This window comes from Candidatus Chromulinivoraceae bacterium (assembly GCA_035478595.1).
Taxonomy (GTDB): domain Bacteria; phylum Patescibacteriota; class Saccharimonadia; order Saccharimonadales; family Saccharimonadaceae; genus CAMLKC01.
In genome coordinates this window covers 1-57671 of the sequence record DATIJL010000001.1, presented here as the reverse complement: position 1 = coordinate 57671, position 57671 = coordinate 1, and the positions used below count along the sequence as shown (strand labels likewise).

The window sequence follows — 57671 nt, the reverse complement described above, 5'->3', positions numbered from 1 at the left end:
TGTGTTAAACCGTGACGACGAATGGTTTGATTTTTTTGACAAATACAAAGCATCGGCTCAGAAGATCACCTATGGCGAGAACCAAGAGGCGGAGGCGAGAATCGACCGCACAAAACTTTACAAAAAAGGTAGTGAGGCAACGATTGTTATCGATCATCAGACTAAAATTGAGCTGGCGACAGCACTTCCTGGTAAGTTCAATATCTACAACATGACAGCGGCGGCTTCTGCGGCCTACCTGCTCGGGGTGAGTGTTAATGACATTGTTGAAGGTATCGCCAATCTAGAGGGTGTGCCTGGACGTTTTGAGCGCGTCGTAGAGGGTAAAGGGTTCGATGTTATCGTTGATTACGCTCATACACCCGATGCGCTTGATAAGTTGCTTGAGTCGGCAAAAACCATTACCAAAAACCGTATTATATTGGTGTTCGGTGCAACAGGTGATCGGGATAAGGGAAAACGACCAATTATGGGTGGGATCGCAGCAAAGTATGCAGACAGGATCGTCCTGACGGACGATGAAAGTTATAGCGAAGATCCACAATCAATTCGCGATCAGGTTCGTGAGGGTGTAGAACAAGCTGGTGGATCGATTAAACTCACGGAGTTGGGTGACCGACGCGAGGCAATTGCCAAGGCGCTTTCGATCGCTATGAAGGGCGACACGGTGCTTATTACGGGTATGGGCCATGAACAATTCCGTATTGTGAATGGTGAACGTCTTCCATGGAATGACGGTGACGTGGTACGTGAAATCATGGCTAAAAAATAACTAGTAATAACTGTCGTGGTGAAGTGTGTAGTGAAGGCGAAGTGCAACTCGTTCGCCTAGCTTCTCCCAGAGTGAGTAGAGCGTTGGGTTAATAACTACATCGTAAGCGCCAATGTAATCAGTAACTTCTTTATTGAAACTTGTCTTAAATCGTCCTATGCCATAGTGCGGGTGATCGGAGTTATTGATTTGACTAGATGGTGGAGCGCCACAAAGATCGTGAATAATCGCTCCGCGCTCTTTTGCCCATGTAATAACTTCCCACTGCAAGAGGTGGCTCGCACCATAGGCGGTACGTTCTCGCACCGAGGCCCCATCTTTATAGGTGCTTTTTTTACCGAATATAAGAGCGAACGCGCCGGCAACCGGTTTATTCTCAAAATAAGCAAAAAATAATTGTCCAAGATTAGCTTCGGCATATCGCTTCCAAAAGCGAATATAATATTCCTTGTCACGTATGTTAAACGAATCAGCGGCCGTTTCGGCGAGCAAGTTATACATGATGTCGCAATTTTCATCAGTAGCCTCGACACGTTTTGTAATGACACCGTCGCGTTCAGCACGGTGAATGGCGTGGCGACCCTTTTGGTTGAGGTGAGCCATAACTGTGTCTAGATCTGGCGAAATATCAAGCGTAACAGTAGAGAAGTTTGGCTGGATTGGACGCACGCGCTTTAGACCTAGCTTCATAAGATCTGCGAGCGTCTCTTCTTTTTTCAGGAGCTCCGGCTCTATTTTGATGGCAAATACCCCATTTTTTTGCGCGAAGTTTCTAAGTGCAGGCAGAAGGTCGTCCAGCTGTCGGATGGTTGAAACGCCCGGGCCTTTAGGTAGATACCATAACTTCGAAAATCCAAACGGACGTTTCTCTAGTACGGTAATAGCAGTGTTACCAGCCATGATAAAACGGGGTGTCCATCTACCGAGTCTCTTTTGCTGTGCAAATTCATAACTCTGGAACACGTTGCCATGATCTGGGTTTGAGAGAATATGTGCATCCCAATCTTCAATTTGGTCTGGTGAGGCGAAATGTATGGTCATTACCTGTATTGTACAAGATGTATGAAAACAAGAAAACTAACCAGCATAAAGCTGCGCTAAATTGTAGAGTTGGGGTTGTTTTTCTATTTGAAATGCTACACACTAGATACAAATGAGTGAAGAACTGATAAGTGCATACGATATTCGCGGTACAGAAGAGACGGGCCTCACAGTTGAGTGCGCTTGGAATGTTGGTAAGGCACTTGCCGACTGGCTCCCAACTATCGGAAACGTCGTGGTTGTTTACCAGCCAAACCAAAAACATATTGCTGATGCTGTTGTTGAAGGTTTACGTCTTCAGGGTAGAAGCGTGGTGGATGGTGGTGCCGGCGACCGAGAAGCCGCTAAAACATACATTTCTACGGGCGGGCTTTCTGGAGCTGCAGTTGTGGGTTATGATGATCTTGAAAAAGTTAATACAATCGAACTCTACCGTGAAGATGCTAAACTGATTGACCTGGAAAACGGTCTTAAGCGAATTCGCGATGTTGTTTTGGCTGGTAACTTCGTTCCAGCTGCTACCAAAGGCGAACTGTTGAAGATTGCATAGAAGATAAAACAACAAAAAATTAGCACTCGCTGCTTGCAAGTGCTAATTTTTTTATTTACAATGAAGTTACGTAAGTAAAACGGAGGAAATTTCATGAGTACACCTATTAAACCTCTGGCGGATCGTGTCGTTTCGGTTCGAGAAGTTGCAAAGACGCAAACGGCAAGTGGTATTTATCTACCAGATAACGCAAAAGAGAAACCGGTCATGGCTGAAGTTAAAGCTGTCGGGCCGGATGTCAAAGGTATAAAAGTAGGCGATAAAATCATCTACAAAGAATATTCAACCACTGAGCTTAAAATTGATGGTACTGAATATCTGATTGTTAAAGAGGAAGACGTACTAGCTACTGTTTAACGAATATTAAGAGAATCGAACTAAATCTATATAGTGAGGTTTTTGTGAATAAAAGTAAGAGGAGTAGAAATGGCTAAAAAAGTTTTTTACGATGAAGATGCGCGCGCTCGCGTACTTGGCGGAGCGAAAGCGCTCTATGATGCAGTAAAAGTAACCTACGGGCCAAAGGGTCGCAATGTTGTTATCGCTAAAGGTTACGGTGGTCCAACAGTAACGCATGACGGCGTGACGGTCGCTGAAAGTGTTGATCTGCCAGAGAATGATGATGAAACGCTTGGCTACAAAGTAGGTGCAGAACTTATTAAGCAGGCTGCGAGCAAGCTTAATAAGGTGGCAGGTGACGGAACAACTACTGTGACCGTTCTTATCTATAACATCCTTAAAGAAGCAAACCGTCTGATTGCAGCTGGCCACAACCCGCAAGAGCTTCGTAAGGGTATTGAGGCTGCAGGCAGCGAGATTGTAAAACAGCTTGACGCATTGGCGGAGAGCATTGAAGGCAAAAAAGACCGCGTCGCTGAAGTTGCGACGATCAGTGCTGGCGATGCTAGTATCGGTAAGCTTATTGCCGACGTGATTGCTAAGATTGGTAAAGATGGCGTGGTAACGGTAGAGGCTGGCCAGGGTCTAGAGATGGAAGCTGAAGTCGTAGAAGGCTTCAGTCTTGATCGTGGATTTGTCAGTGCGCTTTTTGCGACCGACATGAACCGTCAAGAAGCTGTATATGAGAAACCAGCAGTTCTTATTACTGATAAAAAGATCTCAAGCGTACAAGAGTTCTTGCCGATGCTTGAAAAACTCGCGCAGGCAGGTAAGAAAGACCTTGTTCTTATTGCCGATGACATTGAAGGCGAGGCGCTAAGCGTGCTTGTACTCAACAAGCTGAAGGGTGTCTTTAATACTGTAGCCGTTAAGGCTCCAGCTTTTGGCGACCGCCGCAAAGAAATCCTCGAAGATATCGCGATTCTAACAGGTGCAACAGTTATTAGCGAGGATCGGGGTATTACATTTGAAAGTGCTGAACTCGATGTGCTTGGTAGTGCTCGCAAGGTGATCGTTGGTAAAGACGAAACGACCATTATTGAGGGTGCTGGCGACGCAAAAGAAGTAAAAGCACGTATCGCGCAAATTCACACCCAGGCTGAGAATGCCTCAAGTGAATACGACAAAGAACAGTACGAAAAGCGCGCAGCAGCGCTAAGCGGTAAGGTTGCTGTTATTAAAGTTGGTGGTGCCAGTGAAACTGAAATCGATGAAAAGAAGTTCCGTGTCGATGATGCTGTTGCTGCAACAAAAGCAGCACTTGCCGAAGGAATTGTAGCTGGTGGTGGTGTGACACTCGTTAACCTTTCTATGGGGATTGTTGCTGATGGTGCCGATAGTATCAGTGCTGGACGTCAAATCCTCAAGAATGCACTCAAGCAGCCATTCCTTCAGATCATGGCTAATGCAGGTCTTAATAGCGAGGCTCTACTTGCTCAGGTAGAGTCAGCTAAGCCAGGCTTTGGTGTTAACGTAAATGCTCCTGAAAAAGGTTTGATTGATGTAAAGAAAGAGGGGGTTATCGACCCCGCTCGCGTTACTAAGGAAGCTGTCCAAAATGCTGTTTCTATTGCCTCGACAGCAGCTACTATGGGTGCGCTAGTGGTGGATGTGCCAGAGTCTGAAGCTCCCGCTGCAATGGGCGGTGGTATGCCTGGCATGGGAATGATGTAGATCGTTGACGAATAAACAAAAAACAGATCCCAAACAGGGATCTGTTTTTAGATAAACTCGCTTGGTGTGAGATCGGCCGCGGGGAAGCCGGTATGGCAACCCCGCGGCCTCAGACCGACGTCAGTGCATCTGGTTCAGCGTGTGACCCATGTCAGTGACGATCCAGTGTGGCTCGGAAGCCAGGTGCGACGAACCGAGCCGCCACCACCTGCGTGCCTGCCGTAGCAGCGCTGATGAACTTCTTGTACTGATCGAGCTTACTCACGTCTGTCCAATCGGTCTCAGGCGCCTTGTTCCGGCGTTTTATTATAAAATAAATAATATGTTATGGCAATGATTTACGAAAGTATTACTTCGTGTCATAAGACTAGTCTTTGATTACGCGCCGTATAATAGAGGCGCGAATGCTGTTCGACAGCAGTGCTCCACATTCAGAGTATCTCTCTGATTTGAATCATGTCTGTTGCATTGGTCTAAGTCCGTGGCTATTATGGTAAATAGCTATTTTGCAAATCCATTTTTTACTCTAAGAGTCAGGAGAAAATAAATATGAATATAACGTCAGATGCCTTTATAGAGATAGATGCTCCAAGTAGCGAAGTATGGCAAGCGATCACCGATCCGATAATCGTAAAAAAATGGTTCTTCGGTACCAACGTGGAATCAGACTGGAAAGTCGGCAGCCCCATTATGTTTCGAGGCGAGTGGGAGGGCAAGGCTTACGAAGACAAAGGAATAATTCAGAAGATAGAAGTGAATAAGCTGCTTTCGTATACGCACTTTAGCTCACGAACAGGACAGGCGGATGTGCCTGAAAATTATGAACTTGTTCAGTTTATTTTGTCGGGAAGAGAGGGGGGAACAACGGTGGCCATCCATGAAGAAAACCTCCCTTCTGTAGAAGCACGAGATAAGTCTCTTGGTGTATGGAGCATGATTCTTACGAACCTGAAAAAGGTGGTAGAGGGTTAGTATTTAGGCTGAAAAAGCTTCGTCAAAGCGCCTGAGCCTATTATTATATAGTGCTGCATCGCTGTTATGATGGCAGGAATGCATGTAGGGGACGTAGGCTCGCAATTCCAATAGTGTTATGAATTCTCACTCAGCCCGAGCTTCTCGTGTAGGCTTTTAAGAAACTTTGGTGCCCACCAGTTGTATACACCAAGGATTCGCATGAGAGCTGGGACGAGAGCCATACGTACAAGAAACGCATCAATTAGTATGGCGATAGCAAGCCCTACCCCAATTTCCTGCAAAACAGCGATTCTCGATGTAGCAAAAGCGGCAACTACAACGAAAAGGAGAATAGCGGCGGAGGTAATAATCGAGCCAGTTTTTTGTAATCCAGCAAGTACTGCTTCCTCAGTGTCATGAAGTTTGTCATATTGCTCTTTAATACGACTATAGAGGAAGACTGAATAGTCCATAGACAGACCAAACGCAACAGCAAAGATAAGGACTGGCTGTGTCGCATCTATTGAGCCGACGGCTGTTAAGTGCAACGCATTTGCTAAGTGACCGTCTTGAAAAATCCAAACCAGTGCACCAAACGATGCTGTTAAAGATAAGAAGTTTTGGATAAGTGCCTTGATAGGGATGACGATACTTCCAAGCATAAGGAAGAGAAGTACGAAGAGTGTACCTGCTATAATCAATAATCCGTATGGCGCATATGTGCCAATAATCGAGAGTTGATCAGCTAGTGCGGCAGATTGGCCGCCCACTTGTATTACCGCGTCGCTAGGTTGTGAAACCTTACGAATTGTTGCAACCAAATCTCGCGCTTCTTGTGAGTCGGCGTCAAAACTTTGGTTAACGGCAATGAGCGCCGTGTCGCCATGGAGTTCAGAGGCGGTTCGACCTTGCATCTCACTATTACTTTCAAAATTCGAATACATAGCCTGGTATTGACCGAGATTAGTTACATGAGGAATGTTCATAACGCTATTTACGCTATTTACGCCGGCCAACCCTTGTAATTTCTGCACGTATCCGTATAAAGAGGCTATGTTGGCTTCACTCACAGGAGAACCGTTCGTCGTGTAGACGATCGTGATTGGTGATGAGCTAAAGCTAAAATCTTGATCTAAACGTTCGCTCACTTGGCGAACGGAGCTGTCAGTCGGCAGCACCTTATAGTCGGGTAGTGAGGGTTTGATATGAAGGAATGGAGCACCCGCAAATAGCAAAATAGCAATAGCGGCGACTGCAGTTACAATCGGCCTCCCCATAAAGAATTTACCCGTCTTATACCATATACTGACTTTATCCTCGATCCGCTCACCTCTACTAGCAGCTCGATCAACTCGACGTGCTGATCCAAATGAAAGCCAGTTAATACGTCGGCCAAGTAAACGTAAGAGAGCCGGCAGCACAACGAGTGCGGCGAGCATAGCAACAATAACAGTTGATGCGCTTGCAAGTCCCATACTTCGCAAAAAGTCGAGAGGGAAGACGAGTAGTCCAAGAAGACTCATGATAACTGTTAGTCCGCTAAAGAAAACGGTTCGTCCAGCAGTATGCATCGTGATAGCCAGAGCTTTTGACGTATCGTTCTTGTGTATATGCATCTCTTCACGAAAACGACTCACAATGAGGAGCGAATAATCAACAGCCAGTCCAAGACCTACTAACGTTACAATATTCAACGCATAAGTAACGATTGAGGTAAAATCAACGAGAATTCTTAAGGCAAGAAATGCACCAAGTATTGCAAATCCACCAAGGAGTAATGGAACGAGAGCTGCAATAACTCCACGAAAAACAATAACTAATAGTACAGCAAGTATCGTGAAAGAGACGACCTCAGATACCTTAAGGTCTTTATTGATCTGCTGTGTAATCGCATTATTGATGATAGCCTTACCACCGAACGAAATATCAAGTCTATCGCTCTTTATTTTGTCTTGCAAAATGGCAGCTTCACTTGCCTGGTGGTTATCATCTCCCTTTAATCCAACAAGTACGTAGGTACTCTGCTGATCTTTGGAAAGAAACGCTGGACTTCCTGTTGTGTAGTAACTTTCCATAGACGTAACGTTGCTGTCGGACTTAAGCGTGATGAGTGATTGCTCTACCTCTGCCTGGTAGGTACCGCTCGTCGTTGATCCAATATGACCACCGCTGAACAGAATGATCATGGACGATTGACTCTTACTAAATTGCTGGTTGATTGTCGCAAGAGCTTTTGTTGATTCTGAGGTGGAACTTTCGAAACCTCCGTTACTGAGCTTACTTGTTACGCTCAATCCATAGGTAAATGACACGACTATGAATATCATGGCAAGAATAAGAATAATGCCTGCATTACGTCTACGATGGAGGCCGAGGATTTTAAACAATTAGATATCTCCTTTATGTTACGTACAAAGTCTATTGTTGTCTTTGGAAACCATCGCTATTATAGGCTACTACGCGATAAGACGATAGACGAACAAAAAGAGCAACCGGCCAACTTGTAAAAACAAAAGGTGAGAGGTTGCTCTAGTATCCTAACCGTCGAATCTAGTGAGCTAAAGTTTAAGCAAGACTGTGGTTCTATGTAAGTCGAAAGTACGAGATGCTACGCGTTCTGAGGCGGGTTAGAGAGGTAATCAATCTCTTTAATGACGTCGAGAAGTGCCTGTGCACGACGAGCCTCATCAGCGATGTTGCGTGCAGCCTCGTGTGCTGGAGCGATAAGGGCTTGATCATCTGTAGAACGAAGTAAGAGCAAGTATGTATCGAACTTTTCTTCAGGTGAAACATTAAGCTTGTCGACAAGAGGACGAAGTTCGCTTAGGGCGTCTTGCTTGATTGTTTCAAGGTCACTAGGAATGGCTGGCACACTTGGCATGACAACTGGAGCGGGTGCTGACATTGGAACGGGCATCGTACTGGCAGGTTCCGGCTCCTCAATTGGCGCTGGTGGCACTGTCATGGGGTCGGGAAGAGGTGCAATAGGCTCTATTGGCGTGTCGCTAGCAACTGGCGCTGCAGCGGCTTCCTCGGCTTGTTGATTGACGCCAGCGAGCACTTTAGCTAGCTCTTGGTCGTCGCTAATTGGTTGCTGACTTGTTGGTTGAATATCCATGCCCACCTCTAATATTACTACTTATGCTTCTTTACTAAATACTGTATCATAATAGGAGCAGATGAGTAAAGAAAATGAATCCGTTAAGGGTTAAAAGTAGGGGGTGCATTCGGCATGTTGGATGATAATAATGTTTTAAAACAACGCGATCCTGAGGATGCGTTAGGGATCGCAGCCTCTCAATTTGAGCAGGCAAGGTTTGCAGTCGAGGTTTTGCATCCTGATCATGATGGCCGACAGATTGACCACGTTGTAGTCGTAGGTATGGGCGGCTCTGCTTTAGCGGCACTCTTGGCTAAATCGTGGCTTAAGAGTGAATTTACCATTCCATTTGAAGTAATTCGTACCTACGATATTCCAGAGTATGTAAATTACAATACGCTGGTAATTGCTAGTAGCTACTCGGGTAACACCGAGGAGACACTTGCCGGTCTTGAAGCCGCTCGAGCCAAATCTGCCCAAGTCGCTATCATCGCCTCTGGTGGTAAACTTCAAAAGATTGCGAGTGACAACTCGATTGCGAACGTGTCTTTACCGGCAAACTTTCAACCACGGATGGCTGTTATCTATAATCTCCGTGCCCTCATCGCAATATTGGCCCATTTTGGTGTTACAACCTTTGATCGTTTTGCCGAGATTGCGGATTGTGCTGACTGGCTTGGCGAAGAGACCTTGAACTGGGTCAGTGGCGCTACGACTGATAAAAACTATGCCAAGCAGCTTGCTCTTATGAGTGTCGGTAAAACCCCAGTATTTTATGCCGGTAGTCTTATGTCGCCCGTTGCCTACAAGTGGAAGATTAGTTGGAACGAAAATGCTAAAAATGTTTCATTTTGGAACGAGTATCCCGAATTTAATCACAACGAGTTTATTGGATGGACTTCGCACCCTGTAGAAAAGCCGTTCGCCATATTTGATCTTGTAAGTGAATTTGAACACCCACGCATCTTAAAGCGTATTGAAATCAGTGATCGCTTATTAAGTGGTCAACGCCCTAAGGCTATGGAAATCAAAATGAAAGGCAAAAGTGTTATTGCTCAAATGCTATGGGGCAGTATTTTGGCTGATTTTGTAAGTATTTACGTAGCGGTACTAAATGGCGTCGACCCAACGCCTGTACAGCTTATTGAAAAACTCAAAAAACAACTGGACGACTAAAAGCTAATGATAGTGTCGCAAAGACTCGATGGGGTCTTTGCGCGCTGCGCGAAGAGCAGGGTAAAGTCCAAAGATAACCCCAACTACGATGGATGTGCTGAGAGCTGCCACGGCGATTTGCCAGGTGAGGGCTGGGTTAAACGTGAGAAATGTACTGATAATAAATGCAATCAAATAGCCGCCAATATAACCTAAAATGCCACCAAGGATACTGATAATAAGTGACTCTACTAGAAACTGCATAACGATATTACCATTGCTAGCACCTACAGCCTTGCGAAGACCAATTTCGCGAGTACGCTCGGCAACGCCAACGAGCATAATGTTCATGATGCCTATGCCGCCTACAAGCAAGGAGATACTAGCAATAATGGTCATAACCACGGTGAGTGCGATAAAAAACCTATTTGTAGGCTGAGAGACTTGTTGACCAGAAAGCACGCTGAAATCCTGCTCACCAAGATGATTTCCCGTCATTTTACTGGTAATGTCGTTAATGATACGAGGTAGGTCATCTTTGTTTTTTGCACTAACATCAATTTGTTGAATTTGGGCCGTACCTTGGTGGAAGGTTTTTCCACTCTCAAGGCTTAGTATGAGTGTATGGTCGAAATCTATATTATTGTAGTTGATAGGGTTGTTCATCGGCTTTAAGATGCCAATGATAGTAAACTGCTGCCCGTTGGTGGTGAAGCTTTGTCCAATAGGTTGATCAGTTCCAAAGAGATCTACTGCGAGCTTGCTGCCAATAACGGCAGTATTTTTATTGGTTACGCTATCGATAAACTGACCATCGGCAATAGGCAGCTGTGCGATATCAGCAAGCTCTGGTGTCGTGGCGACTATCGTACTTTGCTTTACGGTGTTCGATTTAGATTTTAGTGTGCCGTTTATAACCATTAATGGTGCTGCTTTATCAACACCATTAATCTGATTAATATCAGACAGGTCTTGTTCGGTAATAGTACTAGTTGTGTAATTTTGTTCGATTGTAGGGTTTGCAAAACCCGCAAGGTCATTATGTTGTACGCCAGGACGGACAACGGCTATGTTGCCACCGAGTTCCTGTACTTGGTGTGAGATAACTTGGGCAATGCCACTGCTTAACGAAAGTATGACCGTAATGCTAGCAACGCCTATAGCTACACCGAGCGTCGTGAGTGCGGTGCGCATTCTGGTGAGACGAAGCGAATGGTAGGCGTTTTGAAAATGTTCAATAAATAATGGACGACTCATTTTTTCTTCGCTTTCGCTTTCGTTTTTGATTTTTTAGTAGACTTGGCGGTCTTGATTCGGCGACTTCCCATTGAAACCTTTGGTGCTGGTTTTTCAATAACGATCGGCGTCTTTGTGTCGCTGTCTATTGTGCCATCGAGCATGTGAATCACGCGTGAGGCATATGTGGTGAGATCGGGGTTGTGTGTAACCATAATAATAGTATTGCCGCGTTTATGAATGTCGGATAACTCTTCCATGATCACATGGCTTGAACGGCTATCTAGATTTCCGGTTGGCTCGTCTGCCAAAATAATAGACGGATTGTTTACAAGGGCTCGGGCAATCGCTACGCGCTGCATCTGTCCGCCCGAAAGCTGCCATGGCATATAGTACTCACGCTCTGAGAGGTGGAAGTTCTTGAGACTTTCGCTCGCTTGGCGTAGTCTCTTAGTACGACTCATACCCTTGTAGGCAAGGGGAAGGGCAACATTTTCTATAACAGAAAGCCGATTAATAAGATTGAAGCTTTGAAATACAATTCCAATTTGTTGGCTGCGCACACGGGCATGGCGAGCACTGCTCATTCGTTCTACTGATACTCCATCAAGAAAATACTCGCCACCGTTTGCACGGTCGAGTAATCCGATGATATTGAGAAGTGTGGTTTTGCCGCAGCCGCTTGGTCCCATTATGGTGATGAATTCGCCTTTTTCAATGACTAGATCAATTTCATCGAGCGCTGTTTGTTCGGCATCCCCCAATCCGTACCGTTTGGTAAGGCCTCTCAGTTCTATAACTGGCGGGGTTTTCGTTTTGGCCATTCTGTGTCTTATTATAGGTTTGATTTAAAGAGAAAAGCAACCATAAGTGCCGGTAAATTATACAACTGATATAATCTGGTAAAATAGAAAGTATTAGGAGAGATGGCCGAGTGGCTGAAGGCGCACGCTTGGAAAGCGTGTATGCGGGCAACCGTATCGCAGGTTCGAATCCTGTTCTCTCCGCCATGAAAAAATGACCACATATATAGTGGTCATTTTTTCATATATATACGAAATGGAGGTGTCTTAGTCGGTGAAGGCAGGATAATTCCATAATGTACGGTGTTGTCGATCGGCTCTGGGTTGCGTTAGTAGGTAGGTAGGGCTGTGATCGCTAAGTGTTTCATAACTTTCACTTCTATATATAGCGTTGTAAATAACAAACAGAACGCTATAAAGTGTTAGGTCGCATGTGGTAATTAAAACTCACAAAATATGCTTGAAAACCGGCTATATAGCGTCTATAGTCATATTCAGACACTATATATGTAGTAGTTCAATAAAAACACACATTTAGCAAGGAGGGTAACGTTAACGCTACGGGCGGTATCTTTCTTGCACCCTGAGAGACGGGGTGTGAGGGCAGAAATATAAATAATAAAAGTAGCAGGGGATTAGGGATGAGCGAAATTCATGTGGTAAAACGCGATGGCACCCGCGAACCATTTGACGCTAATAAGATCAATCTCGCATTGGTAAAAGCCAGCGAGGGTCTTCCAGATCAAATTCAAAAGGTTGTTCAGGTTGCGACCGAACTTCAGTTAACGCTCTTCGATGGTATTACGAGTGAGCAGCTTGATGAAGCAGTTATTCATACAGCGCTTCAGAATGTTAAGGATGATCCAGATTTTGATAAGATTGCTGCACGTCTCCTTTTAAAAAATATCTACAAAAACATTCTAGGTGATTATGTTGACGAAAAAGAGCTGAAGAAGCTTCACGAACAAAAATTCCCAGAATATATTAAGCAGGGTATTTCTGATGGCCTTCTTGATGAGCGTATGAACGGGAAGATATTTGATCTTAAAAAACTCTCGAAAGCACTCGATCCTTCACGCGATCATCTTAGTAAGTATCTCGGGGTTGTTACTAATAAGAACCGCTATGCGCTTCGTAAACAAAGCGGCGCTCCGATTGAAGTTCCACAGTTTACTCATATGCGTATTGCTATGGGTCTGAGTTTTAATGAGGAGAACCCAACTGAGGCAGCGATTGATTTTTACCGTCACATGAGTAACCTCGATTACGTTCCTGGTGGTAGTACTCGTGTAAACGCTGGTGGTTCTTTTCCACAGCTGTCCAACTGTTTTCTTTTGGAAGTTCAAGACGATATGGAATCCATCGCAAAAGGCGTACGAGACGTTATGTGGATTGCCAAGGGTACTGGTGGTATCGGTATTAGTCTTAATAAGCTTCGTGCTGCCGGCAGCCCGGTAAAAACAACCAATACCGAGTCGACTGGCCCTATTCCATTCATGAAAATGATCGACACGGCCCTATTTGCTGTATCGCGAAAAGGCAAGAAGGCTGGCGCAGCTGCATTATATATGGAAAACTGGCATCTTAACTTTCCACAATTCCTGGATCTTAAGCAGAACTCGGGTGATCCATATCTTCGTACGCGTCTAGCGAACACAGCAGTATTTATAAGTGATGAGTTTATGAAGCGCGTGCAAAAAGACCAAGACTGGTATCTGTTTGATCCGGCTGAAGTCGCAGATTTACCTGAACTTTACGGTGAAGAATTTTCAGCTCGTTACAAAGAGTACATTAAAAAGGCTGAAAAAGGCGAGATGCGTGAGTTTAATAAGACAAAGGCCCGCGAACAATTCCGTCAGATACTTATTACGCTTCAGGCAACAAGTCATCCTTGGCTTACCTGGAAGGACACAATCAATGTTCGTGCTCTCAACAACAATACGAGTACGATCCATCTTTCAAACCTATGTACGGAAATTACCTTACCGCAAGACCAGGATAATACTGCTGTCTGTAACCTTGTGAGCATTAACCTTGCTGCACACCTTAAAGAGGATAAAACATGGGACTGGGAGCGTCTTGAGGCAAGCACGCGTAGTGCCATCCGCCAACTCGATAACTTGGTAGATATTACCAACACGCCAATTCCAGAGGCAATGCGTTCCAACACACAAAACCGCGCACTTGGCCTCGGTATGATGGGCTTTACTGACGTAATCGAAAAACTGGGCTACAGTTATGAGTCTGAAGAGGCTTATGACCTGATGGACCAGTTAGCAGAGTTCATTAGCTACCAAGCAATTGATGAGTCGGCAGATATGTCTAAAACCCGCGGTACTTACCCAACATTCAAGGGAAGTGGTTGGAGTCAAGGTATTCTGCCATTCGATACACTCGATAAATTGGCAGAAGACCGTAAGGTTAAAGTAGAGGTTAACCGCAAATCTCGTCTTGACTGGGACAAGCTTCGTATTAAGGTCAAAAAGGGTATGCGCAACGCCACGTTGATGGCTATCGCGCCAACGGCTAACATTGCACATATTGCCGGCACGACTCCTGGCCTTGATCCACAATTCGCTCAAATCTTCTCTCGATCAACTCTTAACGGTAAGTTCCTCGAGGTAAACGTCAATCTCGTACGTGACCTAAAAGAACTTGGTCTTTGGGATAATGTTAAAGAAGACGTGCTTCGCTTGCAGGGAGACGTCCAACAGATTGAACAGATTCCACAGCGAGTAAAAGATGTATACAAAACTAGTTTCCAACTTAGTCCGTATGCCTTTATCGAAGTTGCGGCGCGTGCACAAAAATGGGTTGACCAAGCAATTAGCCGCAATATGTACCTTGAGACACGTGATATTGATGAGTATGTAGATATTTACAGCTCGGCCTGGAAAAAAGGCCTTAAGACAACCTACTACCTGCACGTAAAACCACGTCATCAGGCAGAACAAAGTACCGTTAAAGTAAATAAGGCAGAAACTCTCGGTGGCGGTCAACGCAAAGCCGGTTTCGGTTTCACTAAAGCCAAGCAAACAGTTTAGAAAAAAAGGGGGGAATAACACCATGGCAAACGCAAGCACAATCATCAATGACGAAATGACACTTGAAGAAAAACTAGCTGCAATCGATGCTGCAATGCAAGCGGCTCAAGATCAAGCTAACGAAGAGGCTGAACAGAGTGGTCAAATGGCTGCTCCGATTGATCCGCAAGATTTTCTCATGTGTGAAGGCTGTCAGTAAAAAGGAGAATACTCTATGTCAAAGATTTTAGGTTCAGGAATTCAGGACGGGTTGCTCCTTAAGCCAATCAACTACCAATGGGCATACGACCTCTATAATCAGGCCGTTGCTAATACATGGTTTCCAAATGAGATCCAGCTTGGTCAGGACCTCGCCGACTGGAAAAAAATGAGTGACGAAGAGCGTCATGCACTCGAGTTCCTTATGAGCTACTTCAATCCAAACGAGTTGCTCGTAAATAAAGCTCTTGCTTTTGGTGTTTATCCATATGTTAACGCTGCTGAATGCCATCTATATCTTGCAAAGCAAATGTGGGAAGAGGCGAATCACTGTATGAGCTTCGAGTATGTGCTTGAGACATTCCCGATCGATCGTGACAAAGCTTACGCTGCTCACGTCGAAACGCCAAGCATGGCTCGTAAAGAGGAGTTTGAGACAAAATACATCAAACGTATGACCGAGCAAACACTCGATATTACCACAACTGAAGGTAAAAAGGATTTCATCCGAAACCTTATTGCCTACAATATTATTCTTGAAGGTATTTGGTTTTATAGCGGTTTCATGGTTGCGCTCAGCTTCCGTCAGCGAAACCTGTTGCGTAACTTTGGAAGTTTAATTGACTGGGTAGTTCGCGACGAGAGTCTACACCTTAAGTTTGGTATCAATCTCATCTTAACCGTACTCGAAGAAAATGAAGATCTTCAAACGGAGGAGTTTGCGGATGAAATCAAACAGATGATCCTAGATGGTGTGGATATGGAAGAGCAGTACAATAAAGACCTTCTACCAAATGGCATCTTGGGTCTTAATGCTGACTACATTAACCAGTACGTTAAATATCTGGCTGACCGCCGTCTTGAAGAGCTTGGTTTTGATGCGCACTACAAGGTCTCAAACCCAGCTAAGTGGATGGCTACCGCTAACGATACACTGGAACTTGTGAACTTTTTCGAAAGCACCAATACTAGCTACGAAGTAAACGCTGGCGATACAAAGAGTAAATAAGACGAACACATAATTTACAAAGCGGGCGTGGCGTACTAGCCATGTCCGTTTTGCCCTCAAGGAGATTGCATGAAAACAGAGATAGAAGTCAAGTTTGCAGATATCGACATCGAGGCTATTCGGCACGCACTTAAAGAAGTGAGTGCCGTGTGTGAACATCCAATGCGCCTTATGAAACGCGCCCTAATTGAGGAACCTCACCACGAAAAAGAGCATTCTTTTATTCGCGTGCGCGATGAGGGAAACAAAGTTACGCTGACATTTAAACGGAGAGCGGACACCGCCGCCTCGGCAATAGATAGTGTTAAGGAGCTCGAGGTAGAAGTGAGCGACTTTGATAAAACAGTTGAGATTTTCTCAGAGGCCGGTTGGCACTACAAAACATTTCAGGAGAGTAGGCGTGAGACCTGGATGCTCGACGGTACAGAGGTAGTTATTGATGAGTGGCCATGGCTTAAGCCGTATATCGAAATTGAGGGCGAAAGTGAACAGGTTATACGTGGCGTAGCGCAAAAACTTGGTCTTTCGTGGGATACTGTCATTTTTGGACATGTCGATGCTCTATATGAGCGTGAATATGCATTTAAAAACGGTATTCGCGGTGTTATCGATCTCCCTGAAGTACACTTTGGTGCGCCTCTTCCGCATGATTTTTCTCCTAGAATGGGAGAAAAATGAGTGCGCTTCAGAGTTTAAGCGAAGTTCATCGCTCTATTTCCATACCACCGTCAAACGCGTCGTTTATTCGTAAACTACTCGCGTTTACTGGTCCAGGCTATTTGGTGGCAGTGGGCTATATGGATCCAGGAAACTGGGCAACTGACCTTGCCGGCGGCTCCGCATTTGGTTATTCATTACTCTCTGTCATATTACTTTCGAGTGGGTTCGCGATGTTTCTTCAGCACCTGACGGTCAAGCTGGGGATAGTGACAGGCATGGATCTAGCGCAGATTTGTCGTAAGCTCTTTCCTTACTGGACGAACGTCCTGCTATGGATAATGGCCGAAATAATGATCATTGCCTGCGACTTGGCCGAAGTTATCGGAACGGCCATTGCACTTGAACTACTTTTTCATGTTCCACTTCCTATAGGCATTGTTGTAACGGGGCTGGACGTGTTACTGCTATTATTTCTTCAAAAGAAAGGCTTCCGCTGGCTAGAGGCGCTGGTTATTGCGCTCATTGCCATTGTGGTTATTTGTTTCGGACTTGAACTTATCTTTTCTCAGCCACAAATAGCACCTCTTATGATGGGCTTTATACCGGTCCGTGAGCTTTTTACTAACAAAGAAATGCTTTTCATTGCCGTGGGAATTCTTGGTGCAACTGTCATGCCACATAATCTCTATTTACACTCTGCGGTCGTACAAACTCGTGCCCACGAGCTGCATAAAAAGGGCAAAAAAGAAGCGATAAAGTTTGCAACAATCGACTCATCTATTGCACTCTCGTTAGCCTTTTTTGTAAACGCGGCCATTCTTATTCTTGCAGCCGCCGCCTTCTTTACTACAGGACACCATGACATCGCAGACATAGACCAGGCATATCGGCTACTCACTCCGCTATTAGGCGTGGGTATAGCGAGCGTGTTATTTGGCGTTGCTCTTCTTGCTTCCGGACAGAACTCTACAGTAACCGCTACACTGGCGGGACAAATTATCCTTGAAGGCTTTATGAATATAAAACTGAAGCCATGGATCAGACGGCTTATTACACGTTCGCTTGCTATTATACCGGCAGTCGCTATTGCTCTATTGTTTGGAGGCTCTGGGCTTTCACGCCTTCTTATCTTTAGTCAGATTGTTCTGAGTTTACAGCTTCCGTTTGCCGTTTTGCCGCTTATCTATGTAACGAGCAGTAAAAAACATATGGGTCAGTTTGCAAATCGGACTTGGCTAAAAATGGTTATTGGAGTTATTGCTGGAGTTATTATTTGTCTAAATAGCTGGCTTATCGTCTATATAGTAGCAGGGGTGCAGTAGTTGAGAAGTCTTGCACGGGCCGTGCGTACCTCTTCTTCCCTTGATTATCTTTATTGGTGAGGATGGTGGGCTCTTCAATATACCGTACTTCTTAAGCAAACCGGGCTATAATAGATATATGAAAACCAAACTTCTGATCTTTGGTATTACGGGAGACCTTAGTACTCGTAAACTCCTTCCTGCACTCAGCTCTATTATTCGTGCCGGGGTGGCAAAACCACTGGAAATTATTGGCGTTTCGCGTCGCGAGGTTAATGTCACTGAATTATTACGATCATCTCTGGACGATAGTGTACTCGAGCCATACATCACTGTGTTTACTATGGATATGGCCCGTAAAGTCGATTACGACAGGCTTAAAGAGCGGATCTCACTAAACAATGATGAGCAGCTCTTAATTTACCTCTCAGTTCCACCTACTGCAGCGGGACAAATTGTCGACTTTCTTGGACAGGCTGGAATAAACACACCGAACGTTAAATTATTATTTGAAAAACCGTTTGGAGTTGATTTAACCTCCGCGCGTGATGTAATTTCGCGTACGGCACAGTATTTTAATGAGACACAGATTTACAGGATTGATCATTACCTTGCTAAGGAAATGGCACAGAACATCGTTGCTTTTAGAGGAGGTAATGCGTTATTTGGCCACGTATGGAATGGCGATGCGATTGAGAAGATCGAGGTAGTCGCTCTCGAGAAAATAGGCATAGAAGGACGCGCTAGTTTTTACGAACAGACGGGAGCATTGCGTGACTTTTTGCAAGGTCATCTGATGCAATTACTGTCACTTGTGCTTATGGATATTCCGGCTAATTTTGATTGGAATACCATGCCTGAACAACGGTTATCGGCCTTAAAAAGTATAATTTCCGCCGATCCACGTCAGGCGGTGCGCGCTCAGTACGAGGGCTACCAACATGAGGTTGATAATCATGGAAGTCTCACCGAGACATTTGTATCGTTGCATCTTGCTTCAAGTGATAGAAAGTGGAAGAACGTTCCTCTCATCCTCACTACCGGAAAAGCGATGAACAAAAAAAGTACCGAAGTACGAGTGTTCTTTCGCAAGTTTCACGATGCGCAGAGCAACTGCCTTGTATTTAGGATTCAGCCGGACGAAGGAATCGAGATTGAGCTCTTTACAAAGAAACCTGGTTACGAACGCAAGTTTGAACGACAGAAGCTCAATTTTTCGTACGCAGAAGACGATATCTTGCCTGATGCCTATGAGCAAGTACTCGTGGATGCCATCGCCACTAAAAAGAGTCTCTTTACGTCTGGAGATGAAGTTTTGGAAAGTTGGCGTGTTTTACAACCCGTCTTGACTAGTTGGGAAATGGCCGATCAACCGTTGTTCATTTACCCAAAGGGATCGTCTACACATACCATAAGTAGCGTATAATAAACAACATAGACGCTACATATAGCGTTATGATGAATAAATGTGCTATAATGAAATCCCATGGAGAATTCATTAATTCATGGGCGAAAAGAAAAATATATTTTTGTAACTGGGGGTGTACTCTCGGGGGTAGGAAAGGGCATTACCGCTGCTAGCATAGGTGCCGTACTGCAAGCAAAAGGTGCTGTCGTTTCAATTCAAAAGTGTGACCCGTATCTCAATGTAGATGCGGGCCTTTTGAATCCTGCGGAGCACGGAGAGTGTTTTGTTACTAAAGATGGTGCCGAAACGGATCTCGACTTAGGCCATTACGAACGTTTTTTGGATATAGAACTAACGCAAAAAAACGCCACACTTTCGGGCCGATTATTATCAGAACTTATTGCCGACGAACGCGCTGGAAAATTTGGTGGGAAGACAGTACAACTCGTGCCGCATCTTACACAGGCTATCCAGCGTGCTATTTTAAAAGCAGGTGAAGGCAGTGATGTCCACATTGTGGAAATAGGTGGCACGGTGGGGGACTATGAAGGGCTCAGCTATATTGAGGCAATTCGTGAGTTTGCCCAAAAGGTAGGTCGTGATAAATGTTTGTTCGTGCACGTGGTGTACGTACCGTTTATTGGCACGAGCAAGGAGTTTAAAACCAAACCAGCTCAAAATGCACTAAATGATCTCCGCGGTTTTGGTATTGTTCCGGATTGTGTCGTAGTGCGTACTGACGAACCAGCTCCTGTTAGCGTTGCCAAAAAAATCAGTCTATTCGGTGGCGTTCCAGAGGAAAACGTGCAGCTTATGCCAAATGTAGATACCGTTTTTCGTATTCCTCTCATTATCGCCGCTAACGGTTTAAACAAGATGCTTACGAACTTCTCTGGGCTTCATTCGACACCTGATTTTTCATCGTGGGAAAAAATTGTTCATGCACAAACTAGTAAGCCAGAACAAACCGTAACGGTTGGTCTCGTAGCTAAATATATGGATAATGAGGACACGTATCTTTCTGTAACGGAGGCGCTCAAATCGGCTGCGTGGGACCAAGAAGTGGGTCTTAAAATTCAGTGGATTAATGCCGAGAAGGCAACCGAGGATGATTTCTCGCAGGTAGATGCACTGTTGGTGCCAGGTGGCTTTGGTTCGCGTGGCGTTGAGGGTAAGATTGCCGCTGCGCGCTATGCTCTTGACCATAACAAACCATACCTTGGCATCTGTCTTGGCCTTCAGACGGCAGTCATTGCCGCTGCACAGAAAAGTGGTCTTAAAGACGCACATAGCAATGAATTTAATGACACTAAACAGAATGTCGTTTATATTATGGAGGGTCAAGAAGGGAAGGAATCAACCGGAGGTACCTTGCGTCTTGGAAATTATCCAGCCCGACTTGTGGAAGGTTCGAAAATTGCCGGGTTATATAACTCCCTCGACATTATCGAACGGCACCGCCATCGCTATGAGGTGAACCAGAAATTTATGCAGGATATTGAGAAAGGTGGCGTTTCAGTTAGTGGCTACTCTCCTGATGGCAAACTTGTAGAGTTTATAGAGGCGCCAGCTAATGATTATTTTGTTGCTACGCAAGCTCACCCCGAATTTAGAAGTCGTCCTACTCGACCACATCCGCTTTTTTTGGGTTTGATCGCAGCAGCTAAAAAGAAGCAGTAGCGTCAAACTTAGAACAAATATAGGAATGTCGATAAGCTTGTCGACATTCCTATTAGCATAGGTCTAGAGACTTAGGTCATTAGTATAGCTAAGCGAGTAGAAAAGCTTTAAGGCGCTTGAATCATAGCGAATACGGCCACAGTTATTGTCGCCATCGTCTATTTGCGTATCGACATTGCTTGCGACTGCCTGGGTAACGCCGGTGATAATGAGGTTTGTACCATTGTATAGTGTGCCGCAGCTCGATTTTGTATCGCCGCTATAGTCATATGTCCACGCCGAAGTAGGCAAATAACTTGTCGATGGGGCGGCAGTTAAATAGGTAGAGAGTCCTGGGAGATCTGCAACGAGGTTCTGAATAGTAGGACTACCACCGGGAACATTTGGATCGATAGCATTATCTCGAGGCCACGATGCCCATTGCTTCTCAGAGGCATAAGCACGCAGGCCTTTCTCAATATTCTTTAGGTCATCGGAAACTACTGCTGCTCTGGCACGGTCCTGAAAGCCGTTATAAGCTACGATCGTAATAGCAGCTAGTAAGGCGATGACAATGATAACGATAAGCAGTTCAACAACAGTGAAACCGCTTGTGGTTCTTTTCATACTATTCACTATACCACCATGAGCGGGTTGTTTTGTATGGACTTGACATTAGTCCTTAAAAGTGCTAATGTTTAAGTAGGATAAAAGGCAAATAAAAACATGATCGAAGACGAAAAAACACCTGAAATCACAAGCGACGATATGGACACCCTACGTGTACTCCTACATACAATTAGGGGAATTAGTCCGGTTTCAACAACTACCGTGTTTGCGCCAGTTGAAGACGAACAGACCGACGAATAACTAAATTGTGTCTATCTTTTTGCCTCTGTTATAATACAGGGTGATGGATACAAAAATTTCTCATGTTATTAATGAACTTTTTGGTGTGACTCAACCAGTCACCCTTACTCGCCCAGACTCTCAGTTTGGCGACTATGCAACGAATGTTGCTATGCAACTTGCAAAACCTCTCGGTAAAAATCCACGCGTAATAGCCGAGGCTATTACCGCTAAGCTACGTGAAACAGGTGATTTCTCTGAAATCACGATTGCGGGGCCTGGCTTTATAAATATGCGTGTTACTGCACGGTCTCTCGCCGATGCGCTTCAGAACAGCTGGTCTACTGAATACGGAGCGAATAACGATGGTGCTGGCAAGACGGTTGTTGTAGAATACCCGAGCCAGAACATGGCTAAGCCATATAGTATCGGGCATCTCCGTCCGGGTAATCAGGGCTGGGCTGTTCGTCGACTCATGGAGACTACTGGCTGGAAGGTGATTACCGATAACCATCTGGGCGACTACGGTGCGCCATTTGGTACATGGGTAGTTGGCTTTTTAAAGTTTAGTAGCGAAGAAGAGCTGGCCCGTGACGGTGTCTACGAACTGGGTCGTGTTTATATAGAGACCAAAAAAGCCCTAAAAGAAGAGAAAGAGCGCGGTGAGCATCTACTAGCTGACCAAGTGCAGGAATGGCTCATTAAACTTGAAAACGACGATAAGCAGGCAAAGGCGTATAGCAGGCGCTTCAACGACATTTCTTTGGCCCATATTCATGAAATTATGGATCGGCTTAAAATAACGACCGATTACGAATACGGCGAAGCATTTTTTGCACCCAAGGGGAAAGATGCAGTGCGAACGTTGATAGATTCTGGTGTTGCAATTAAAAACGACGACGGTTCTATCATTGTGCCGCTTGATGAATTTGGTTTTGATGTGCCACTTTTGGTCCAAAAGTCCAATGGTGCTGCTTTGTACGCAACAACTGATCTTGCGACGATTTTATTCCGCGAAGAACACTGGCATCCCGACCGGGTTATTTATGCGGTAGGCAGTGAGCAGCAGTTCTACTTTACACAGTTATTTGCCATGGCCAAAAAACTTGGTATAAAGACGGAGCTCATTCATCTATGGTTTGGTATGATTGATCAAATCAACGAGGACGGTATGCGCGAAAAGATGAGTAGTCGCAAAGGTGTAGTGCTTATGGAGGAGTTGCTAGATACTGCAGAGGAAAAGGCTCGCCAGCTTGTAAGTGATCGCGACGTTAGCGAAGAGGACATAAAGAAGATTGCGCTCGGTGCTATTAAATTTAGCGATTTTGCAGCTGACCGACGAACTAACATCTTGTTCGACTGGAAAAATATTTTTGCATTGACTGGTTTTAGCGGACCATATATTCAGTATGCCGCCGTACGTGTAAACAAAATCATCGATGACAACAAGATGATTGAAACGAGTCCTCAGCTGGACTATGATTATGAGGCCGAAAAAACAGTACTTGCAAAATTACTGGAATATCCAGAGATTGTCCGTCTAAGCGCTCGTGATCTTGAACCTCACAAAATCGCAACATACCTGTATGAACTTGCACGTGAACTGAACCGTTATTATGAACAAACGCCAGTTGCAACGGGTAGCGTGACGGATTTGCAAAAATCCGCACGTCTAGACGTGCTTAAAAGAGTGAGTCATGTATTTACTCAAGGGCTGGATATACTTGGCATCGAAGTGCCTGAAAAAATGTAACATTTAAAAAAGGGGGCTCATGCACAAAACAGACAAGGAGTGGCGAGAGGTTTTAACGCCGGAGCAATTTGCCGTACTTCGAGAAAAAAACACTGAAGCGCCATTTAGTGGTGAATACGATGGACTATATGCTGATGGCATATATGCCTGCGGTGCGTGCGGTCAAGTTTTGTTTGATAGTAAGACTAAGTTTGATGCGCAGTGCGGCTGGCCAAGCTTTTACGATGCAAAGCCAGGCAGCGTGAAGTTTCATACTGACGACACGCTCGGAATGAGTCGGACGGAGGTTACTTGCTCAAATTGCGGCAGTCACCTAGGCCATATATTTGAAGGCGAAGGTTTTGACACGCCGACCGACAAACGATATTGTATTAACTCGCTTAGCCTCAAGTTTACGCCTGATAAACGCTAAAGTTTGGCGGAGAGGTACGGGGAGTATATAGTAGAAGCATGAGTAAGCAAGCAAAAATCTTTTGGGTAGACCTGGAAATGACAGGTCTTGACGCGAATAACGATCTTATCCTTGAGGTCGCGGCTATTGCAACGGATTGGGATTTTCACGAAATTGCAACGTATCAGGGAATTGTAAAGAATGAAGATCTAAGTCTTGAGGAACGCCTTGCGGCCAACAGCGTTTTTTGGGATGCTAATCCCGAATCTAAAAAAGGTCTACTGGCGCAAAATACACACGGTAGAGATCTTTTAGATATAGAGGAAGAGCTTCTAAAGTTCATTGGCGAGCACTATAAAGAAGATGAACCAGTTTTGCTTGCTGGTAATTCGATTCATATGGACCGTCGTTTTATCGTAAGTCAGTGGCCACGTTTAGACTCGAGACTTCATTATCGCATGCTCGACGTGAGCGCCTGGAAGGTTGTATTTGAAGGTAAGTATGGTAAAAAATTCCCTAAGCCTCAGACACACCGTGCTCTCGATGATATCCGTGGCAGTATTGAAGAACTAAAATACTACCTGACGAAAGTACACGCTAAGTAGCTCCTCCTATGACACACAAAGAATTAGAACAATATCTGCTTAGCTTTCCTAATACCTGGCTTGATTTTCCCTTTGGCGAGGGAACGTCTGTCTATAAAATAGGCCATAAAGAAACAGGAGAAGGTAAGCTTTTCGCAATCATTACTGATAACAGCAAGCCACTTCGTGTTAGTTTGAAGTGCGACCCTCAGCTCGCACTGGTACTACGTGAAAAATATGAAACCGTCATACCAGGTTATCATTTGAATAAGAAACACTGGAACACAATTATTTGCAGTGGTCAGTTATCCGATGATGAGATTAAAGATCTCGTTCGTTTAAGTTACGATCTTGTCGCAAAGGATTAGCCGCTAAGCGCTTGTTGCACTGAAATCGTTAAACTGTTTAACGAGAGGGATGAGATTGGTGTTGGTTGATGAAAGATAGTCTTTCATCGATTTGCTGTTTGTTGAATTATAAATCTTTTTCATGAGTGCCTGAACGGTGGCAAGTTGGTAGCTCATCTCACGCGCATAGGTTCGGTCAAATACGGCATTGAGCCGAGCATCCTCAAGTTTGGCGCTTAAGTCGGTCTCTGCCTCTGATGTGACGATGGTTTTATCGAGCTTTTTAATATCGAGACCATTGTTTTTTAGTGGTGTGGCGATGTCGCGGTCAGCATTGGTAAAGAAGATGACTAGGTTACTGTTCGTACCACTTAGTGAGTTGCTCTTGATGTTCTTTTGCGCGGTCGTGGCAACTGTGCTGAGTGATTCTATCCGGGCGGTAAGATGCTGCATGTCAGTAGTGGGGCCACCACCACCTCCGAACAGCATAAACGCACCGATAATAACCGCTAAAAGCCCGCCGCCTATCGCTATCATAAGAAATAATCGATTACTAAGCCCATTTTTTTGTGACTTCGGCGCAATCTGATTAAGGTAGTCAATAGAATATTGTGGCTGTGGGGTTGGTGATGGTTGATTTGGTTGCTGCTGATTTTGATCCGGATACATTGTATCTTTATTAAACCATGCCCAGCTCAGGCGGGCAATAAGCTAACGGTTTAAATGCGTGCCCGACCTCTCTTATAAACAGGGGTAAAGATGGTATAATTAAAGTATGCAGGATGCCAAGGAAGAAGTACGGGCGCGTCTTAATATCGAAGACGTCGTTGGTGAGTACGTTCAGCTTAAACGGGCTGGGCGTAACTTCAAAGGTCTAAGTCCGTTCTCTGGTGAGAAAACTCCAAGTTTTTTTGTGAGTCCCGACAAGCATATTTGGCATGATTTTTCCTCAAATAAGGGTGGCGACATCTTTAGTTTTGTCATGGAGGCTGAAGGAATGGATTTTCGCCAGGCACTTGAGCACCTCGCTCGAAAAGCTGGCGTTGACCTTAGCCAGTTCGAGTCTAAAGATAGTCGTGAGCTTTCGCGGCGTAAAAAACGGCTGCAAGAAGCGCATGACTTAGCAGCAAATTACTATCAACATAGCTTGCTGAAGAACCGACATGCACTCGAATATGTGTTTAAGAAACGAGGTCTCTCAAAAGAGATTGTTCAGGAATTTAAAATTGGCTACGCGCCAACAACAGGTGATGCGTTGGTGCAGTTTTTAACTAAAAAAGGTTTTAGCCGCCAGGAACTTGCTGATGCTGGTCTTACCAATCGGTTTGGTGGTGATATGTTTCGTGGTCGTATGACTGTACCGCTAATGGATGGAACGGGACAAGTAATTGGGTTTACGGCCCGCATTCTAGCAGACGATCCTAACGCACCTAAATACCTTAATACGCCGCAAACACTTCTATATGACAAAGGACGTCACGTGTTTGGATTATCTCAAGCAAAGGAAGCTATTCGCACCAGTGACTACGCGGTTATTGTTGAAGGTAATCTAGATGTTGTCAGTAGTCACCAAGCAGGTGTTAAGCAGGTGGTTGCCACAGCAGGGACGGCTATGACCGAAAACCACTTGCGTGCTCTTAGGCGGCTCACTGGTAACGTACGTCTGGCATTTGATGGTGATAAAGCGGGCGTCGCGGCGACTGAACGTGCCATTCCTATCGCCAGCGAAGCTGGAATAGAACTGACCATTATTACGTTACCTGGTGACGCAAAAGATCCGGACGAGCTTATTCAGAAAGATCCATCGCTTTGGCAACAGGCGATTGATACGGCACAACCTGCAGTTGATTGGATTTTAGACCAGTATTCTCACCGTGAAGACATCACAACAGCAAGTGGCAAACGAGCGTTCACGACAGCTGGTCTTAACGTGGTGAGGGGTCTTTCGGACCCAGTTGAGCGCGATCACTATGAAAAAAAGATTGCCCGTATGGTCGGTTCATCACTTGAGGCGGTTCAGGCGAAGCTGGCTGCGGGCGGTAAAAGAGAAGTGAGCGAGCTAAAGTCTGTCGTTGATCACTCTGAAAACGCGGCGCCGGTATATGATCATATTGATACAGTACTTGGTTTGGCACTCGGTGTACCACGTTCGCATGATCTGTTTGAAGGGTTGGACGTCTCTATTTTGGGTGCTGACGCTTCACAAGTGGTAGCCCGGTATCTTGCTAGTCCGGAGCGAACACCGGTGACCGATACGCCAAAGGAGTTGCAAAACTTCGATGACTATGTGAAAATAATATTATTACGGGCCGAGAAACGATATGGCAATTGGAACGAAAGCGACCAATATTTAGAAATAGCCAAACTGCTCCGCCAATATAAAACCGAACACGAAAAAAACCAACTCGAACAGCAAATTGAACAAGCGGAACATGATGGCCTTGTGGCTGAAGTGGAACGCTTGCGCAGGCAACATTATGAACTTATAAAGGAGATAAAGCGTGGTCAAAGATAGCGATGTAACGAAGCCAATTGTTGATGAAGAGGATGACGACCAGGTTGTTGATGCCAGCGGCGGTCCGCTCGGTGATCTAGATGAACCGGCCATTGATGAACTGGTAGATGAAGAAGAAGATGATATCGATACGCTAAACAGCGGCGAGTACTTCGACGACGTCAGTGATGACAGCGTACGACTTTACCTCCGTGAAATTGGTAAAATTCCTCTACTTTCTGCAGAAGAAGAACTGGCATTGGCAAAAAAAGTGGTTGCCGGTGACAAGCGTGCAAAGGATAAAATGGCTGAGGCTAACATGCGTCTAGTAGTGTCCATTGCCAAGCGCTATAGTGGCCGTGGTCTTGATTTTCTTGATTTGATTCAAGAGGGTAACACCGGTCTCCTTCGCGCCGTCGAAAAATTCGACCCGGACAAGGGATTCAAGTTTAGCACCTATGCTACCTGGTGGATCCGTCAGGCGATTACTCGTGCTATTGCCGATCAAGCGCGTACTATTCGTATTCCAGTACACATGGTAGAGACGATCAATAAGCTGCTCCGCACGCAGCGTCGTATGACTCAAGAGCTCAACCGCGAGCCAACTATCGAAGAGCTAGCAAAAGAGCTTGAGATGGAGCCTGAAAAAGTAGAGTATGTCATCAAAATCAAGCAAGATATTACTAGCCTCGATGCTGGTGTTGGGCGAGATGGCGAAGACGAAGACAGTGTCTTGGGTGACTTTATTGAAGATGAAGATGGTGCAACACCAGAAGAGTCTGCAACTAGTCAACTCTTGAAGGAGCAGGTTCAAGCAGTACTTTCAACTCTTTCAGAGCGTGAACAAAAAATCGTTAAGATGCGCTTTGGTCTTGAAAACGGTAAAAGCCACACGCTAGAAGAAGTAGGGCAGGAGTTCGCGGTTACTCGTGAGCGTATTCGTCAAATTGAAGCTAAGGCGCTCGCCAAGCTTCGTAAGCACAAAGATGCCAAGAAGTTGCACGAATACCTGAGTTAAGAAGTGATGATATAAAAAACTCCGCCTACCGGCGGAGTTTTTTATTGGTTGTAAAATTCGATATCTTCGCAAACGTTATTGAGCTGTTTATGGAGGTTATCGAGATCCCCGTCGTTCATAATAAAATGGTCGGCGATAGCAATGGGCCCACCCTTTTCAAGGTTTTCAATTTCCGTCCAATCTCGTTGATCGGCTTCGGTAGCACTGAACGGTCGTTCAGGTCGTTCAGCGAGCCGACGATGACGTAGGTGTCGTGGCGCAACAACAGCAACGGTTGTAAGCTCACCCGGAAACTCATGTTTCATAATTTTGTATTCGCTCCAGGTATAAAGACCGTCGGCGATAATACGATGCTGACCGGCTTCGACAAGCTCGTGAATTTGCTTAATAATCCGCTTAACTACAAAGTCGTTACCCTCTTTAGCGCGAATATCTTCGCGGAATTTCGTTTGGCTTTCTGGAGTGATTTCGATTCCTTCTTCGCGCATCGCGTCATAGATGACGCCACCAAAATAAACTTTTGGGTAACCTTTTTCGGTTAGGTACTCAACTGCTGTACTTTTACCACTGCCAGCAAGGCCGACAAAGGCGATAATCTTAACATTTTCGTAGTGTTTCATCGACCCTTAGTATATCAAAGAGTCTGACTGCTACCTATACCTCTGATGCATGCTTTGCGAGGAAGGCGGTGATAACTTCGATTGACGAATCCATATGAAGGTTCTCAACGACAAGCTCAGCCTTATTAGTAACGCCGTATAGGCCAGCACTCTTTTTAAGACCGTCTAAGAACTCCATCTCTTGTTGGATCGCACTCGTTTCATCTGGGTCTGAGGTGTCAGTGTGATCGAGGCGTTTATCTTTAGGAACGGTAATCTCAACAATATGCATCGAATCTTTCCCAACTCGTTCCTCAATCTTTGTCAAAAGCTGTGTGTCGTAGACGCCATCGATGACAATAAGCGCATCCGATTGAGCGTTATCGACTGCAGCAAGTATTTCATTATGGACAGCTTCGGCAGCCGTCTTAAGACCCAGGGCTTTGATCCAGTCGTGTGCGCCTGTAAAACCTTCGCGATGAGCGAGAAAGCGGGCAATATCCCGACTTCGTAAAAAGGTGGCGCGGAGTTGTTTACTGACAGCAAGGCCGATGGCTGTTTTACCAACGCCGCTTTCGCCAGTGATAAGCAATATGTTCACGCGTACTCCTTATGTAAGTGACAGAATTTAGATTATAGCATAACTGCTGTAAATACAACTATGATGTTTTTGTACGCGTAAAATCATTTCAACAAAAGAAAGAATACGTCTATACTAGGACGGTGAAACATTTATCCTTAGCTACAGATAGTGAACTAGCGGTGGCGATTAGCGCCGACCTGCAGGAATTTGCAGAACGGTGGAAACAAAATAAAACAATTGGCAACAGAGCGCCTATCGATGCATATTGCGACGTACTCCTGCGTGGTGGTAAAAGACTGCGCGGCGTGCTTGCGATGCGAAGTTATTACGCACATGGCGGCAAGGACGATGTCGTGGCACTTGGTGCGGCCCGTGTTTTTGAAATTATTCAAACATCTCTTCTTATTGTTGACGATATCGCCGATCGTTCACGACTTCGTCGAGGTGGCCCATCGGCACATATCCTACTCGAAACGTACGCAAAAGAGCATAATCTTAAGGGTAACGCACTTCGCTATGGCGAGGTTCAAGCGATGAATGTTGCATATTCTGGTCCTCCACAGGCAATTATCGAGCTTTTGACACTGCCGGTAGATGCAGCGATTGCGAGACGTGCAGGTGAGCAGTTTAATGAAAATGTTCTGGTTACTATTAACGGTCAACTGGACGATGTCTTTAATGAGGTAACGCGGAGCGAGCTCAGTGAAGAGGCTATCGAGTCGGTACTGCACCGTAAAACGGCACATTATACGTTTTTAAGTCCGATTGAACTCGGTGCACAGCTTGCGGGCGCCATCGGAGTAACGAAAAATCTGTATGATTACGCTATTCATGCGGGATGTGCGTATCAAATTGCCGATGATATTATTGGTTCATTCGGTGCGACGGGTGAAACGGGTAAGGGGAATAATGATGATATTCGCGAAGGTAAAATAACGCTTCTGGCATACTATGCGTTACACCATGGTGATAGTTTGCAGAGAGCTACGCTTGAGTCGGTCTTAGGGAATGAAAACGCCACCATTGAGGATTGTGATGGTGTTCGCCATATCTTTGAAGTAACGGGTGCATTAGATTATGCAAAAGAGCGGCAGATTGTACATGAAAAGGCTGCTCTGGCAGTACTTGACGGTGATAAAAAAACCGACACCGCTTTCATTCAGTACTTAGCACAGCTGGCTGACTACCTAGTCAACCGTAAATCCTAGTAAAACTGATATACTAAAGATATGAAACGTCTGGTTGTTATAGACGGTAAAAGTGTTTTTTATCGCGGTTATTATGCAATGCCCGGTCTGTCCTTACGTGATGGGACGCCGACTGGTGGTGTCTACGGTTTTGCCAGCCTGGCTCTTGAAGTTATAAAAAAGCTCGAGCCTGATTATGTTGCTGTTGCCTGGGATAAAAAAGGAACAAGTATCCGCAAGCGACTGGAAATGTTGCCTACCTATAAAGCCGGTCGTAAAAAACCGCCTGAAGATTTTTTTGTACAGTTGCCGCTCTTAAACGAACTGCTCGATGCCTTTAGCTGGCCACTCTACGAACTAGACGATTACGAAGCCGACGACATTATGGGTGGTTTTGCTGAAAAGGCAACCGAGCAAGGAATAGAAACCTGCCTTATCACTAGCGACCTCGATATGCTTCAGTTAGTCGGTCCGCTTGTGCATGTGTATGCTCTTAAGAAAGGATTTACTGACATCGAACAGTACTCGCCAGCCTATTTTGAAGAAAAATACGGCATTAGCGTTGATCAGTTCCTCGATCTTAAGGCTCTAAAGGGTGACAATAGCGATAATATTCCTGGTGTTCCGGGTATCGGTGAAAAGACTGCGATCCAGCTTTTGCAAGAGTTTAAGACACTCGATGGTATTTATGAAAACCTCGAGAAGGTGAAACCAAGTGTTGCTGCAAAACTCGAGGCAGGGAAGGAATCAGCTTATCTGAGTAAAAAAGTAGCTCGTATTTGGTGTGATGCGCCCATTGACTTAGATCTTGAAGCAATGGACGCACATGATCTTGATACGGCTAAGCTTGCTGATTTATTAAAACGATTCGAGTTCCATTCATTAGTGCGTCGTTTACCTCAGCATATGCAGCATAACGACTCTGCACAGAGTAGTCTGTTTGATATGCAAACGTCGCCGTCGGTTGTTCCTATGCTAAAAGAGGTAGAGTGGCCTGTCGAACTTACCTGTAGTAATGATGATACGGTTTTTATTCATTATAACGACAGTGAGCTTTGGTTATCACTCGATAAGACGACATTCTCGCGTCGTCCTTTCTCGAGTATCACCTTGGAATCTTGGCACGTGCTTGAAAAAACTAAGCTGATTGCTTACGACATAAAGGCCTTCTATCATGTCGCGCACGATGAAGGAGTAGAATTACATTTTAGCGATATCCATGATATTCGCCAAGCAGCGTTTTTGATCGATCCGCTTATGCGAGATCGTTCAATTAGTGGTCTTTCTCCATCGGATATTAACGAGTCAGATGCTGCGCAGACCATGGCCGCACTTTGGTCGATTTACGAATCACAGCTAAAAAGTTTGGATGACGTGCCAAAGGTAGCTAACGTTGCGCACGACCTCGACTTTCCACTTACCTATATGCTTTATCGCATGGAGCAGCAGGGTATTAAAGTGAATAAAACATTGTTGCTTGCTATGAGTGAAGAGCTTGCCTCGGAGCATAGTGAGCTTGAAAGCCAGATGTATGAGATGGTTGGTCATGAATTTAATATAGGTAGTCCGGCGCAGCTTTCCGAGGTGCTATTTACTAAGCTGCAACTTCCGATTGCTGGTATTAAAAAGGGTAAGACAGGTTATAGCACTGGTCAGAAGGAGCTTGATAAGCTGCGTGGCCAGCACCCGATTATCGAACTCATTGAACGTACGCGTGAGCTTGCTAAACTCAAAAATACCTATGTAGATACTCTCCCGTTACTTGCGGACGAAAACGGGCGAATCCACACAACCTTTAACCAGGACGTTGCAAGTACGGGTCGGCTTTCTAGTACTAATCCGAATCTTCAGAATATTCCCGTTAGAAGTGATCTTGGTCGTCGCATTCGGGAAGCGTTTGTGCCGGAGCAGGGGAATGTATTCGTAAGTGCCGACTATTCTCAGTTTGAACTTCGCCTTGCCGCAGTGCTTGCTGGCGATGAAAAGTTGATCAACGACTTTAATGACGGTGCCGATATCCATACTAAAACGGCCAGCGAGGCTTATGGAATACCACTTGAAGAAGTGACGAAAAACCAACGTCGCGCCGCTAAGGTTATTAATTTTGGCGTGTTGTATGGCATGAGCCCCCATGGTCTTTCTGCGGCAACTGGTATGAGTTTTACTGAGGCAAAAACGTTTATTGATCAATACTTTTTGTTACGAGCGCCGATCCGTCAATTTATTGATGCCACACTTGAAAAAGCAAAAAACGAAGGCTACGTCGAGACATACTTTGGTCGCCGCCGTCCCACGCCAGATGTTAATAGTAGTAACTTTATGGTGCGAGAGAGCGCCAAGCGCGCTGCAGCAAATATGCCGATTCAGGGGACGGAGGCTGATCTCATGAAGATGGCGATGTTAGAGGTAGATGAAAAACTAGGTGATCTTGGTCAGCAAGTACTGCAAATTCACGATAGCATTTTAATTGAATGTCCTGAGGCAAACGCTGAAAAGGTAGCTAACCTTTTAAAGGCAACGATGGAAAATATCTACCCAGAGCTAAAAGTCAAACTAAAAGTAGATGTGACGACTGGTAAAAATTGGGGAGTTTTATAGAGTTAAATAAAAAAGACCGTTTTGCGGTCATTGAGTGGTCATTCCCGGCCTGAGAAATGAATTCAGGCCGGGAATGGCCGACTATCTTCACGAAGGAGAGCTAGTCGGTCTTGGTTTCGTCACCACTCGAAGTCATCTTCACCGTATTTTGCTTCACGCGTGATGCGGATGGACACTTCTTCGTCGGATGGGGGACTGCCACCTATCGGAGATCCCGCCTTCTTCTGCGGTTATGCGCGTTCTTAGCACGCATCTGCGTCTTGAAGACCTCCCACGCATGGTTGAACTTCGCGCGGTCAAGGATGGCCGCATATTGTGGTGCGATCTGCCGTGCGTAGATCATGCCGGACTCGGTGATGATGTGCTGATAGCCGCGACTACCGAACAACTTGTCGAACTGGAGACTCGAATCGGTAACCAGAGTCAGTAGATACTTGTCAGTGGTGGCTACGCGTGGTTCCAGCAGGCGCTTCGGCGGCCGCCTCGTTCCCTTGATGATCTCGCCGTGTCGCATTGCCAGCGTGATGAGCTGGGTGTTGCGGGCAAGAAGCTTACGCTGACCTTCACTTACGACGCCGGTCAGGCGTATTGCCGAGAAGATACTACTCCCCGGTCGGGCGAGTATGTCGGGCCTATCCTCGCGCAGCCAGGTCATTCCGAGTAGGAACGTGTCGAGGAGCTGTTGAGCAGACGGTGGCGTAGGCATTGATGGACCTCCTGGTGCGAATGTGCATGCCCAAACCTTATCTTTTATATAATATTTACAGATTAATTTCAACTCTTTGTATTGACAAAAACAATATTGATGATATGATGGATTAAAGTAATAGAGCTTGCGCTTAAAAAATCAACACAAAACAACGGACAAAGATAAATGCTTGGATTGACTTTTAGACCAAAAAGTGATAACGTAAATAATATGTATAGAGGCAACTCAAATCGAATCGTCCCCGTTATCCTCGTTCTTGTCGTCATTGCGATCGCTATCGCGGCACTTGTATCTGTGGGACGCATGCTACTTAGCGGTAATGCGCAGCCGGCCGCTAGTAATCCTGGTCGCGACGCATTGCTTTCAACCTCTGTTGATCATAGCGTTCGGATGACCGTACGCGGTCCGATTGTTGCTAACGAGAATTTTCATTCATATCAAGTAGTTATTAATCCATTTAGCCGTGCCTTGACAACTTACCAGGGTTATTTAGAGCAACAAATCGATGCTAAAAGTTATGATAATAATACGCAGGCCTATGAGCAGCTAGTATATGCGCTCGATAAGGCAAATCTTATGACTGGTGACGAACTGACCGGTGACAAGAACGACACCCGCGGTGTTTGCGCAACAGGTCTTGTGTATGAGTTTGAAGTTTTGCAGGGTGATAGCACAGTGAAAAAGCTGTGGACGTCTAGCTGTAAAGGATCGCCTGGTTCGTTTAAAGCCAGTGTTTCTCAGGTTAGTAGTCTATTCTTAGCTCAAATTCCGGATCAAAAAACACTGCTTTCTAAACTTAACCTCGGCACAAATAGTACGCTTAGTCTATAATAGACAATGTGATACGAGGAATTATCTTTGACTGCTATGGCGTTCTCGTACATGGCAGTCTTTCTTATTTACGGTCCATAACGTCGGCGACTAACCGTCAGGCTTTTGATGATCTTGCTCATGCCTCAGACAGGGGCTATATCTCGCAGGACGAATACATTCAACAGGTGAGTGAGTTGACGAATAAAACACCAGATGAAATCCGCGAAATTATTCATACGCAGGAAATAAAAAGTATCGATATGGTTAAGTTGGTCGCGTCATTAAAATCACAGTATAAGTGTGCGATGCTTAGCAATATCGGCCGTGGCGCAATCGAGAGGAGCTTTACAGCAGATGAACTCAAGGAGTTATTTGATATCGTGGCTCTCTCGAGCGAGATTGGTATGACAAAACCTAATAGCGAGGCTTACCGGTATGTGGCAATGCAGTTGGGTTTATTGCCAGAAGAGTGTATTATGATCGACGACATCGCCGTAAATGTACAAGGCGCTGAGCTGGTAGGTATGCAAGGAATTATTTTTAAAGACGTTGAACAATGTCGTGATACTCTGATGACTCTCATGGAACAAAATAATGCCTGAACTTCCGGAGGTAGAGACGGTTTGTCGAGGGCTTCAAGACTTGATTGTCGGTCGTATTATTAAGGCGGTGACGCACGACACGCCTAAAGGGTTCCCAAATGCAGCGGCAGACGTTGAGGCCTTTTTGATTGGTGCAAAAATAACAGATATTCGTCGGCGGGCAAAAGTGCTGCTGATTGATCTTTCTACTTCCTACACCTTAGTTATTCACCTTAAAATGACTGGTCAAATGGTGTTTGTTGCAAAATCGGCACGCTTTGGGGCTGGGCACCCAAATGAAAGTCTTGTTGGAGCACTTCCGGACCGCTCCACTAGGGTTGTTTTTACGTTTGACGATGAGTCTCATCTTTACTTTAATGACCAGCGTAAGTTTGGTTGGGTACGTCTTATGCCAACTGCTGAGGTGCCGAATATTGATTTTATGAAAAAGGTTGGCCCCGAGCCGCTAGGGGAAGAATTTACGGCGGTTGAATTTGCCGAGCGCTTTAAACGGCGAGCGAAGACTAGTATTAAAGCGGCGTTATTAGATCAAACGGTCATTGCAGGAGTGGGAAATATTTATGCAGACGAGAGTCTATGGGGTGCCAAAATCCATCCAAAACGTCTTGTCGGAGACATAACACAGGAGGAATTTGTTCGGCTATATACTGAACTTCGCAGTGTTATGAACACGGCCATTGAAAAGGGCGGAAGTACGGATAAAAACTATGTAAATGCTGAAGGCAAAAAAGGAAGCTATCTCACCTTTGCGCGTGTGTTCAGGCGCGAGGGCAAGCCGTGTCTTCGTTGCGGCACGACGATCATCAAGTTTAAGGTAGCCGGTCGTGGAACGCACATTTGTCCGCATTGTCAGGTAGAATAGAGATAGATGATAATTCTTGTAACAGGTGAAAATAGCTTTGAGAATGATCGTACAGTTCGTGAGATCGTTAGTTCGTTTGATGGAGTGGCTGAACGTATCGATGGTAGCGAGCTTGAGATTAAACAGTTGCCCGATCTCTTAATGGGAGCGACACTATTTGCTTCAAAACGATTGGTCATTATTAAAAATCTCTCTGAAAATAAGCCGATTTGGAGCAATTTTATAGATTGGTTGCCACGTATTAGCGATGACGTGCAAGTTGTTTTGATAGAAGCAAAGCCGGATAAACGAATAAAAACATACAAAGAGTTGCAAAAAGTAGCCATTATTAAAGAGTCGACTTTGTGGTCTGAACGCGACACGGTAAAAGCTGAACAATGGGTGATTAGCGAGGCGACACGGCTTGGCTATTCATTGGATAAAAAAAGTGCGCATAAACTTATAGACCGGGTCGGTGTTGACCAATGGCTGCTTGCTCAGGCGCTTGAAAAACTGTCCGTGGTGGATATTGTATCGCCCGAGGTGATAGAGGAACTTATCGAGGCAAACCCGTTAGAGAACGTCTTTATGTTATTTGAATCTGCTTTAAAAGGTGACGCACCCAAAATTAAAAAAATACTGACAACACTTGAGGTCACTGAAGATGCCTTCAGACTGCTTGGTCTTTTAAGTGGTCAAGCGGTACAACTCGCAGTTCTTGCAATAAGCGATAAACCGTCTGCCGAAGTCGCCAAGGATATGGGTGTACACCCATACGCGCTTTCCAAGCTTGCACCGGCTGCAAAAAAACTTGGTCGTAGTGGTGCTAAAAAAGTAGTCACTGCCTTTGCTGAGGCAGACACGGTGGCTAAAACCTCTGCCACTGACCCGTGGCTTTTAGTTGAGCGTGCACTTATAAAAGTTGCGTGTATATAAAAATACGCCGCATTTTACGCGGCGTATTTTTATAGAAAGAGCAGAGTACTATTTAGCTGCTGGCTTTTTTGCAGCAGGTTTCTTGGCTGCAACAGGTTTCTTAACGGCCGCAGTCGCGGCTTTAGGAGCTGCTTTCTTCGCAGCTGCAGGAGTTTTAGCGGCAGTGGTTTTAGGAGCAGCTGCTTTTTTAGCAGTAGCTAGCTTAACACCGGCGTCCTTAGCAACTTTAGAAAGTTGGCTCTTGCGACGGGCAACAGTATTCTTTTTAAGGAGCTTCTTTTTAACTGCAGTGTCAAGCTCGCTGTGAGCCTTTGAAAGACCCTCGCTTGTTGGGTTTGCCATGAAAGCTTTAGTTGCAGTCTTGATATCGTGCTTAATACCGACGTTGCGGTCGCGGCGAACAATAGTCTGCTTCATTCGTTTAATGGCTGATTTGATGATTGGCATAATTTCCTCTTTACCTCTTATAAGTTATAGATACAATCAAGGTGTGATTATAGAGTAAAAGGTGCGAAATGTAAAGTGGTGATTATCCCGCGTCAGGCACTGCGTGCATGTGCTGCACGCAGTGCCTGACGACGGGGTTCCTACTTAGGCGAAGTGCTTGCCTTTCCATCCGTTGTCCCGGACGAGCTTGTCGAAGACTGCAAGAGCCTCGACGCGCGTCATCTCGGGAGTGACGCCAGTGAGCCGGAAGCTCTTCGGTCCGGTCTCCGTAAGGAGAACGGTATCGGGAAGCTGTTCGCGCAGCTCGTCGAGTGACGGGGAGAGCACCCGGAACGTGAAGGTGATCACGACGGGCTCGCTCGTCGTACCGGCGCCGGCGGGGTGGTAGTAGAGATCGAAATCTCTCATTGGTCTGGACCTCCTGAGAAAAAGGCGAGTTGCATGGAACATGCATACAATAACACAAAGATATTTAATCTGCAACGAACTCCGTTGTAACTGCTCACACCCCCTTGCCCCTCAGGGCAGTTCGGACTAAACTTTAGTTTAGGACGAACTAAAAAACAAACAAAGCTTGTAACACACGTATGTCTCGAAAACTCACAGATGACGTTATCGCTTCGCGCATGGTAGAGCTCCGCAACCTGCGGAAGCTGCATGTTCGTGACCGGCGTCAGATCGCTGAGCTCAAAGCTGAGAACAAAGTAATCCGAGCGGAGAATGTTGAGCTGCGTCAGCTGCTTGCTCAAGCCCTCGAGAAGATTGACGCTCAGGCTATCCAAATAGCCGAACTCCAAACCATGGTCTTCGGCAAGAAGAAACGGCCACCAGCGGGCGGAACGCCCGCTGTAACTCCCACTCTCTTTGCGCTACCGAAGCAGCCTCGCAGCAAGGATTCCTACCGGCGGCCATTGCCGCCAGCAAGCGCTGTAACGCAGGAAGTGGCACTGCCACTTCCTGCCACCTGCGCTTGTGGTGGTCATTTCAATCCAAACAAGACGACCATCCACGAACGCTACGAAGAGGATATCCCGCTCCCCGAGCTGACCCGTGACTACCAACCACAGTTAGTGACAAAGTATCTCATTGAGCGAGGCGAATGCCTCGCCTGCGGCAGAGCCGCAACCGGAGGGAATAAAGATCTCAGCGGTCAGGCGGTGACGCTTGGCTCCAATACTCGTCTTCTGGTCTGTCATCTCATTTCGGTGGTTGGGTTGAGCTACGCTCAAACAACCGGCCTGCTCCTTTCGCTCTACAATCTCACCGTCACCGACGGTGAGATTGCTCATATCCTCCAGAAACAACACCAAACCTGGCTACCGGCGTACACTCAGCTGAAGAGCGACATCCGAGCCGCACCAGTGGTGCATGCCGACGAAACACCCTGGCCAATCCAAGACCAGCAGGGTCATGGCTATGCATGGAATCTCTGTGACGGGACGAGCGCAAAGGTCTACTTTGCCCTGGAGCAAAGTCGCGGAGCGACGTATGCTCACACACTATTCGGAGAGGACAGCGACCAGCCCTTTGCTGGCGTCCGTATTACGGACGACTACGCTGCGTACCGCAGCGAGTCACTCCCCGGGACTCAGCAGCTCTGCTGGGCACATCTCTACAGGACTATTCGTGATCTCCGCTACAATGCCCATCTTCCGGAAGAACAGCTTCCGTATGTTGAGCTGTGGTATGCCAGCTTCGCTGGTATCTACCAAGACCTACGAACGTATCTCAACGAACCGTACGACGAAGTCGTACGAGAACAGCAAGCCGAAACACTCTGGCAGCGAGTACAGCGACTGGCCAACCAACCAGCACCGGAGGGAGCTGGTGAACCACAGAAACTCACGAGGCTGAAAGCCCAGCTCAAAAGAGCTGGGAAAGACAGACTATTCGTCTGTCTCCTAAAAGATACACCGTGTGACAACAACCGAACTGAACGGGATTTACGACAGCTGGTACTAAAGCGAAAGCGGAGCTTTGGCTCTAAGTCTGAGCGAGGAGCGCAAGCACTAGCCACCGTCCTTTCGCTGTGCACCACTACGTGGCGCACAGCACCCCAAGGCTATTTCAAGGCGTTGGCGCAGTTGGGGCAGTGAGCAGTTACACTCCGTTATGATTCAATGACACCTATTTAAGAATAGTCTCCAGAGAAGGATGCGGACAGGGGATGCCTATAACCAATAGTATATTGACTCACTTAAACTACTTATGGTATAGTTCCATCAAAGTCTCATAAAAATAAAAAACGTTTAGGAACTCTCCTTCATGAACGATGGCAACATTAAGCAGCAAATCGCCGATAAGGTAAAGAACAGCAGCAATATCCTGGTGACTGTAAGCACCAACCCGTCAGTTGACGAGCTGAGTGCTGCACTAGGACTTACTTTGTTGCTTAATAAAATGAATAAGCACGCTACGGCTGTCTTTAGTGGACAAGTGCCTCCAGCTATTACATTCTTGGATCCACAAAAAACTTTCGAGAACACTGTCGATAGTTTGCGTGACTTTATTATTGCACTAGACAAAGAAAAGGCCGACCATCTTCGCTATAAGGTGGATGGTGATGTCGTGAAGATATTTATTACGCCGTATCGCACGACCATCACTGGTGACGACCTTGAATTCAGTCAAGGTGACTATAACGTTGAGCTTGTTCTTGCATTGGGTGTGAGAGATAAAGATGATCTTGACGGTGCGCTTTCTGCTCATGGACGGATCTTGCACGATGCAACAGTCGTGTCTATTTGTGCAGGAGAAAACGAGAGCGCTCTCGGCAGCATTAATTGGCGGGAGTCAAACGCTAGTAGCCTGAGTGAGATGCTTGTGAGCCTTGTCGAATCACTCAAGAGCGATAAGGGCACATTGGATGACCAGATCGCCACGGCGTTCTTAACGGGTATCGTAGCCGCAACTGATCGCTTCAGCAATAATCGGACGTCATCACGCGTGATGACGATTGCCGCGCAACTTATGTCAGCCGGCGCCAATCAGCAGCTGATTGCCTCAAAACTGGAAGAAGCACACGAAATCGGCAACGATAGTACGCCAAACGCGGGTAGTAACAGTACAGCTTCGACCAGTGCAAACTCGGACGGTACGACAGATCTAGCAGAGGGTGAGTCGACTAAGCTTACCAAAAAGCCAGCCGTAGAAAAGCTAGCGACCGCTAAAAAGAAGGCTGATGATGGTTCACTTGTTATCTCTCACGAAAAAGAGGGTAGTCTTGATGAAGTTGCTGAGCAAACAGAGGAAGAAAAACAGGCCGCTGCCGCTCAAGCAGCACAGGATGAACTGGCGAAGCAGGCTAAAGAAGTTCCCGCAGCTCAACAGGAAGCAGCTGCAGCAAAGGCTGAAGAAAACCTTGCTCAACAGCTCGCTTCTGTAGCTCCGGCCGCTGCCGCTGGTACTACGCCATCAGTCGCTGACTTGCAAAAAGATCTCGCTGCCGCTGGTGCGGAGGTTGATGAAGCTGCTGAACAATCACCTAAATCAGTGACTCCTGTTGCTGCGCCTTGGCAAGCGAGCGAGCAGGCTCCAAGTCTAGGTGGGACGCTTAATGCGACAGCCGAACAGGCTGAAGAAGATAAACGTCGTGATCTTGAGGATGAACGTAATCATACTATTTTGACCCACGGTGGTAATAGCTACGTTGGTAATAGTACCCCAACCTTTCAGTCACCACTGAATGCCGCTTCACAACCGGAGATAGAATCGCCAATGGTAGATCCGTTCCGTGAGGATGCGCCCTCATCGGTTAATGCTGCAAGTACGGCATTGCCACCTATTCCGACCCCAGTGATAGAGGCGCCAAAGCCAAAAGAAACGTTGGCAGATATCGATCGCGCCAATCGCTCGCCTCACGAAGAAGCGCGTGCTGCTGTTGATGCAGCATTTGGGGCTGTACCGTATACACCCTCGGGTGCGCCAGTCATGTCAGAGTCTGCACCGGCTCCAAACCCTCAACCGGTTCCTCCCCCAATGTCACTGCCACCAATGCCTCCTATGCCAGACTTTTCAACACTACCTCCTATGCCTACAATGCCTGATGCATCAGCGCCTTCGGGTGCGCTACCTCCGGACAAATTAGAGGATGTTTTTGGAGCAACAGCTAATCCAGTACCCGTCACACCTCCACAATCTAACGACCCGGCCCAGTTTAAGATTCCTGGCCAGGGTTAGGATTTAGCTAAAAAGTAATTCAAACCGAGGTCTGCGCCTCGGTTTTTGATGTATGTTTCACCATCGTCACGTTGTGTGTGGTGAGCATGTACAATTTCGAGAATTTCGTCACGAAGATGCCTGGCATCGACGGTTTCGTCAATTTCTTCTAGGGGATGACCGGCTTCCATATAGATCCAGTCGGTGTTGTCAGTAGGAGAGATACTATCGGGAATGCAACTAAATCGAATCCTTGTCAGGCGGTTGTCAGACTTTTTGAGTGTGTAAAACGTAAGGCAGGCTGCGCGGGCTGCCACAATATGATCGATATGGCCAGTAAGGCCGTTGAGATCGAGCGTCATAAATTCGACCTCCGTGTCTTCGGGAGCGGTTTTTAACATCTTTCCGATATAGTCGATAAGACGATCGGCGATTTCTATCATGCTTTGATTATCGAGTTTGCCATCTTTGTAGCCGAAATATTCCATTGTCGACGCGCCCATAAGTGCACCTGCTTTGCGCCACTCCTCGAGTCGAACCGAACCAAGGTCACTGTGACCGTCGAGATTTACGCCAGCATCACCACTTGTGAGGGTGATAAGGTGTAGATCGGCACCAGCTTTTGTTTCTAAAAGGAGCGTGCCGCTTGGGCCGAACGCTTCATCATCGGGATGGGCAAAAATGCCAAAAATAATCTTCTTCATAACATTAGTATACCGGAGTAGGGTGATGATTTAAGATATAAAACGACAATGGTTCGGTATACTGGTATGCGTGATAGACGATGGAATTATATGTATAGACAAACCTGCAGGAATGACGAGCTTTGGTGTCGTAGCTCGACTCCGACGTGTTTTAAGTGAACATGCCGACAAAAAGGTGAAGGTAGGTCATACGGGCACACTTGATCCTTTTGCAACGGGTCTCATGATACTGGTTGTTGGTAAAGAGTGTCGTAATGCATCCCACTATACTAAGCAAGATAAGGTATACGAGGCGACATTTGAGTTAGGAAAAACAAGTACGACTGGCGATACGGAAGGGGAGCTAACTAATATTTCCTCACGTAAGCCAAGCAGAGACGAAATCGACGTTGTCCTGACGGAGTTTACTGGCGAAATACAGCAGCGACCACCTATTTTTAGTGCGATTAAAGTTAATGGTCAGCGTGCATATAAGCTGGCTCGCGATGGAAAAGAGGTTGAAATCCCTTTGCGCACCATAACTGTATATAGCTTGGAATGTATTAATTATGAGTATCCTTATCTTAAGGTTCGAACTCACGTAAGTAGTGGAACATACATTCGCAGTCTCGGCGTGGATATTGGCGAAAAACTAGGAACTGGCGCATACTGTAGAGAGCTGCGTCGGCTTTCTATCGGCATATGGAATGTAACAGACGCCAAGCAACTACGAGACTTTGGTATCGAAAACTAGGAGGGTGCTATGGAGATAGAAATTTGGAATGACGCAACAAAGGCAATCGTCGATCCAGAAGGGGGGTGTCTCACCAATTTGTCTGATGATAAGGGTGACATCCTATTCCCTAAGAGAACTTTAAAAACCGAAGAGGGTATAGCTAAAAAACGAGGTGGCTCTCATGTATGCCTTCCTAACTTTGGACCGGGTGGCGTGACTGGTCAGGCGCAGCATGGATTCGGGCGTGAATCAGTTTGGGAAGTCACGGATAAGACCGATAGCTCGATTTTATTGACATTAGCTAATGGTCCAGATGGCTATCGGCATTTAAACTCGGTACTGACTTATCAATTGGGTGCCAAGAGACTTATGATGACCTTGGAACTTACTAATAATGGCGGATCTGATCTACGAGTAGCACCGGCATTTCATCCGTATTTTGCACTACTTGGTAGTTCAGCTGTACTCGACGATGAAAAGCAGGCTCTCAATGAGCTGAACGAGGCACGGTTTTTTACCGGCGATATACATGCATTGCAGTTAGAGAAGCGAACGGTCACACTTCAATCGACCGGCTTGCCTGTATGGGTGAAGTGGACTGATCAATTGGGAGATTACCTCTGTATAGAACCATCACAGAATGGTTTTGCATTTCTAGAAGAAAAGCCAGGAGAAGGCGAATTGCTACGTCCGGACGAGATAAAAACGTACTCCTTTACAATAACCTGGAACTAACCTGTTGAAAAACCAGGGTTACTCTGGTACAATACATTCTTGATGATAACAGCAGAAGATAAAGCCAAGGCACTCGCCCTGACACAGACACACAAAGAAGACGTTGGATCCCCACAGGCTCAAGCGTCAGTTTTGACATCTCGTATCAAGGAAATCACCGAGCACCTCAAGGCTAACAAGCATGACCACATGGCTCGCCGCGGTCTTATCCAGATGGTAGGTCGCCGCAAAAGGTTGCTGAAATACCTCGAGTCGAAAGACTTTGAAAGCTACAAGGCAACTGTCGCCAAACTAGGACTCCGCAAATAATTGCGGAGTTTTTAGTTTACGGATTTAGTTCGTTATTTCGTTATAAACGGTAACTGGCTGGACGTTCTCGATGTATTTTTGGAGATCGATTTCTTGAAGGAAAGCAGGGAGTATAACCTCTGATTTCGGGTCGATAAACTCGACATGTTCGATTTCCAGTTCGCCGTGCGTGGTTGTCGTAAGGTCAATCGTTTCGTAATCTTCCGGATTTTCAATCAGAAAAAAGAATTCCATCTGTTCCTTTTTGCCATCCTCAGAAAATTGTTGAACAAAAAGCAAGCGACCAATTTTAGGGTCAATACCAGTTTCTTCAATCATTTCACGGCGTAGGCCATCCTCAATCGATTCACCAATATCTAGACCACCACCTGGAGTACACCAAAAGTCGCGATCATTACGTCGATACGCTTTTAAGCGTTGGCTGAGTAGTTTTCCATCTTTGTATATAATGCCTCGTACGGCAATTCGTCGTTCTTGCATACAAGCTCTCCTTGATTAAAGTAAATTTGACCGTTAGAGGTTCGGCTCGTCCGAACGTAGACGCATAGTGGATCCCATAGGATCGTATTGTTACGATTATAGCATGGGTTGGTGGTGGCCTGTATATTTGCTATACTTGATAATTACTATGATCCAGCAGGGATCCTCTATTCGTGCATGTTCGGACGAGCCGAACCGCTGACGATTCTTGTAAATTAATTTTTAAGGAGCTTTCTTATGAAAGAGCTCATCATACTTGATGAAGATAAAAAAGCTGCTCGTCAGCGAATTGCCGAACTTGAAGCGGAAATTCTCAGTTTGGGACCAGAGTTCTACGAGGTATTTAACCAGTCCTCTGAAACCTGGCATGATAATGCGCCGTTTGATGCACTTCGTGACCGACAGTCACTGCTAGATGCTGAGCTACAGAAGCTTCGCCAGGTTATACGCGACAGTTTGCCTAGTATTCCACCAATTAAAAAAGAAATGGTAGGGATTGGCTCAACGGTCAAGCTGGAAAACGGCAAGACGTACTTTATTGCCGGCGACTGGACGCTTCGTGCTGGTCAGTCTCGGGAGGGTGCGGTAGTAATGAGTGCCCAAGCGCCGCTTGCAATTATACTAAGAGGGAAAAAAGTAGGTGACAAAGTTATCCTTGGTCGCGATGCGAGCTGTATAAGGGCTATACTGTATCTATGAATGTGATCACTCGTGAACAATTTACCCAGCTTGTAAGGCCGCTAAAACCACGATTAAAGCGTGAACTTCGGTTCATCCCCGAGGAAATCACCGAATGGGAAGATCGTGATTTCTTGGGCGTTGCCAATAAACAGGGTAACGAAGGAGTATTGATCATACCGTTTTTAGACATCGTCGTACCATATGGCCTAAGCAAGCGAACGCCGGGTAGTCGGGGGAGGGTTGAGGCGATCATCTGTGATATCTGTGCCACATGGCAGCGAGGGACTCACTCGGCAGTTATTACGTTTCAGACCTCACCAATCCGTTCAGTATCATTTTTATGTTGCGAAGATTTGCGATGTAGTTTGCATGTTCGAGGCAAAACGAGTGCAGCCGTGCTTTCACGTGCGCAAATTCGAGAACAAATTGATCCGCAGGAGCGTATTAATCGACTACGCAAACGTCTGACAAATATTATCGAGACATTGGCTTAGAAAAAACGAGTCCCTTTGCGGTGGGGCTCAGACCGTTGTACGTTAGGAACGGGGCTTCTGGCGACGCTTTGCCTTAGCTCTTCGGCTTTTCAATGCTCGTCGTTCGTCTTCGCTCAGTCCTCCCCAGACACCCGTATCTTCGCCGCTTGTGAGTGCCCACTCGAGACATTGGTCGCTGACGGGACACCGACGGCAAATTGCTTTGGCTTCTTCCGTCTGTTTGGCGGCGGGCCCTTTCTTGCCGATTGGAAAGAAAAGCTCAGGGTCCTCATCCCGACAGACGGCGCGCTTGCGCCAGTCCACGGTCATCTCCTCCTTAGGTGTGTACCATTTTATTATACCTGTATTCATTCGGTCAGATAGTCTATAATAGAGGTAGCTCGCTGCAGCGGTTACGTAAGTGGTGGATGCGATATTTTTTGAACAAAGAAATGCCACACCCGTTACTTATTCGCCGTTATCTTTTAATAGGCGAGTTAAAAAAGGAGGACATTCATGTCTACTATCAACCCTAACGGTAAAGAGATTATCTCTGTTACCACTGATCTCTGCGGTCAGCCACTTACACTAGAGGTCAACCGTGTCGGTTTTCGTACATCTGCTAGTGTCCTAGTAAAGTATGGCGATACTGTTGTACTTGGTACGGCTATGGTGGGCAAGAATCCCATTAGCGGCATGGACTACTTCCCACTGAGCGTGGACTATGAAGAAAAATTTTATGCAGCCGGAAAAATCAGTGGCAGCCGTTTCATCAAGCGTGAGGGCCGTCCAAGCGACGAAGCCATTCTTATTGGCCGTTTAATTGACCGTCCGATTCGTCCATTGTTTCCAAAAGGGTATCGCCAAGAAGTCCAAGTGGTTGCAAGTGTTCTCTCTATGGATCCGGCATTCCGCCCTGATTCTATTGCGATGATCGCCGCTTCCACAGCTCTTATGCTTACGGGTGCGCCATTTGATGGTCCTGTAGCTGGCCTGCGTGTTGCTCGCGTAAATGGCGAGTTCAAGGCATTTGCCACGAGTGATGAGCGCGAAGCAAGCGATCTTGACCTTGTGGTTGCTGGTATCGAAAAAGGCGTTACGATGGTTGAGGCTGGCGCAAATGAAGTAGGTGAGGATGTTGTTACAGACGCAATCGCTTGGGCGCACGAAAAACTTCAGCCGGCAATCGCGTTGCAGCGTCAGTTGATCGAAAAAGTCGGAGTTGAACCACTTACCTATGAGCTCGTGCTTCCAAACGACGCCATCCAGACTGTTGTTGACGAGTGGATGGAAGGCAAGATTGGTGAAGATCTCCAGCGTCCATACCCAGAACGCAACGAAATGATTTCAGTGCTTCGCACTCAGTTCCATGACGACATGGTCAAAAAAGTTGGTGAAGACGAATACCAGGCACTTCGCGGTGAATACGACGAAGCCTTTACAATGGCTCTTCATAAAGATGTCCGCAAGGGCATTGTAGCGAATGGTACGCGTCCTGATGGTCGTAAACTCGACGAAATTCGCACACTTTCAAGCGAAGTGGGTATCTTGCCTCGTACACATGGCTCATCGCTCTTTACCCGCGGTGTCACTCAAGGCATGAACATCGTTACCTTAGCACCACTTAGCTATGCACAAATGGTTGATACGATGGAGCAGAATGACTACGAGCGTCGCTATATGCACCATTACAACGCGCCCGGCTACACAGTAGGCGAAGTTCGTCGTCTTGGTAGTCCTGGTCGCCGTGAAATCGGTCACGGCTATCTTGCAGAACGTGCACTTATTCCAGTGCTTCCAAGCGAAGAGGAATTTCCATACGCTATTCGTAGCGTGACCGAAATCATGAGCCAGAATGGCTCTACCTCTATGGCTGCAACATGTAGCAGCTGTCTTGCACTTATGGATGCTGGCGTACCTCTTAAACGACCGGTGAGTGGTATCGCTATGGGCCTGATGATGGACGGCGACACGCCGTACGTGCTCAGTGATATTGCTGACGCCGAAGATTTTGCCGGTGATATGGACTTTAAGGTAACCGGAACAGCCAACGGCATCACAGCCTTGCAGATGGATATGAAACTCCACAGCCTGCCAGTAGATATCCTTCGTCAGGCGCTCGAAAAAGCTAAGCCTGGCCGTGCGTTCATTCTTGAACACATGATCTCTACGTTAGCTACTCCGCGTACTGCCATTAGTCCGTTTGCTCCACGTATTGAGAAAATCAAAATTAACCCAGATAAGATCGGAGCTGTTATTGGTAAGGGTGGTGAGGTGATTAATAAAATTACCGCCGAAACCGGTGCCCAAATTGATATCAAGGACGACGGTCTCATAACCGTTGCTGCTGCAGACACAACCAAGATCGAAAAAGCTCTTGCCTGGATTAAGAGCCTGACCGAAGAGCCAGAAGTCGGCAAAATCTACGACGGTAAAGTAGTTAGTATCAAGGACTTTGGAGCATTCATAAACATTATGCCCGGTATCGATGGTATGGTTCATATTTCGCAGCTTTCAAACGAGCGTGTTGAGCAGGTGACCGATGTCCTGCACGAAGGTCAAATGGTTAAGGTAAAACTGACCGGTATCGACGAACGTGGCCGTCTCAGTTTGAGTCTTAAAGACGCTCAATAACAGATGTAATGTAGGTGAAGGGCAAGCTCTGCCTTTCACCTAATCATTGCTATTTTTCATTGTTGTGCTATAATGAAGTAACTAAGACGCTCGTTACGGGCTCCCCCCTTCTTGAACAAATCAGACCAGATTTATGGTAAATCTTGTCACATTTGGCCAAGAACACTTGCGCTAATCTTTATTATTAAACGCCAAAATGCTTGTTTTGGTACCGCAAAAACCGCGGAGAAAAAACTATATGAAAGAAACAAATAAATACGATGTCACGCATGCATCGCGCCGTAAAAGTGACAAAGCGGAGCGCCTTGTGAGGCCTTACCGGACAACCAAAACCGTTAACGCGTCGGCAACCCCAGGCGGACTACGGATTATCCCGCTGGGCGGCCAGCAGGGAATTGGTGAAAAGAATATGATCGTACTAGAGTACGGAAACGATGCACTGATTCTGGACTGCGGGTTTGAACTAGGGATTGATTTGCCTGGCATTAACTATGCCATTCCGGTAACAGAATACCTAGAATCTATTCGCCACAAAATCCGCGGATATGTTATTAGTCACGGCCACCTAGACCACATTGGCGGCCTCACCCATATCGTGCCAAAGTTCCCAGCTCCGATATTCGGCAGCCGGTTTACGATTGGCATGGTACAAACCCAGTTTGAAAAGGCTAACGAAGACGGCGTCGATTTCCAGCCTAATTGTAGGGCACTCGATATGGACAAACACGAACGAGTCAGCCTTGGAGAGTTGAAAATTGAGCTTGTCCGTGTCACCCACGCGATTCCGGAATGCTCGGCTATCGTGGTTGATACGCCAGTTGGCCGAGTCATCAACACTGGTGATTTTCGGCTTGATCCCGAGCCGCTTGACGCTATGCCAAGTGATATTATCAGGCTCAAGCAGCTGGGGGACGAAGGCGTGCTGCTCTTGATGAGCGAGAGCACTAATACAACCAAGCCAGGACGGACGCCAACCGAACGAACATTGCAGGACAGCTTTTACGAATTAATGGACCAAGTGCATGGGCGAATTATCGCCGCGACATTTTCGTCGAACATGAACCGTATCCAGATGATTGTAATGGCGGCGGCACATTTTGGCCGTAAAGTGGCATTTGATGGTCGCAGTATGACAACGGTTGCCGAGCTCGCAGTGCGGTTAGGCAATTTAAAAATACCAAAGAACACGTTAGTTAGTATGCGCGAAGCCGGGCAGATACCTGACGACCAGTTGGTGATTATCTGTACTGGCGGCCAGGGCGAACCAGGCGCGGCGCTAAGCCGGATGGCAATTGGCGAGCACCAATATATCAAGCTGAAAAAGGGTGACAACGTCGTCATTAGCAGCACGCCAATTCCGGGTAACGAACAAAGCTACCAGCGGATTGGCGATAGTGTAACAACGCTTGGTGCAAAGCTATTCCGTCATCCAACGCACGAGATAGATGGTTGCGGACCGCTTCATGTATCTGGACACGGTAATCGAGATGAACATGCCGAAATGATTCAACTGACACGCCCGAACTATCTCATGCCAATTTATGGCGGGGCGCTCAACCGCAAATATCATAAAGACGTAGGTCTACTGCAAGGTCTGCCCAAGCGTACTATTATTATGGTTGATAACGGCGACGTGACCGAGTTTGACCAGACAAAGGTGCCAAGAAAGGCTGGCCGGGTGACGGCTGGTGCGCTCCTGGTAGACCAGACGGGAAGTGTCGTGCCCGAGATTGTCACCAAAGACCGGCTGCTTCTTCGAGAAGACGGTTTTGTGGTGGTTATTGTGACGCTAGACAGAACGACGGGACGACAGGCGAGTAGCCCGGACATTATTACGCGCGGTCATCTGTCGATACGTGATAACGCCAAGATTATGGATGGTCTCCGACAAAAGGTTTGTAGGTTGCCTGTAGCAAAACGTATGTCACGGGCAGGTATTGACCAGCTAAAAGACGCCCTAAAGGACATGACGGCTGCGTATTTATTCGAGCAGACTGGCCAAACACCGATCGTAATACCAGTAGTAAATGTAGCCGGTTTACATCGAGACAACATCATTGCAAGACCCGCCGCCGACATGTGTTAGATTGGTCAAGTAAATAAAAAATAACCCCCGCTAAAACTGCGGGGGTTATTTTTATTTCCGGGGCTGGCTAGTCAATTAGATCTGCTGCTTTTAGCTTGGGGATTGTTTCGTGCTCCATAATCGAACCAATCTTTATATCCTTCGGTACGTCTGATGTAATCCAGCGGAGTTCTTCGACTTCGCTGTCGGCGGATATTTCTCCTGTCCATTTTTTTACCAGGTAGACGTCCATGTGTACATCGACCTCTGGGTTATTGGCGGCTGGTGCCGAGTTTTGGTCAAAAAGCTCCAGATCATCTTCAATAACGTTAATTTGTATTTCTTCTTTTAATTCTCGAATGAGCGCTTGCTTGGGGGTCTCGCCTGGTTCGATTTTTCCACCAAGATGAATAAAAAAATCTTTTCCTTGTGAGCGCTCGACTAAAACCTTGCGGTCTATGATAATAATGCCACTCGCTTTATAAATATCTTCCATGGCATTACTATAGCGTGCTATGAGAATGCGTACTAGCGACACTGGTTTGGTTTTTGCTATTCGGCCGAATGAGCGTGTAAAATGGAAGATGAAATGGATAAACAACGAGCGCTCGACCAGATACGTGATGATATTTTGCAGAATGCTGTCTGTCCTGACCTTGCCTCGACCGCTAAGCAGCTGGTTATTGGCGACGGCAATCTGGACGCTGAGATTGTTTTTATAGGCGAAGCCCCCGGTAAAAACGAGGACGAGCAGGGAATACCGTTTGTCGGTGCGGCTGGTAAGTTTTTAAACGAAATGCTGGCACAAGCTGGACTGGTGCGAAACGACGTATACATTACTAATATCGTCAAATACCGTCCACCGAACAACCGTGACCCACTCCCCGAAGAAAAAAAGGCCTTCTGGCCGTATTTAGTGCGTCAACTCGATGTCATTTCACCGAAGGTGGTTGTGACATTGGGTCGTCACAGTATGGAATATTTTTTACCCGAAGCTAAAATTAGTCAAGTTCATGGCGAGGCAAAACGAATAACGTTTGGTGACAAGAAGGTAGTTATTGTGCCCCTCTATCACCCTGCTGCGGCTCTTTATAATGGTGGTATGCGCCAAACACTCATTGATGATTTTTTGCGTGTACCCAAAGTGATTGAAAAGCTTAAAAAAGGGGCCTAAAAAGCGAAAAGCCAGGCGCGTCGCAGGAAGAGGTTGAACCTCGATTCCTGAACGGCCTGGCGATCGCCTCACTTGCGGCGAAGACGCGGCTTCCTGAAGGACTGGAACGGCAGCTTGATGTAGTGTCGGACGTTCTTCAGGAGTGTGTCCACCCACTCGACATCGGCCGGGTCCCAGAACTTGGCGGTCTTGTACCAGATGGCGAGAGTCCAGACGATCCAGACGGTGCCCAGCGGGATCCGCCAGAGCAGGGTAAGGCCACCGGTGGTGGGGACGGACGAACTGGTCATGGTGAACGTCAGTGCGGCAGCGAAAACGCCGCCGATCATGCAGATGACCATGATGGCCGTGAAGCCATACCAGCCGTAGATCCTCTTTTCGGTCTCGGAGAAGAACGGAGTGCGCTCTTCCTTCTTAGTGCTGGACTTGTCGGGGGTGATGGACATGTGCGTCTCCTCATCTCGGGTGGGGCGAACTGTACTCATATTAACACATATTAACGCTTATGTCAATTTTATCTATTGCCAAAAGACAGATCTTTTGCTATACTCTTACTTACTAGACCGCAGCTTCATCTGTTTCTTACTGAATAGCTGCAACTTATAGGACTTGTTTGTAACTAATAAATACTTTGAAAGGTAACATATATAAACTATGGGTCAACGAAGACTCGCGAACGCCCCAAGTGACGACGCATCCAAACGCCCTCAGCAAGGGCAACAACAACGACAAAAATCTAATAATACGGTGTTAAATAACACGACAACTCGCAAAGGCGAGGTGTTTCGTGCGCAGCGCCGTACCTCTGAAAACGTTAACCTTCGTGCCTCACAGCACATGGTAAACGTTCCGGTGAACAAATCCGTTTATAACGGATACAATGGTCGCCAGTTTAGTTTGGCTGACCAGCCAAAACGCTCAAAAGCACCACGTCCAACCCTTAAGGTTATTCCTATCGGTGGCGTTGGTGAAATGGGTATTGGTAAAAACATGACGGCTATCGAATACGATAACGACATTATTATCATTGACATGGGCTTTTTGTTCCCAGGTGCCGACTATCCCGGCATTAACTACATTACGCCTGATATAACTTATCTTGAAGAAAACAAGCACCGTATCCGAGGACACGTTTTTACACACGGACACCTTGACCACATCGGCTCGTTCCGCCATCTTATCGATAAGATTCCTGCACCTGTGTATGCTACTAAATTTACGGTTGGTATGTTACAGCGCACAATGGAAGAAGCTACGAGTGGCTTTGCGCCAGATTACCATGTACTTGATCCTGAAGCTCACGAACGCGTACAGCTTTGTGACAGCTTTTCAGTTGAGATGGTTCGCGTTAATCACTCTATTCCAGATGCAGCAGCTGTTGTTATCCGGACACCTCTCGGTGTTATCATCAGCTCGGGTGACTGGCGTATGGAAGAGCAGCCTGTTGATGGACGCAAATTCGACCTCGACCGCATGACCGAAATTGCCACCAAAGAAGGCATTCTTATGTTCATGAACGAAAGCACAAACTGTGAAAGTGAAGGCTCTCATACTCATGGAGAGCTTGACATTCAGCACAGTATGGGCCAGGTAATGGAAAAATACCCGAATGGCCGTCTTATCATTAGCTGTTTTAGTAGTCAGCTACACCGTATCCAACTTATTTTGGATGAAGCAAAAAAACACGATCGAAAAGTCGCATTTGCTGGTTACAGTATGATCCAAAACCTTGAGGTAGCTCTTCGTACCGGAACAATCAAGATTCCTAAGGACGTCGTGGTTAAGATGGAAGACCTCGTTAAGTTGCCTGATGGTAAAGTGACGATTGTCTGTACGGGTAGTCAGGGCGAATTTAATGCTGTGCTTAACCGCATGGCGAGTGGTAGCCACAAATTCATCAAGATTAAAAACACCGATGTTATTGTATTTAGCTCTAACCCGATTCCGGGCAACGAGAAATATGTTGTTCGTACGGTCGACGGTCTGATGCGAGAGGGAAGTGAAGTCATTCAAAACGGCAAAACACATCTTACCGGCATTGGTCCACTGCACCTTTCTGGTCACGGTTACTACGACGACCATGTTAAGCTCATTCGCGCGCTTAATCCAACCTACTATCTGCCAAATCATGGTGAATTCCACATGTTGGTTCATAACGCCGAGATTGCTGAAAAAGAAGCCGGTATCCCACGAGAGAATATCTTTGTTTGTGACGCTGGTGATATCGTTGAAATTACACCTGAAGGTGCTAAAAAAGCTGGCCGTGTCCCGGTTGGTGGTATTATGTACGACGATAACGGCGCTATTGTATCAGAGGTGGTTCTTAAAGATCGTATCCACATGAGCAACGAAGGTATGTTTGTGGTGGTATTAACGGTACAGCGCGGTACTGGTCGTCTGCTGACTAGTCCAGATATCATTTCGCGTGGGTTTATTTACCTCCGTGATAGCGAAGAATTGATGGGAACTATCCGTCAGTACCTTAAGCAAAAGGTTGCCCGTAGCTTTGGCGGTAAAAAGATCGATCTTGATGTTATTAAAAAAGAACTCAAGGACGAGATTACCCACATCTTGTATGACCAGACGCGCCGTACGCCAATCGTTATTCCTGTTGTAAACGAGATCGGTGGTGGTGGTAATTCACCGCAAGGACGTAACAGAGTAAACGATCGCGGTGATCATAATGATCGCAATGATCGTCCAAAAAACGATAATGTCATGCCGCCTTTGCCGCCGCAAAAGTTTCCACCACGTCAGGTACCTGATACCGAAGTGGTTGAGCCTCGCACTCGCGAAGACACACGCGCATACTAAAACATAAGCTATTTGCAAAATATTGTAATTTTTGCTATAATATTGCTTATAAACCGTAAGCGAAAACGCTTATATCGGGATATAATAAAAAATAGTTATGGCCAAACGAAAAAAATCATCGCACAGTAGGGGAAAAGCAAAAGTCCAAACACCACAGCATAGTCTGCCGTCGGGTTTTTGGGCACAAGTAGGCGCAGTCATGTTACTTGCTGTGTCCATCCTGTTCGTGCTGGCATGGTTTGGCACGGGCGGCCCAGTACTAGAGTGGCTGCACCGGGCGACACTCAATAGTATCGGCTATGCTATGTACGTTATCCCTCTTCTCTTTGTCTATATTGCCGTCGAAGTATTTAGGGCAGAAAATAATCGCTTGCCATTCGTCATGAAGCTCGCGACCACACTGCTTATTGTGTGGTTTGCGGGCTTGTTTGGTCTTATGAAAAACAGTGCTGGCCAAACGACAGGCGGTTTTGTTGGTATTGCAGTCAACAGTGGCATGTTAGCTATGGTAAATACTGGCGTTGCTGTATTTATCTATGTACTTCTTATACTCATCACTACATTATTTGTTGTACGCGTATCCCCGTTCGCTGTTATTAAGAAACTTTGGGAGGTTTCTCGTCGCGAACTCAGTGAGCAAGAGGCCAATGTGCAGGTTATGCGTAAGGCATCGGAGACTTCACCCAAACATCAGGCAATTGGCGAACTTAAGTTAAATGCTGGTGTGCCGACGCTGGACCAAGAAGAGGCCGCGCTTATGGGTAAGAAGGGTGCACACCTCTCAAGCCTTCGTGGCAGTATTAAGCAAGATAAAGCCGCTGAAGATCAAGCTGCGCTGGTTGCTGTCAGTGACCCCAATTGGCAAGCGCCAAGTGTTGATTTGCTTGAGAAAAAACAATCACCAGCTGATGCTGGTGATGTACAGCAGAACGCCCAGACTATCCGCGACACGCTAGCCGAATTTAACATTGAAGTCGAGATGGAGGGCGCAAATATTGGTCCTAAGGTAACGCAGTACACCTTAAAACCACCAAGTGGTGTCAAGTTGACTCGCATTACCGCTCTTGAGACTAATATTGCACTCAATCTCGCAGCCCAGACACTGCGTATCGAAGCACCTATTCCAGGACAGCGCGCTGTTGGTATTGAAGTACCAAACCGTAAAGCTGCCGATGTTCGTCTTTATGGCGTACTAACGGCTAAGCAGTGGAAGTCAAATCATGAGCCGTTGGCATTTGCTATCGGCAAGGATATTTCGGGCGAGGCTGTTGTGGGTGAACTAAATAAAATGCCTCACTTGCTTATCGCTGGTCAGACGGGTAGTGGTAAGTCAGTCATGATTAACACCTTGTTAACGAGCCTCCTTTATCGCAACAGTCCGAGCGAGATGAAGGTAATTTTGGTTGACCCTAAGCAAGTTGAAATGGCGCCATATGAAGATATTCCACATCTTTTAACCCCAGTTATCACAGAGCCTGAAAAAACCATCAGCGCGCTTAAATGGGCAGTTAATGAGATGGAACGTCGTTACAAATTATTAGCCGAAGAAAAATTTCGTGACATTAAGAGCTATAATCAAAAAATTCAGTCCGGTAGTAAAAAGATATCTGTCGAAGACACGGATGGTAATGAACAGCGAGTTGATGATGGTGCGATGCCATACATTGTGATTGTTATCGACGAACTTGCTGACCTTATGATGGTTGCAGCGCGCGACGTTGAAGCGTTGATTGTACGTTTGGCACAAAAAGCACGTGCCGTAGGTATTCACCTCGTACTCGCGACACAGCGCCCAAGCGTGGACGTTATTACTGGTCTTATTAAAGCCAACATTCCAGCTCGTATTGCGTTTACTGTAGCTAGTCAGATCGACAGTCGTACTATCCTCGACCAGATTGGCGCCGAAAAACTCCTAGGTCAGGGCGACATGCTGCTTCTTACGCCAAGTATGAGTAAACCAAAACGTATTCAAGGTGCCTGGGTGATGGACGAAGAAGTCATGAAAATCACTGATCATCTTCGTATGCAATCCGCACCACAATACAACGATGAAATTATTAGCCAACCCGTTCAGCTTAATGGCAAGGGTGGCGTAGTTATGGACTTTGATGGCCATGGTGATGACGATATGTACAAGGACGCTGTCCGAGTCGTAGTAGAGAGCGGCAAGGCTAGTACGAGTCTCCTGCAGCGTCGTCTGCGCGTAGGCTATGCACGTGCCGCACGGATTATTGAAGAAATGGAAGAACAGGGAATTATCGGCCCGGCTGACGGCGCCCGCCCGCGCGAAGTGCTGATTAACAGTCTCGATGATCTTGCTGGCGCTGATAGCTAGACATACTTAAGAAATTGAATAACACGTACCTTCATCTAAATATGAAAGGATTTTTAGCATATGGAAAACAAGAAAATAAAGAATTTTAAGTCAACATCGAGAGGCGTGCGAGCAGGTATGGTGCGAGGAAACGGCTTCGCCAAAGTTGCGACCAATCGCCGGCAAGCCGCTTTCTACTGGCCAGTGTTCGGCAACGTCGATCGTACTTTATCGAGCTTTCAATCGCCAGGCAGTTGACGGCTACTTCAAGATAGCAATTGGTGCCGTGTACGATGCAAACAAGCTGACACCGCTTATTCCACTACACGTCTGGCTACAGCATTACCAGGATAATTTTAGTGAGCCAACAATCATCGACATTACCGCCGATCAGTCGCTTGAAATAAACGAAAAGCTGGTCTACGATTCTTCGACCTCCCTCATGAAGAAAGGTCTAATCTACCAAGTTTGGAGCTTGCTTGATGAAAATGAGTGTAAATCTGGCACGGTGGAACGAGCAGATCTTATTGAGAGATTACTCCAAAGGCGTGCCAGGTGACCGTAGAGAACTCAAGACCTTTGCAACATCTCCGCAGGTGTTCGTAACTGCAATCCTAAGTGTACACGCCTTTGGTTGTAGTAGTCGAGATACGTGGTGAGTGTTTCTCGCTGGCGCCGGAGCGGAACGCTCCTGCGCCAGT

At 46.3% G+C, this 57671-nt stretch carries 56 protein-coding genes and 1 tRNA gene (1 of these 57 running past the window's edge); 40 read left to right on the top strand and 17 right to left on the bottom strand.

Annotation, left to right across the window (positions count from 1 at the left end; translation table 11 throughout):
- Positions 1-772 carry the 3' portion of a UDP-N-acetylmuramoyl-L-alanyl-D-glutamate--2,6-diaminopimelate ligase gene (locus VLG36_00285; GenBank protein HSW77221.1) on the top strand. It extends 518 nt beyond the left edge of the window, so the window shows 772 of its 1290 coding nt (coding positions 519-1290); its start codon lies beyond the left edge, outside the window; the stop codon is at positions 770-772.
- Here VLG36_00285 and VLG36_00280 read toward each other — a convergent pair whose 3' ends face one another.
- The gene (locus VLG36_00280; GenBank protein HSW77220.1) at positions 773-1813 is read right to left on the bottom strand and encodes a peptidoglycan bridge formation glycyltransferase FemA/FemB family protein; all 1041 of its coding nucleotides are present in this window, start codon (positions 1811-1813) and stop codon (positions 773-775) included.
- A 112-nt stretch (positions 1814-1925) separates the two neighbouring features.
- On the opposite strand from VLG36_00280, the gene VLG36_00275 reads away from it, so the two are divergent.
- The 4 genes from VLG36_00275 (at position 1926) to VLG36_00260 (ending at position 5408) form a co-directional block, all read left to right on the top strand.
- On the top strand, positions 1926-2363 hold the full coding sequence (locus tag VLG36_00275; protein HSW77219.1) for a hypothetical protein: 438 nt from the start codon (positions 1926-1928) through the stop codon (positions 2361-2363).
- Between the two features lie 93 nt (positions 2364-2456).
- Positions 2457-2720, top strand: coding sequence for a co-chaperone GroES (locus VLG36_00270; GenBank protein HSW77218.1), 264 nt, complete (start codon positions 2457-2459; stop codon positions 2718-2720).
- Positions 2721-2789: 69 nt separating this feature from the next.
- Positions 2790-4436 carry a chaperonin GroEL gene (gene groL, locus VLG36_00265; GenBank protein HSW77217.1) on the top strand — a complete coding sequence of 549 codons (1647 nt, stop codon included), beginning with the start codon at positions 2790-2792 and terminating at the stop codon, positions 4434-4436.
- A 549-nt stretch (positions 4437-4985) separates the two neighbouring features.
- On the top strand, positions 4986-5408 hold the full coding sequence (locus VLG36_00260; GenBank protein ID HSW77216.1) for an SRPBCC family protein: 423 nt from the start codon (positions 4986-4988) through the stop codon (positions 5406-5408).
- Positions 5409-5524: 116 nt separating this feature from the next.
- Here VLG36_00260 and VLG36_00255 read toward each other — a convergent pair whose 3' ends face one another.
- Positions 5525-7777 carry an MMPL family transporter gene (locus VLG36_00255; protein ID HSW77215.1) on the bottom strand — a complete coding sequence of 751 codons (2253 nt, stop codon included), beginning with the start codon at positions 7775-7777 and terminating at the stop codon, positions 5525-5527.
- Between the two features lie 221 nt (positions 7778-7998).
- Positions 7999-8508, bottom strand: a complete 510-nt coding sequence (locus tag VLG36_00250) for a hypothetical protein (protein ID HSW77214.1) — start codon at positions 8506-8508, stop codon at positions 7999-8001.
- A gap of 114 nt (positions 8509-8622) precedes the next feature.
- Here VLG36_00250 and VLG36_00245 point away from each other — a divergent pair, with 114 nt between their 5' ends.
- A complete protein-coding gene (locus VLG36_00245) occupies positions 8623-9666 on the top strand; it encodes a bifunctional phosphoglucose/phosphomannose isomerase (GenBank protein HSW77213.1) in 1044 nt (347 codons plus the stop codon).
- Positions 9667-9669: 3 nt separating this feature from the next.
- On the opposite strand, the gene VLG36_00240 is transcribed toward VLG36_00245, so the two are convergent.
- Both VLG36_00240 and VLG36_00235 read right to left on the bottom strand, forming a co-directional pair.
- Positions 9670-10902: an ABC transporter permease gene (locus tag VLG36_00240; protein ID HSW77212.1), complete on the bottom strand. Its 1233-nt coding sequence runs from the start codon at positions 10900-10902 to the stop codon at positions 9670-9672.
- Positions 10899-11705: an ABC transporter ATP-binding protein gene (locus VLG36_00235; GenBank protein ID HSW77211.1), complete on the bottom strand. Its 807-nt coding sequence runs from the start codon at positions 11703-11705 to the stop codon at positions 10899-10901. The genes VLG36_00240 and VLG36_00235 overlap by 4 nt, the downstream gene beginning before the upstream one ends.
- 96 nt (positions 11706-11801) lie before the next feature.
- On the opposite strand from VLG36_00235, the gene VLG36_00230 reads away from it, so the two are divergent.
- The 8 genes from VLG36_00230 (at position 11802) to VLG36_00195 (ending at position 20984) form a co-directional block, all read left to right on the top strand.
- Positions 11802-11891 (top strand) — tRNA-Ser (locus VLG36_00230).
- A gap of 434 nt (positions 11892-12325) precedes the next feature.
- A complete protein-coding gene (locus VLG36_00225; protein ID HSW77210.1) occupies positions 12326-14728 on the top strand; it encodes a ribonucleoside-diphosphate reductase subunit alpha in 2403 nt (800 codons plus the stop codon).
- A 22-nt stretch (positions 14729-14750) separates the two neighbouring features.
- Entirely contained in the window at positions 14751-14927 is a 177-nt protein-coding gene (locus VLG36_00220) for a hypothetical protein (protein HSW77209.1), read from the top strand.
- A 15-nt stretch (positions 14928-14942) separates the two neighbouring features.
- The gene (locus tag VLG36_00215) at positions 14943-15935 is read left to right on the top strand and encodes a ribonucleotide-diphosphate reductase subunit beta (GenBank protein HSW77208.1); all 993 of its coding nucleotides are present in this window, start codon (positions 14943-14945) and stop codon (positions 15933-15935) included.
- A 69-nt stretch (positions 15936-16004) separates the two neighbouring features.
- Complete coding sequence (locus VLG36_00210; GenBank protein HSW77207.1) at positions 16005-16613, top strand: class IV adenylate cyclase; 609 nt, start codon at positions 16005-16007, stop codon at positions 16611-16613.
- Positions 16610-17917 (top strand): Nramp family divalent metal transporter, encoded by a 1308-nt coding sequence (locus VLG36_00205; protein ID HSW77206.1) that lies wholly within the window; start codon positions 16610-16612, stop codon positions 17915-17917. Before VLG36_00210 ends, VLG36_00205 begins: the two co-directional genes overlap by 4 nt.
- A 118-nt stretch (positions 17918-18035) precedes the next feature.
- Positions 18036-19322, top strand: a complete 1287-nt coding sequence (locus VLG36_00200) for a hypothetical protein (protein ID HSW77205.1) — start codon at positions 18036-18038, stop codon at positions 19320-19322.
- 60 nt (positions 19323-19382) lie between these two features.
- Positions 19383-20984 (top strand): CTP synthase, encoded by a 1602-nt coding sequence (locus VLG36_00195; GenBank protein ID HSW77204.1) that lies wholly within the window; start codon positions 19383-19385, stop codon positions 20982-20984.
- 63 nt (positions 20985-21047) lie between these two features.
- Here the strand turns inward: VLG36_00195 and VLG36_00190 are convergent, their stop codons facing one another.
- A complete protein-coding gene (locus tag VLG36_00190) occupies positions 21048-21590 on the bottom strand; it encodes a prepilin-type N-terminal cleavage/methylation domain-containing protein (GenBank protein ID HSW77203.1) in 543 nt (180 codons plus the stop codon).
- Positions 21591-21689: 99 nt separating this feature from the next.
- Between VLG36_00190 and VLG36_00185 the strand changes: the two genes are divergently transcribed.
- From VLG36_00185 to VLG36_00165, 5 genes are read left to right on the top strand one after another with little or no spacing between them, the layout of a single operon-like run.
- On the top strand, positions 21690-21833 hold the full coding sequence (locus VLG36_00185; protein HSW77202.1) for a hypothetical protein: 144 nt from the start codon (positions 21690-21692) through the stop codon (positions 21831-21833).
- Between the two features lie 43 nt (positions 21834-21876).
- Positions 21877-23565, top strand: a complete 1689-nt coding sequence (gene argS / locus VLG36_00180; protein HSW77201.1) for an arginine--tRNA ligase — start codon at positions 21877-21879, stop codon at positions 23563-23565.
- A 19-nt stretch (positions 23566-23584) separates the two neighbouring features.
- Positions 23585-23977 (top strand): peptide-methionine (R)-S-oxide reductase MsrB, encoded by a 393-nt coding sequence (gene msrB, locus VLG36_00175; GenBank protein ID HSW77200.1) that lies wholly within the window; start codon positions 23585-23587, stop codon positions 23975-23977.
- Positions 23978-24015: 38 nt separating this feature from the next.
- Positions 24016-24561 carry an oligoribonuclease gene (orn, locus tag VLG36_00170; GenBank protein HSW77199.1) on the top strand — a complete coding sequence of 182 codons (546 nt, stop codon included), beginning with the start codon at positions 24016-24018 and terminating at the stop codon, positions 24559-24561.
- 8 nt (positions 24562-24569) lie between these two features.
- On the top strand, positions 24570-24908 hold the full coding sequence (locus tag VLG36_00165; GenBank protein HSW77198.1) for an MmcQ/YjbR family DNA-binding protein: 339 nt from the start codon (positions 24570-24572) through the stop codon (positions 24906-24908).
- 3 nt (positions 24909-24911) lie between these two features.
- On the opposite strand, the gene VLG36_00160 is transcribed toward VLG36_00165, so the two are convergent.
- Entirely contained in the window at positions 24912-25556 is a 645-nt protein-coding gene (locus tag VLG36_00160; GenBank protein ID HSW77197.1) for a hypothetical protein, read from the bottom strand.
- A gap of 106 nt (positions 25557-25662) precedes the next feature.
- Here VLG36_00160 and dnaG point away from each other — a divergent pair, with 106 nt between their 5' ends.
- Both dnaG and rpoD read left to right on the top strand, forming a co-directional pair.
- Positions 25663-27402: a DNA primase gene (gene dnaG, locus VLG36_00155; GenBank protein HSW77196.1), complete on the top strand. Its 1740-nt coding sequence runs from the start codon at positions 25663-25665 to the stop codon at positions 27400-27402.
- Positions 27389-28399: an RNA polymerase sigma factor RpoD gene (gene rpoD / locus VLG36_00150; protein ID HSW77195.1), complete on the top strand. Its 1011-nt coding sequence runs from the start codon at positions 27389-27391 to the stop codon at positions 28397-28399. Before dnaG ends, rpoD begins: the two co-directional genes overlap by 14 nt.
- Before the next feature lie 41 nt (positions 28400-28440).
- Here the strand turns inward: rpoD and VLG36_00145 are convergent, their stop codons facing one another.
- Together VLG36_00145 and VLG36_00140 are read right to left on the bottom strand one after the other, a co-directional pair.
- Positions 28441-29019 (bottom strand): AAA family ATPase, encoded by a 579-nt coding sequence (locus VLG36_00145; protein ID HSW77194.1) that lies wholly within the window; start codon positions 29017-29019, stop codon positions 28441-28443.
- Between the two features lie 34 nt (positions 29020-29053).
- Positions 29054-29599, bottom strand: a complete 546-nt coding sequence (locus VLG36_00140) for a hypothetical protein (GenBank protein HSW77193.1) — start codon at positions 29597-29599, stop codon at positions 29054-29056.
- Between the two features lie 122 nt (positions 29600-29721).
- On the opposite strand from VLG36_00140, the gene VLG36_00135 reads away from it, so the two are divergent.
- Both VLG36_00135 and polA read left to right on the top strand, forming a co-directional pair.
- Positions 29722-30789, top strand: coding sequence for a polyprenyl synthetase family protein (locus tag VLG36_00135; GenBank protein HSW77192.1), 1068 nt, complete (start codon positions 29722-29724; stop codon positions 30787-30789).
- Between the two features lie 21 nt (positions 30790-30810).
- Complete coding sequence (polA, locus tag VLG36_00130) at positions 30811-33366, top strand: DNA polymerase I (protein HSW77191.1); 2556 nt, start codon at positions 30811-30813, stop codon at positions 33364-33366.
- Positions 33367-33568: 202 nt separating this feature from the next.
- On the opposite strand, the gene VLG36_00125 is transcribed toward polA, so the two are convergent.
- Entirely contained in the window at positions 33569-34021 is a 453-nt protein-coding gene (locus VLG36_00125) for a hypothetical protein (protein HSW77190.1), read from the bottom strand.
- Positions 34022-34285: 264 nt separating this feature from the next.
- Here VLG36_00125 and VLG36_00120 point away from each other — a divergent pair, with 264 nt between their 5' ends.
- Genes VLG36_00120 through holA form a run of 4 tightly spaced genes read left to right on the top strand, consistent with a single transcriptional unit; the run spans position 34286 to position 37267 of the window.
- Positions 34286-34906, top strand: coding sequence for a hypothetical protein (locus tag VLG36_00120; GenBank protein HSW77189.1), 621 nt, complete (start codon positions 34286-34288; stop codon positions 34904-34906).
- An 8-nt stretch (positions 34907-34914) separates the two neighbouring features.
- Entirely contained in the window at positions 34915-35490 is a 576-nt protein-coding gene (locus VLG36_00115; protein ID HSW77188.1) for an HAD family phosphatase, read from the top strand.
- Positions 35483-36352 (top strand): bifunctional DNA-formamidopyrimidine glycosylase/DNA-(apurinic or apyrimidinic site) lyase, encoded by an 870-nt coding sequence (gene mutM / locus VLG36_00110; protein HSW77187.1) that lies wholly within the window; start codon positions 35483-35485, stop codon positions 36350-36352. Before VLG36_00115 ends, mutM begins: the two co-directional genes overlap by 8 nt.
- A 6-nt stretch (positions 36353-36358) precedes the next feature.
- Complete coding sequence (gene holA, locus VLG36_00105; GenBank protein HSW77186.1) at positions 36359-37267, top strand: DNA polymerase III subunit delta; 909 nt, start codon at positions 36359-36361, stop codon at positions 37265-37267.
- Positions 37268-37315: 48 nt separating this feature from the next.
- On the opposite strand, the gene rpsT is transcribed toward holA, so the two are convergent.
- Positions 37316-37714 carry a 30S ribosomal protein S20 gene (gene rpsT, locus VLG36_00100; GenBank protein HSW77185.1) on the bottom strand — a complete coding sequence of 133 codons (399 nt, stop codon included), beginning with the start codon at positions 37712-37714 and terminating at the stop codon, positions 37316-37318.
- A gap of 144 nt (positions 37715-37858) precedes the next feature.
- On the bottom strand, positions 37859-38122 hold the full coding sequence (locus VLG36_00095) for a hypothetical protein (protein ID HSW77184.1): 264 nt from the start codon (positions 38120-38122) through the stop codon (positions 37859-37861).
- Between the two features lie 179 nt (positions 38123-38301).
- Here VLG36_00095 and VLG36_00090 point away from each other — a divergent pair, with 179 nt between their 5' ends.
- Together VLG36_00090 and VLG36_00085 are read left to right on the top strand one after the other, a co-directional pair.
- Positions 38302-39810 (top strand): transposase, encoded by a 1509-nt coding sequence (locus VLG36_00090; GenBank protein HSW77183.1) that lies wholly within the window; start codon positions 38302-38304, stop codon positions 39808-39810.
- 169 nt (positions 39811-39979) lie between these two features.
- Complete coding sequence (locus VLG36_00085; protein ID HSW77182.1) at positions 39980-41893, top strand: hypothetical protein; 1914 nt, start codon at positions 39980-39982, stop codon at positions 41891-41893.
- Here the strand turns inward: VLG36_00085 and VLG36_00080 are convergent.
- Complete coding sequence (locus VLG36_00080) at positions 41890-42576, bottom strand: PIG-L family deacetylase (protein ID HSW77181.1); 687 nt, start codon at positions 42574-42576, stop codon at positions 41890-41892. The genes VLG36_00085 and VLG36_00080 overlap by 4 nt on opposite strands.
- A 70-nt stretch (positions 42577-42646) precedes the next feature.
- On the opposite strand from VLG36_00080, the gene truB reads away from it, so the two are divergent.
- From truB to rpsO, 3 genes are read left to right on the top strand one after another with little or no spacing between them, the layout of a single operon-like run.
- Positions 42647-43309 (top strand): tRNA pseudouridine(55) synthase TruB, encoded by a 663-nt coding sequence (gene truB / locus VLG36_00075; GenBank protein ID HSW77180.1) that lies wholly within the window; start codon positions 42647-42649, stop codon positions 43307-43309.
- Positions 43310-43318: 9 nt separating this feature from the next.
- Positions 43319-44026: a hypothetical protein gene (locus VLG36_00070; protein ID HSW77179.1), complete on the top strand. Its 708-nt coding sequence runs from the start codon at positions 43319-43321 to the stop codon at positions 44024-44026.
- 42 nt (positions 44027-44068) lie between these two features.
- A complete protein-coding gene (gene rpsO / locus VLG36_00065) occupies positions 44069-44335 on the top strand; it encodes a 30S ribosomal protein S15 (protein ID HSW77178.1) in 267 nt (88 codons plus the stop codon).
- A gap of 24 nt (positions 44336-44359) precedes the next feature.
- Here rpsO and VLG36_00060 read toward each other — a convergent pair whose 3' ends face one another.
- Positions 44360-44815, bottom strand: a complete 456-nt coding sequence (locus VLG36_00060; GenBank protein HSW77177.1) for an NUDIX domain-containing protein — start codon at positions 44813-44815, stop codon at positions 44360-44362.
- Positions 44816-45052: 237 nt separating this feature from the next.
- Here VLG36_00060 and VLG36_00055 point away from each other — a divergent pair, with 237 nt between their 5' ends.
- Both VLG36_00055 and VLG36_00050 read left to right on the top strand, forming a co-directional pair.
- Positions 45053-45514: a GreA/GreB family elongation factor gene (locus tag VLG36_00055; protein ID HSW77176.1), complete on the top strand. Its 462-nt coding sequence runs from the start codon at positions 45053-45055 to the stop codon at positions 45512-45514.
- Positions 45511-45990 carry an FBP domain-containing protein gene (locus tag VLG36_00050; protein ID HSW77175.1) on the top strand — a complete coding sequence of 160 codons (480 nt, stop codon included), beginning with the start codon at positions 45511-45513 and terminating at the stop codon, positions 45988-45990. The genes VLG36_00055 and VLG36_00050 overlap by 4 nt, the downstream gene beginning before the upstream one ends.
- Positions 45991-46032: 42 nt before the next feature.
- Here the strand turns inward: VLG36_00050 and VLG36_00045 are convergent, their stop codons facing one another.
- Entirely contained in the window at positions 46033-46293 is a 261-nt protein-coding gene (locus VLG36_00045) for a WhiB family transcriptional regulator (GenBank protein HSW77174.1), read from the bottom strand.
- 192 nt (positions 46294-46485) lie between these two features.
- Between VLG36_00045 and pnp the strand changes: the two genes are divergently transcribed.
- On the top strand, positions 46486-48603 hold the full coding sequence (gene pnp / locus VLG36_00040) for a polyribonucleotide nucleotidyltransferase (protein ID HSW77173.1): 2118 nt from the start codon (positions 46486-46488) through the stop codon (positions 48601-48603).
- A gap of 238 nt (positions 48604-48841) precedes the next feature.
- Positions 48842-50689 (top strand): ribonuclease J, encoded by a 1848-nt coding sequence (locus VLG36_00035; protein HSW77172.1) that lies wholly within the window; start codon positions 48842-48844, stop codon positions 50687-50689.
- A gap of 67 nt (positions 50690-50756) precedes the next feature.
- Here the strand turns inward: VLG36_00035 and VLG36_00030 are convergent, their stop codons facing one another.
- The gene (locus VLG36_00030; GenBank protein HSW77171.1) at positions 50757-51164 is read right to left on the bottom strand and encodes an NUDIX domain-containing protein; all 408 of its coding nucleotides are present in this window, start codon (positions 51162-51164) and stop codon (positions 50757-50759) included.
- A gap of 93 nt (positions 51165-51257) precedes the next feature.
- Between VLG36_00030 and VLG36_00025 the strand changes: the two genes are divergently transcribed.
- A complete protein-coding gene (locus tag VLG36_00025; protein HSW77170.1) occupies positions 51258-51842 on the top strand; it encodes a uracil-DNA glycosylase in 585 nt (194 codons plus the stop codon).
- 68 nt (positions 51843-51910) lie between these two features.
- Here the strand turns inward: VLG36_00025 and VLG36_00020 are convergent, their stop codons facing one another.
- Complete coding sequence (locus VLG36_00020; GenBank protein ID HSW77169.1) at positions 51911-52327, bottom strand: hypothetical protein; 417 nt, start codon at positions 52325-52327, stop codon at positions 51911-51913.
- 169 nt (positions 52328-52496) lie between these two features.
- On the opposite strand from VLG36_00020, the gene VLG36_00015 reads away from it, so the two are divergent.
- From VLG36_00015 to VLG36_00005, 3 genes are all read left to right on the top strand, one after another.
- Positions 52497-54656 carry a ribonuclease J gene (locus VLG36_00015; GenBank protein ID HSW77168.1) on the top strand — a complete coding sequence of 720 codons (2160 nt, stop codon included), beginning with the start codon at positions 52497-52499 and terminating at the stop codon, positions 54654-54656.
- A 97-nt stretch (positions 54657-54753) separates the two neighbouring features.
- Entirely contained in the window at positions 54754-56991 is a 2238-nt protein-coding gene (locus tag VLG36_00010) for a DNA translocase FtsK 4TM domain-containing protein (protein ID HSW77167.1), read from the top strand.
- A 145-nt stretch (positions 56992-57136) separates the two neighbouring features.
- Positions 57137-57529 carry a hypothetical protein gene (locus tag VLG36_00005; GenBank protein ID HSW77166.1) on the top strand — a complete coding sequence of 131 codons (393 nt, stop codon included), beginning with the start codon at positions 57137-57139 and terminating at the stop codon, positions 57527-57529.
- The last annotated feature ends 142 nt before the right edge of the window (positions 57530-57671 follow it).

Excerpts from the sequence above, each read along its gene's own strand:
- VLG36_00280 (HSW77220.1), bottom strand. The coding sequence starts at position 1,813 with ATGACCATACATTTCGCCTCACCAGACCAAATTGAAGATTGGGATGCA.
- VLG36_00275 (HSW77219.1), top strand. The coding sequence starts at position 1,926 with ATGAGTGAAGAACTGATAAGTGCATACGATATTCGCGGTACAGAAGAG.
- VLG36_00270 (HSW77218.1), top strand. The coding sequence starts at position 2,457 with ATGAGTACACCTATTAAACCTCTGGCGGATCGTGTCGTTTCGGTTCGA.
- groL (HSW77217.1), top strand. The coding sequence starts at position 2,790 with ATGGCTAAAAAAGTTTTTTACGATGAAGATGCGCGCGCTCGCGTACTT.
- VLG36_00260 (HSW77216.1), top strand. The coding sequence starts at position 4,986 with ATGAATATAACGTCAGATGCCTTTATAGAGATAGATGCTCCAAGTAGC.
- VLG36_00250 (HSW77214.1), bottom strand. The coding sequence starts at position 8,508 with ATGGATATTCAACCAACAAGTCAGCAACCAATTAGCGACGACCAAGAG.
- VLG36_00245 (HSW77213.1), top strand. The coding sequence starts at position 8,623 with ATGTTGGATGATAATAATGTTTTAAAACAACGCGATCCTGAGGATGCG.
- VLG36_00240 (HSW77212.1), bottom strand. The coding sequence starts at position 10,902 with ATGAGTCGTCCATTATTTATTGAACATTTTCAAAACGCCTACCATTCG.
- VLG36_00235 (HSW77211.1), bottom strand. The coding sequence starts at position 11,705 with ATGGCCAAAACGAAAACCCCGCCAGTTATAGAACTGAGAGGCCTTACC.
- VLG36_00225 (HSW77210.1), top strand. The coding sequence starts at position 12,326 with ATGAGCGAAATTCATGTGGTAAAACGCGATGGCACCCGCGAACCATTT.
- VLG36_00220 (HSW77209.1), top strand. The coding sequence starts at position 14,751 with ATGGCAAACGCAAGCACAATCATCAATGACGAAATGACACTTGAAGAA.
- VLG36_00215 (HSW77208.1), top strand. The coding sequence starts at position 14,943 with ATGTCAAAGATTTTAGGTTCAGGAATTCAGGACGGGTTGCTCCTTAAG.
- VLG36_00210 (HSW77207.1), top strand. The coding sequence starts at position 16,005 with ATGAAAACAGAGATAGAAGTCAAGTTTGCAGATATCGACATCGAGGCT.
- VLG36_00205 (HSW77206.1), top strand. The coding sequence starts at position 16,610 with ATGAGTGCGCTTCAGAGTTTAAGCGAAGTTCATCGCTCTATTTCCATA.
- VLG36_00200 (HSW77205.1), top strand. The coding sequence starts at position 18,036 with ATGAAAACCAAACTTCTGATCTTTGGTATTACGGGAGACCTTAGTACT.
- VLG36_00195 (HSW77204.1), top strand. The coding sequence starts at position 19,383 with ATGGAGAATTCATTAATTCATGGGCGAAAAGAAAAATATATTTTTGTA.
- VLG36_00190 (HSW77203.1), bottom strand. The coding sequence starts at position 21,590 with ATGAAAAGAACCACAAGCGGTTTCACTGTTGTTGAACTGCTTATCGTT.
- VLG36_00185 (HSW77202.1), top strand. The coding sequence starts at position 21,690 with ATGATCGAAGACGAAAAAACACCTGAAATCACAAGCGACGATATGGAC.
- argS (HSW77201.1), top strand. The coding sequence starts at position 21,877 with ATGGATACAAAAATTTCTCATGTTATTAATGAACTTTTTGGTGTGACT.
- msrB (HSW77200.1), top strand. The coding sequence starts at position 23,585 with ATGCACAAAACAGACAAGGAGTGGCGAGAGGTTTTAACGCCGGAGCAA.
- orn (HSW77199.1), top strand. The coding sequence starts at position 24,016 with ATGAGTAAGCAAGCAAAAATCTTTTGGGTAGACCTGGAAATGACAGGT.
- VLG36_00165 (HSW77198.1), top strand. The coding sequence starts at position 24,570 with ATGACACACAAAGAATTAGAACAATATCTGCTTAGCTTTCCTAATACC.
- VLG36_00160 (HSW77197.1), bottom strand. The coding sequence starts at position 25,556 with ATGTATCCGGATCAAAATCAGCAGCAACCAAATCAACCATCACCAACC.
- dnaG (HSW77196.1), top strand. The coding sequence starts at position 25,663 with ATGCAGGATGCCAAGGAAGAAGTACGGGCGCGTCTTAATATCGAAGAC.
- VLG36_00145 (HSW77194.1), bottom strand. The coding sequence starts at position 29,019 with ATGAAACACTACGAAAATGTTAAGATTATCGCCTTTGTCGGCCTTGCT.
- polA (HSW77191.1), top strand. The coding sequence starts at position 30,811 with ATGAAACGTCTGGTTGTTATAGACGGTAAAAGTGTTTTTTATCGCGGT.
- VLG36_00125 (HSW77190.1), bottom strand. The coding sequence starts at position 34,021 with ATGACCTGGCTGCGCGAGGATAGGCCCGACATACTCGCCCGACCGGGG.
- VLG36_00120 (HSW77189.1), top strand. The coding sequence starts at position 34,286 with ATGTATAGAGGCAACTCAAATCGAATCGTCCCCGTTATCCTCGTTCTT.
- mutM (HSW77187.1), top strand. The coding sequence starts at position 35,483 with ATGCCTGAACTTCCGGAGGTAGAGACGGTTTGTCGAGGGCTTCAAGAC.
- holA (HSW77186.1), top strand. The coding sequence starts at position 36,359 with ATGATAATTCTTGTAACAGGTGAAAATAGCTTTGAGAATGATCGTACA.
- rpsT (HSW77185.1), bottom strand. The coding sequence starts at position 37,714 with ATGCCAATCATCAAATCAGCCATTAAACGAATGAAGCAGACTATTGTT.
- VLG36_00095 (HSW77184.1), bottom strand. The coding sequence starts at position 38,122 with ATGAGAGATTTCGATCTCTACTACCACCCCGCCGGCGCCGGTACGACG.
- VLG36_00090 (HSW77183.1), top strand. The coding sequence starts at position 38,302 with ATGTCTCGAAAACTCACAGATGACGTTATCGCTTCGCGCATGGTAGAG.
- VLG36_00085 (HSW77182.1), top strand. The coding sequence starts at position 39,980 with ATGAACGATGGCAACATTAAGCAGCAAATCGCCGATAAGGTAAAGAAC.
- VLG36_00080 (HSW77181.1), bottom strand. The coding sequence starts at position 42,576 with ATGAAGAAGATTATTTTTGGCATTTTTGCCCATCCCGATGATGAAGCG.
- VLG36_00070 (HSW77179.1), top strand. The coding sequence starts at position 43,319 with ATGGAGATAGAAATTTGGAATGACGCAACAAAGGCAATCGTCGATCCA.
- rpsO (HSW77178.1), top strand. The coding sequence starts at position 44,069 with ATGATAACAGCAGAAGATAAAGCCAAGGCACTCGCCCTGACACAGACA.
- VLG36_00060 (HSW77177.1), bottom strand. The coding sequence starts at position 44,815 with ATGCAAGAACGACGAATTGCCGTACGAGGCATTATATACAAAGATGGA.
- VLG36_00055 (HSW77176.1), top strand. The coding sequence starts at position 45,053 with ATGAAAGAGCTCATCATACTTGATGAAGATAAAAAAGCTGCTCGTCAG.
- VLG36_00050 (HSW77175.1), top strand. The coding sequence starts at position 45,511 with ATGAATGTGATCACTCGTGAACAATTTACCCAGCTTGTAAGGCCGCTA.
- pnp (HSW77173.1), top strand. The coding sequence starts at position 46,486 with ATGTCTACTATCAACCCTAACGGTAAAGAGATTATCTCTGTTACCACT.
- VLG36_00035 (HSW77172.1), top strand. The coding sequence starts at position 48,842 with ATGAAAGAAACAAATAAATACGATGTCACGCATGCATCGCGCCGTAAA.
- VLG36_00030 (HSW77171.1), bottom strand. The coding sequence starts at position 51,164 with ATGGAAGATATTTATAAAGCGAGTGGCATTATTATCATAGACCGCAAG.
- VLG36_00025 (HSW77170.1), top strand. The coding sequence starts at position 51,258 with ATGGATAAACAACGAGCGCTCGACCAGATACGTGATGATATTTTGCAG.
- VLG36_00020 (HSW77169.1), bottom strand. The coding sequence starts at position 52,327 with ATGAGTACAGTTCGCCCCACCCGAGATGAGGAGACGCACATGTCCATC.
- VLG36_00015 (HSW77168.1), top strand. The coding sequence starts at position 52,497 with ATGGGTCAACGAAGACTCGCGAACGCCCCAAGTGACGACGCATCCAAA.
- VLG36_00010 (HSW77167.1), top strand. The coding sequence starts at position 54,754 with ATGGCCAAACGAAAAAAATCATCGCACAGTAGGGGAAAAGCAAAAGTC.